This is a genomic window from Mesorhizobium sp. M6A.T.Cr.TU.016.01.1.1 (assembly GCF_003952585.1).
GTDB lineage: Bacteria > Pseudomonadota > Alphaproteobacteria > Rhizobiales > Rhizobiaceae > Mesorhizobium > Mesorhizobium mediterraneum.
In genome coordinates this window covers 6,301,222-6,356,740 of the sequence record NZ_CP034452.1, presented here as the reverse complement: position 1 = coordinate 6,356,740, position 55,519 = coordinate 6,301,222, and the positions used below count along the sequence as shown (strand labels likewise).

53 protein-coding genes and 2 tRNA genes (1 of these 55 cut by a window edge) are annotated in these 55,519 nt (G+C 61.9%); 26 read left to right on the top strand and 29 right to left on the bottom strand.

Translation table 11 applies throughout. From position 1 onward, the window contains the following. Positions 1-65: 65 nt before the first annotated feature. The 7 genes from EJ075_RS30805 to EJ075_RS30775 form a co-directional block, all read right to left on the bottom strand. Positions 66-740 (bottom strand): gamma-glutamylcyclotransferase, encoded by a 675-nt coding sequence (locus EJ075_RS30805; protein WP_245458052.1) that lies wholly within the window; start codon positions 738-740, stop codon positions 66-68. A 167-nt stretch (positions 741-907) separates the two neighbouring features. Continuing rightward, positions 908-1,633, bottom strand: coding sequence for a phage major capsid protein (locus EJ075_RS30800; protein ID WP_281033476.1), 726 nt, complete (start codon positions 1,631-1,633; stop codon positions 908-910). 390 nt (positions 1,634-2,023) lie between these two features. Continuing rightward, a complete protein-coding gene (locus EJ075_RS30795) occupies positions 2,024-2,665 on the bottom strand; it encodes a peroxiredoxin-like family protein (protein WP_126107520.1) in 642 nt (213 codons plus the stop codon). A 337-nt stretch (positions 2,666-3,002) separates the two neighbouring features. Then, on the bottom strand, positions 3,003-4,262 hold the full coding sequence (locus tag EJ075_RS30790; protein WP_126106886.1) for an O-antigen ligase family protein: 1,260 nt from the start codon (positions 4,260-4,262) through the stop codon (positions 3,003-3,005). Next, complete coding sequence (locus tag EJ075_RS30785; protein ID WP_095485790.1) at positions 4,259-5,794, bottom strand: undecaprenyl-phosphate glucose phosphotransferase; 1,536 nt, start codon at positions 5,792-5,794, stop codon at positions 4,259-4,261. The genes EJ075_RS30790 and EJ075_RS30785 overlap by 4 nt, the downstream gene beginning before the upstream one ends. 108 nt (positions 5,795-5,902) lie before the next feature. Continuing rightward, positions 5,903-7,033: a glycosyltransferase family 4 protein gene (locus tag EJ075_RS30780; RefSeq protein ID WP_126106885.1), complete on the bottom strand. Its 1,131-nt coding sequence runs from the start codon at positions 7,031-7,033 to the stop codon at positions 5,903-5,905. 5 nt (positions 7,034-7,038) lie between these two features. Next, positions 7,039-7,602, bottom strand: a complete 564-nt coding sequence (locus EJ075_RS30775) for a polysaccharide biosynthesis/export family protein (RefSeq protein ID WP_095485792.1) — start codon at positions 7,600-7,602, stop codon at positions 7,039-7,041. Positions 7,603-7,961: 359 nt separating this feature from the next. Here EJ075_RS30775 and EJ075_RS30770 point away from each other — a divergent pair, with 359 nt between their 5' ends. Then, positions 7,962-10,154, top strand: coding sequence for an exopolysaccharide transport family protein (locus EJ075_RS30770; RefSeq protein WP_126106884.1), 2,193 nt, complete (start codon positions 7,962-7,964; stop codon positions 10,152-10,154). Positions 10,155-10,199: 45 nt separating this feature from the next. On the opposite strand, the gene EJ075_RS30765 is transcribed toward EJ075_RS30770, so the two are convergent. Continuing rightward, the gene (locus EJ075_RS30765; RefSeq protein ID WP_126106883.1) at positions 10,200-11,429 is read right to left on the bottom strand and encodes a GNAT family N-acetyltransferase; all 1,230 of its coding nucleotides are present in this window, start codon (positions 11,427-11,429) and stop codon (positions 10,200-10,202) included. A 91-nt stretch (positions 11,430-11,520) separates the two neighbouring features. Here EJ075_RS30765 and EJ075_RS30760 point away from each other — a divergent pair, with 91 nt between their 5' ends. Beyond that, complete coding sequence (locus tag EJ075_RS30760; protein WP_126106882.1) at positions 11,521-12,576, top strand: polysaccharide deacetylase family protein; 1,056 nt, start codon at positions 11,521-11,523, stop codon at positions 12,574-12,576. A 316-nt stretch (positions 12,577-12,892) separates the two neighbouring features. Here EJ075_RS30760 and EJ075_RS30755 read toward each other — a convergent pair whose 3' ends face one another. Beyond that, the gene (locus EJ075_RS30755; protein ID WP_126106881.1) at positions 12,893-14,638 is read right to left on the bottom strand and encodes an adenylate/guanylate cyclase domain-containing protein; all 1,746 of its coding nucleotides are present in this window, start codon (positions 14,636-14,638) and stop codon (positions 12,893-12,895) included. A 561-nt stretch (positions 14,639-15,199) separates the two neighbouring features. Between EJ075_RS30755 and EJ075_RS30750 the strand changes: the two genes are divergently transcribed. Together EJ075_RS30750 and EJ075_RS30745 are read left to right on the top strand one after the other, a co-directional pair. Beyond that, positions 15,200-15,796, top strand: coding sequence for a tyrosine-type recombinase/integrase (locus EJ075_RS30750; protein ID WP_126106880.1), 597 nt, complete (start codon positions 15,200-15,202; stop codon positions 15,794-15,796). Between the two features lie 254 nt (positions 15,797-16,050). Continuing rightward, positions 16,051-17,403, top strand: a complete 1,353-nt coding sequence (locus EJ075_RS30745) for a phosphatase PAP2 family protein (RefSeq protein WP_245458050.1) — start codon at positions 16,051-16,053, stop codon at positions 17,401-17,403. Positions 17,404-17,626: 223 nt separating this feature from the next. Here EJ075_RS30745 and EJ075_RS30740 read toward each other — a convergent pair whose 3' ends face one another. After that, positions 17,627-17,845, bottom strand: a complete 219-nt coding sequence (locus EJ075_RS30740; protein ID WP_126106879.1) for a DUF2842 domain-containing protein — start codon at positions 17,843-17,845, stop codon at positions 17,627-17,629. A gap of 152 nt (positions 17,846-17,997) precedes the next feature. On the opposite strand from EJ075_RS30740, the gene EJ075_RS30735 reads away from it, so the two are divergent. Further along, entirely contained in the window at positions 17,998-19,089 is a 1,092-nt protein-coding gene (locus EJ075_RS30735) for a COX15/CtaA family protein (RefSeq protein ID WP_126106878.1), read from the top strand. On the opposite strand, the gene EJ075_RS30730 is transcribed toward EJ075_RS30735, so the two are convergent. From EJ075_RS30730 to speB, 3 genes are read right to left on the bottom strand one after another with little or no spacing between them, the layout of a single operon-like run. Then, on the bottom strand, positions 19,079-19,918 hold the full coding sequence (locus tag EJ075_RS30730; protein WP_126106877.1) for an aminoglycoside phosphotransferase family protein: 840 nt from the start codon (positions 19,916-19,918) through the stop codon (positions 19,079-19,081). The two genes, EJ075_RS30735 and EJ075_RS30730, sit on opposite strands and share 11 nt — an antisense overlap. Then, positions 19,919-20,851, bottom strand: coding sequence for an N-acetyl-gamma-glutamyl-phosphate reductase (argC, locus tag EJ075_RS30725; RefSeq protein ID WP_126106876.1), 933 nt, complete (start codon positions 20,849-20,851; stop codon positions 19,919-19,921). Between the two features lie 29 nt (positions 20,852-20,880). Continuing rightward, entirely contained in the window at positions 20,881-21,888 is a 1,008-nt protein-coding gene (gene speB / locus EJ075_RS30720; RefSeq protein WP_126106875.1) for an agmatinase, read from the bottom strand. A gap of 404 nt (positions 21,889-22,292) precedes the next feature. Between speB and EJ075_RS30715 the strand changes: the two genes are divergently transcribed. Then, positions 22,293-23,351 (top strand): glycerophosphodiester phosphodiesterase family protein, encoded by a 1,059-nt coding sequence (locus tag EJ075_RS30715; RefSeq protein ID WP_095485802.1) that lies wholly within the window; start codon positions 22,293-22,295, stop codon positions 23,349-23,351. Positions 23,352-23,400: 49 nt separating this feature from the next. On the opposite strand, the gene EJ075_RS30710 is transcribed toward EJ075_RS30715, so the two are convergent. Beyond that, on the bottom strand, positions 23,401-24,273 hold the full coding sequence (locus tag EJ075_RS30710) for an aldo/keto reductase family oxidoreductase (protein ID WP_126106874.1): 873 nt from the start codon (positions 24,271-24,273) through the stop codon (positions 23,401-23,403). A 94-nt stretch (positions 24,274-24,367) separates the two neighbouring features. On the opposite strand from EJ075_RS30710, the gene EJ075_RS30705 reads away from it, so the two are divergent. Continuing rightward, on the top strand, positions 24,368-25,276 hold the full coding sequence (locus tag EJ075_RS30705) for a LysR family transcriptional regulator (RefSeq protein WP_126106873.1): 909 nt from the start codon (positions 24,368-24,370) through the stop codon (positions 25,274-25,276). Between the two features lie 78 nt (positions 25,277-25,354). On the opposite strand, the gene rpsI is transcribed toward EJ075_RS30705, so the two are convergent. From rpsI to EJ075_RS30680, 5 genes are all read right to left on the bottom strand, one after another. Then, on the bottom strand, positions 25,355-25,837 hold the full coding sequence (gene rpsI, locus EJ075_RS30700) for a 30S ribosomal protein S9 (RefSeq protein WP_023717316.1): 483 nt from the start codon (positions 25,835-25,837) through the stop codon (positions 25,355-25,357). A 1-nt stretch (position 25,838) separates the two neighbouring features. After that, positions 25,839-26,303, bottom strand: coding sequence for a 50S ribosomal protein L13 (rplM, locus tag EJ075_RS30695; protein WP_023798353.1), 465 nt, complete (start codon positions 26,301-26,303; stop codon positions 25,839-25,841). A gap of 263 nt (positions 26,304-26,566) precedes the next feature. Further along, the gene (locus EJ075_RS30690; protein ID WP_126106872.1) at positions 26,567-26,965 is read right to left on the bottom strand and encodes a type II toxin-antitoxin system HicB family antitoxin; all 399 of its coding nucleotides are present in this window, start codon (positions 26,963-26,965) and stop codon (positions 26,567-26,569) included. Between the two features lie 18 nt (positions 26,966-26,983). After that, on the bottom strand, positions 26,984-27,175 hold the full coding sequence (locus EJ075_RS30685) for a type II toxin-antitoxin system HicA family toxin (protein ID WP_126107518.1): 192 nt from the start codon (positions 27,173-27,175) through the stop codon (positions 26,984-26,986). Between the two features lie 50 nt (positions 27,176-27,225). Continuing rightward, complete coding sequence (locus tag EJ075_RS30680; RefSeq protein WP_126106871.1) at positions 27,226-27,681, bottom strand: PaaI family thioesterase; 456 nt, start codon at positions 27,679-27,681, stop codon at positions 27,226-27,228. 167 nt (positions 27,682-27,848) lie between these two features. On the opposite strand from EJ075_RS30680, the gene EJ075_RS30675 reads away from it, so the two are divergent. From EJ075_RS30675 to EJ075_RS30650, 6 genes are all read left to right on the top strand, one after another. Then, entirely contained in the window at positions 27,849-28,670 is an 822-nt protein-coding gene (locus EJ075_RS30675) for an enoyl-CoA hydratase (protein ID WP_126106870.1), read from the top strand. A 2-nt stretch (positions 28,671-28,672) separates the two neighbouring features. Beyond that, on the top strand, positions 28,673-29,095 hold the full coding sequence (locus tag EJ075_RS30670; protein WP_126106869.1) for a VOC family protein: 423 nt from the start codon (positions 28,673-28,675) through the stop codon (positions 29,093-29,095). Between the two features lie 10 nt (positions 29,096-29,105). Next, entirely contained in the window at positions 29,106-29,888 is a 783-nt protein-coding gene (locus EJ075_RS30665) for an AAA family ATPase (protein WP_126106868.1), read from the top strand. Further along, the gene (locus EJ075_RS30660; protein WP_126106867.1) at positions 29,885-30,406 is read left to right on the top strand and encodes a CoA-binding protein; all 522 of its coding nucleotides are present in this window, start codon (positions 29,885-29,887) and stop codon (positions 30,404-30,406) included. The genes EJ075_RS30665 and EJ075_RS30660 overlap by 4 nt, the downstream gene beginning before the upstream one ends. 247 nt (positions 30,407-30,653) lie before the next feature. Continuing rightward, complete coding sequence (locus EJ075_RS30655; RefSeq protein WP_126106866.1) at positions 30,654-31,934, top strand: O-acetylhomoserine aminocarboxypropyltransferase; 1,281 nt, start codon at positions 30,654-30,656, stop codon at positions 31,932-31,934. A gap of 21 nt (positions 31,935-31,955) precedes the next feature. Beyond that, positions 31,956-32,306, top strand: coding sequence for a cupin domain-containing protein (locus EJ075_RS30650; protein WP_126106865.1), 351 nt, complete (start codon positions 31,956-31,958; stop codon positions 32,304-32,306). Between the two features lie 17 nt (positions 32,307-32,323). Here the strand turns inward: EJ075_RS30650 and EJ075_RS30645 are convergent, their stop codons facing one another. Together EJ075_RS30645 and EJ075_RS30640 are read right to left on the bottom strand one after the other, a co-directional pair. Next, a complete protein-coding gene (locus EJ075_RS30645) occupies positions 32,324-33,043 on the bottom strand; it encodes a transporter substrate-binding domain-containing protein (protein WP_126106864.1) in 720 nt (239 codons plus the stop codon). 27 nt (positions 33,044-33,070) lie between these two features. Beyond that, positions 33,071-34,321 carry a cytochrome P450 gene (locus tag EJ075_RS30640; protein WP_126106863.1) on the bottom strand — a complete coding sequence of 417 codons (1,251 nt, stop codon included), beginning with the start codon at positions 34,319-34,321 and terminating at the stop codon, positions 33,071-33,073. Between the two features lie 105 nt (positions 34,322-34,426). On the opposite strand from EJ075_RS30640, the gene EJ075_RS30635 reads away from it, so the two are divergent. From EJ075_RS30635 to EJ075_RS30610, 6 genes are all read left to right on the top strand, one after another. Beyond that, positions 34,427-35,530 carry an FAD-binding oxidoreductase gene (locus EJ075_RS30635; RefSeq protein WP_126106862.1) on the top strand — a complete coding sequence of 368 codons (1,104 nt, stop codon included), beginning with the start codon at positions 34,427-34,429 and terminating at the stop codon, positions 35,528-35,530. A 337-nt stretch (positions 35,531-35,867) separates the two neighbouring features. Then, entirely contained in the window at positions 35,868-36,497 is a 630-nt protein-coding gene (gene clpP, locus EJ075_RS30630; protein WP_095485814.1) for an ATP-dependent Clp endopeptidase proteolytic subunit ClpP, read from the top strand. Between the two features lie 294 nt (positions 36,498-36,791). Continuing rightward, a complete protein-coding gene (gene clpX / locus EJ075_RS30625) occupies positions 36,792-38,066 on the top strand; it encodes an ATP-dependent Clp protease ATP-binding subunit ClpX (RefSeq protein ID WP_095485846.1) in 1,275 nt (424 codons plus the stop codon). Positions 38,067-38,353: 287 nt separating this feature from the next. Further along, on the top strand, positions 38,354-40,765 hold the full coding sequence (gene lon / locus EJ075_RS30620) for an endopeptidase La (RefSeq protein WP_126107517.1): 2,412 nt from the start codon (positions 38,354-38,356) through the stop codon (positions 40,763-40,765). A 196-nt stretch (positions 40,766-40,961) separates the two neighbouring features. Continuing rightward, the gene (locus EJ075_RS30615) at positions 40,962-41,234 is read left to right on the top strand and encodes an HU family DNA-binding protein (RefSeq protein ID WP_006201846.1); all 273 of its coding nucleotides are present in this window, start codon (positions 40,962-40,964) and stop codon (positions 41,232-41,234) included. 312 nt (positions 41,235-41,546) lie between these two features. Beyond that, positions 41,547-43,082 (top strand): glycosyltransferase family 39 protein, encoded by a 1,536-nt coding sequence (locus tag EJ075_RS30610; protein ID WP_164547227.1) that lies wholly within the window; start codon positions 41,547-41,549, stop codon positions 43,080-43,082. A gap of 69 nt (positions 43,083-43,151) precedes the next feature. Here the strand turns inward: EJ075_RS30610 and EJ075_RS30605 are convergent, their stop codons facing one another. Next, positions 43,152-44,174, bottom strand: coding sequence for an aldo/keto reductase (locus tag EJ075_RS30605; RefSeq protein ID WP_126106860.1), 1,023 nt, complete (start codon positions 44,172-44,174; stop codon positions 43,152-43,154). A gap of 185 nt (positions 44,175-44,359) precedes the next feature. On the opposite strand from EJ075_RS30605, the gene EJ075_RS33305 reads away from it, so the two are divergent. Together EJ075_RS33305 and EJ075_RS30600 are read left to right on the top strand one after the other, a co-directional pair. Next, entirely contained in the window at positions 44,360-44,500 is a 141-nt protein-coding gene (locus tag EJ075_RS33305; protein WP_164547226.1) for a hypothetical protein, read from the top strand. Positions 44,501-44,506: 6 nt separating this feature from the next. Next, on the top strand, positions 44,507-45,250 hold the full coding sequence (locus EJ075_RS30600; protein WP_126106859.1) for a creatininase family protein: 744 nt from the start codon (positions 44,507-44,509) through the stop codon (positions 45,248-45,250). A 185-nt stretch (positions 45,251-45,435) separates the two neighbouring features. Here the strand turns inward: EJ075_RS30600 and EJ075_RS30595 are convergent, their stop codons facing one another. The 3 genes from EJ075_RS30595 to EJ075_RS30585 form a co-directional block, all read right to left on the bottom strand. Next, complete coding sequence (locus EJ075_RS30595; protein ID WP_029353494.1) at positions 45,436-46,353, bottom strand: carbohydrate ABC transporter permease; 918 nt, start codon at positions 46,351-46,353, stop codon at positions 45,436-45,438. Between the two features lie 13 nt (positions 46,354-46,366). Beyond that, positions 46,367-47,488 carry a sugar ABC transporter permease gene (locus EJ075_RS30590; RefSeq protein WP_095489664.1) on the bottom strand — a complete coding sequence of 374 codons (1,122 nt, stop codon included), beginning with the start codon at positions 47,486-47,488 and terminating at the stop codon, positions 46,367-46,369. Positions 47,489-47,589: 101 nt separating this feature from the next. Next, positions 47,590-49,254, bottom strand: a complete 1,665-nt coding sequence (locus tag EJ075_RS30585) for a sugar ABC transporter substrate-binding protein (RefSeq protein WP_126106858.1) — start codon at positions 49,252-49,254, stop codon at positions 47,590-47,592. 293 nt (positions 49,255-49,547) lie between these two features. On the opposite strand from EJ075_RS30585, the gene ugpC reads away from it, so the two are divergent. The 3 genes from ugpC to rbsK are packed head-to-tail and all read left to right on the top strand — an operon-like array spanning position 49,548 to position 52,026. Further along, the gene (ugpC, locus tag EJ075_RS30580; RefSeq protein WP_126106857.1) at positions 49,548-50,606 is read left to right on the top strand and encodes a sn-glycerol-3-phosphate ABC transporter ATP-binding protein UgpC; all 1,059 of its coding nucleotides are present in this window, start codon (positions 49,548-49,550) and stop codon (positions 50,604-50,606) included. A gap of 36 nt (positions 50,607-50,642) precedes the next feature. Then, positions 50,643-51,095 carry an RbsD/FucU family protein gene (locus EJ075_RS30575; RefSeq protein ID WP_126106856.1) on the top strand — a complete coding sequence of 151 codons (453 nt, stop codon included), beginning with the start codon at positions 50,643-50,645 and terminating at the stop codon, positions 51,093-51,095. A 4-nt stretch (positions 51,096-51,099) separates the two neighbouring features. Next, a complete protein-coding gene (gene rbsK / locus EJ075_RS30570; protein ID WP_126106855.1) occupies positions 51,100-52,026 on the top strand; it encodes a ribokinase in 927 nt (308 codons plus the stop codon). Positions 52,027-52,320: 294 nt separating this feature from the next. Here rbsK and EJ075_RS30565 read toward each other — a convergent pair whose 3' ends face one another. Together EJ075_RS30565 and EJ075_RS30560 are read right to left on the bottom strand one after the other, a co-directional pair. Next, positions 52,321-53,106 (bottom strand): ion transporter, encoded by a 786-nt coding sequence (locus tag EJ075_RS30565; protein WP_126106854.1) that lies wholly within the window; start codon positions 53,104-53,106, stop codon positions 52,321-52,323. Between the two features lie 174 nt (positions 53,107-53,280). Continuing rightward, a tRNA-Asp gene (locus EJ075_RS30560) sits at positions 53,281-53,357 on the bottom strand. Positions 53,358-53,573: 216 nt separating this feature from the next. Between EJ075_RS30560 and EJ075_RS30555 the strand changes: the two genes are divergently transcribed. Further along, a tRNA-Val gene (locus EJ075_RS30555) sits at positions 53,574-53,649 on the top strand. Positions 53,650-53,751: 102 nt separating this feature from the next. Here the strand turns inward: EJ075_RS30555 and EJ075_RS30550 are convergent. Together EJ075_RS30550 and EJ075_RS33895 are read right to left on the bottom strand one after the other, a co-directional pair. After that, the gene (locus tag EJ075_RS30550; protein ID WP_095489624.1) at positions 53,752-54,315 is read right to left on the bottom strand and encodes a pentapeptide repeat-containing protein; all 564 of its coding nucleotides are present in this window, start codon (positions 54,313-54,315) and stop codon (positions 53,752-53,754) included. 196 nt (positions 54,316-54,511) lie between these two features. Next, on the bottom strand, positions 54,512-54,937 hold the full coding sequence (locus tag EJ075_RS33895) for a hypothetical protein (protein WP_245458263.1): 426 nt from the start codon (positions 54,935-54,937) through the stop codon (positions 54,512-54,514). Here EJ075_RS33895 and asnB point away from each other — a divergent pair. Continuing rightward, positions 54,824-55,519 carry the beginning of an asparagine synthase (glutamine-hydrolyzing) gene (gene asnB, locus EJ075_RS30545; RefSeq protein WP_245458240.1) on the top strand. The gene runs 1,182 nt beyond the window's last position, so 696 of the gene's 1,878 nt are visible here — the first part of the coding sequence; the start codon lies at positions 54,824-54,826; the stop codon falls past the right edge of the window. The genes EJ075_RS33895 and asnB overlap by 114 nt on opposite strands.

Below are 55,519 nucleotides of genomic sequence, written 5' to 3'. Positions count from 1 at the left end.
GCCTTGGGAAGTTTGCACCCCGCCCCCTGAACCAGCGGGGAGGCGAAACTACCGCCTAGGGTGGGTCACGGTCTGACTCCTGTTCGCTGAGGACGCGGAGGATTCGCGGCGGCTGTCGCTTCAATGCGTTTGGCTACCAACTCCTGCAAACGCCACAGCTGCTTGTCATGAATCCCCAAATCTTCAAGGTGACTTACAGTGCTGTGGAGATAGTCGGCCATGGAACCCCACGGACCGCACGCGACCGCGAGCGCATCGGCGATCTGTTCCAGCGACAGCCCGCGGACATAGCGCTCGCTGCTCCGGTTAATCACAAAGGTGATCGCGTGGAGCGCTCCTTTATCGGTGCGAACATTCACCCAACGCGGCGAATGAGCGGACGGCTTGGCTCGTATCTCACGACGAAAGAGCCTGCCGAGATTGGCCTCGATAGCATTCGGTGGCAGGCGATAGACCGCGCCCTTGCACCGCCCGCCACGGTCGAGCGACAACATGAGTGCGGGTCGCCTGTCTGATCCTCGAAACCACCGGTCCCAACCGAGGCAGAAGGAGCGGTGCCACCCGGGCACAAAGCCTACCCGCTGCTCCACGAAATCACAGGCCGGGTTCCACATCAGTGATCCATAGGCAAAGATCCAGACCTCTTCAGCCGACGGTGCGGCGGCAAGTATAGCCCGGACGGTGTCATCATGGTCTGCGTCGGACGGCGCAGTAAAGGGCGGCGGCAGAGATTCGTCCACACTGAGGACTCTCGCGACCAGCTCGGGCGTTAATCGCATTCGACTTGGTTTTGGGACCATCGCTCGCTATCACTCGCACCAGTCGACTGAGGCATCAAGCATTAGATACCTACGGCTCGATGATAGCTGACGGGATCATCTACAGATTGCGCGCGCCGATATCGTCGTCAGGCCACGTTGCCGAAGTCGCCATAGGTCAGCGCTGTCGGCTGCTTGACGGCAAGACCGATCCGCTCCTCGGCCAAGATGGCGACTAGGTTGCGCACAAAGAAATCAGCATGCTCGGTGCTGACCTCAACGCGCGCGGCCCAGCGATCGTACAAGGTGCCTGCCTGCTGGTAGCTGCCGACCAAGAACTTATCGACGGCCATCGCTTGCGTCGGCACGACAGGCAAGCCGAACAGAGCGGGCTGCACAACAGCTTGTGGATCGCCCCAGATGTACCGGCCATCACCATCCTTCAAAAGCCGGAGTCGCATCCAGTCCGACGGATGCATGACGATGCCGTCCGCCGGGAAGTCGGCCAGCGCGTTCTGCAGGATCGCGAGGCCGATCGTGTCGAGCATCGTCGGATCGGCGATGGTGAACGGCGCCGCGAAGGCCGTGGCGTTCGTGACAAGGCCGTTGAGGTTGCTGCCGGTGCCGTCGCCGTTGAGCAACTGCGCTTCTTCAGCGAGCGCCAGGCCATAGCGAAGCTCGCCGTCGATTATGTCGCGAAGCTGCGGCACATCATCGAGCACCTGCCGCGACGCCGGAATCCAATGCGCAATGACTTGCGTCGGCAAGGTTCGCAGGACGAAGGCCAGCGCGCTTTCCGGCTTCGTTGCGCCCTCGGCCACGGTCGCCGCGTTGTTCGTGCGTCCGGTCTGCGCCGGCCGCCTATGCGCTTCGATTTTTCCATGGGCAGTAGGGAAAAACTCCTCGACCGATTTTTCGCCGGCAAGGAAAAATTCTCCGATGCCGGCCGCGCGGGCCCGCCGGGCGGCGGCCTTGGCAACTTTCGACCGCCCCTGATGCTAAACTACCGCTTAGGGTGGATACTTGCCGTATGCGCGCCTGTCGGAACGACGTGATTGCGGCAAGGAGCGGACGTCGCCCCGCCTATGCGGCTTGCTCACTCTAGCGTCGAGGCGGTCCGCAGACCGTTGAATCGAAATCGCTACGAAGCCCACGGGCAGACCTTAGCCTCCTGCGCTGAGCATTTCGATGATTGTTAAATCCAAAGAATCACCACAGGACGGTGGCCGTCGAGCGAGTTTTCAGCAGCCCATTTCCGCAGCCTATTAATGTGCAACTTGGGAAGCTGCCGACATCAATTCCTCGGGATTCAGCGCTCTGAAGGTGTTGAGGCCATCCTCCAGAACTTCAGTGAAGTTCCAGCGTACGATGCCCGCCCGGTCGATTAGGAACTGACCGACAAGCTGCGCCTGGCTGGAAGCCATCGCCTGCTGATCGACTTCCGTAATCTCATATCCTTCCTTCTTGTTAAGAAATTCATTCATTGCCATGACGTCCATAGGCTCGGGCAACTCGCCCGGGAGATGGAACGGTATCGCCATGACCGTGTCCATCCCGACCTCGCGCAAGCCGAAAGCACGGTGCGAGGCTCGCTCCGGGTCGGATGCGGCGAGAAGATCGGGTGCCGGGTGGTAACGGAAATAGAGCCGCGCCCGCTCGACCGGCGTATTGACCACAGCCAGGCATTCGACGCCTTTCTCACGCAGGGCCGGCTTGAGTTGCGCCATCGCCGCGACATGGCGCCGGCAGAACGGACAGTGCAGGCCTCGGAACAAACCGATCAACAACGGGCTACGGTCTCGAAAATCATCGAGCGCGATCTTGCCTTCGCGTGAGATCGCATTGAGCACAACATTCGGTGCCCGGTCGCCCGGCTGCAGCGGGCGGTCAACACTACTCGTGGACATGGACAACCTCCTCGCCCCGGGGTCAGTCAGGGAAAGCAGCACACCCAGCGTTTCGGAGGCGATCAAGTGCTGGGGCGAAAGCTTCCTGTGCCAAGGCAATAGCTTTCGACCTCTGCCATATTGCCGAGGTCGAGATTACGCGCGTTGCAAGCCCATCATAACACGAAAAAGCATCTGCGGGTGCCACCAAATGTGGTGAATTACCTTACGCGAGCGCACTCCCGAATGCTCTTGCGCTGAAGGTCAGGTTCCCGACCTCGATTTGGAGGTTCGGGTCGTCGGTTCCAATCCGGCCACTCCGACCATTTCAAAACTTAGACTTGTCCCCAGAAATCGATCATGCCCCAGCCGCTGGCACAGGCAGCTCCACCGGCTGCAACTGCCGCTGGTGGCGGTACTCGAGCGCGATGGCACCCCAGATTAGTCCCAGCAGCAGATAGACGTGGCGCCAGTGATCGATGTCGATGAAGGTGCCCAGGCCGATATTGCCGATGAAGGCAACATAGGCGCACAGAAGATAGGGCTGCCACGGCCTGTCGCGCAGGAGAATGCGGAAGCCAGCCGCTATCGTCCAGCAGGTCAGCGTCAGGAACGACACAAAGCCGAGCCAGCCATAGTCCATCAGCATCTTCAGCCAGATGTCGTGCGTGTCCTCGCCGAAAATCGCGCCGAAGACGAGCGGGCCGATGCCGAGCGGATGCTCCAGCGCCATCTGGAAACCGATCGTGTAGCGGGCGAAACGGCCGAGGCGGGCGGTATCGTAGCTCTGTTCCAGTTGGGCGCGGCTGGAAAACATTTCCGAAACGCCCGGCAGCTGCAGGATGACGAGCATCGCGATCACCAGCAGCGAGATGGCGGCGATGGTCATGACGACGACGCGCAACCGGAACATGCCGCTGGCGCTCTGCAGGAACAGTGCGCCGGTGAGCAGGATTGCCGAGACGCCGAACATGCCCCAGGCACCGCGCGAGAAGGAGAAGAAAATGCCGGCCGTGATGATCAGCAGCGGTACCGCCAGCAAGGGCATGCGTGAGACGGGGCCCGTCAGCATGAGATAGAGCAGATAGATGCCGGGTAGCACCAGGAACGGCCCGAACACGTTCGGATCCTGGAAGGCGCCGGTGGCGCGGTCGTATTTGGTGAATATCTCCGCCCCTGGGAAGGCATGGAAATAGCCTGCTATGCCGAGCAGAGAGGTCAGCACCGCCGAAATCACATAGGCCAGGAAGATCGACCGGTAGAGACTGGACTGGACCGATGTGACCGAGGCGACGAACACCGCGGTGAAGGCAAGGAACAGCGACACTGAGAGATAGAGCGGCGCGCCGGCAATATCCGACATCTGGGTCATCGAGATCATGCCGCCGATGTTCATGATCACCAGCAGCACCAGCAGCGGCGCCGCCGCGCGCGATATGCGCAGGCCGAACAACGCCCACACCACGATCAGCCCGGCCATATAGAGGTCGTATGGGGCAGGCTCGGCAATGACGAACCCGGACAGGAAGACGCCTAGGAAAACCGCGCCCGATGCAATCAGCGCGATCAGCTTGGCGTTGACTGCGGCCGGCGGCAGTTCATTCGTGACGGCGCTCAATAAGCATTTTCCGTGTTGAGCAGCCGGATCGGTGTCAGGAACAGGATCCTCAGGTCGAACAGCAGCGACCAGTTCTCGATATAATAGAGGTCATACTCCGTCCGCATGCGGATCTTCTCATTGGTGTCCATCTCGCCGCGCCAGCCATTGATCTGCGCCCAGCCGGTGACGCCGGGCTTGACCTTGTGGCGTGCGAAATAGCCGTCGACCACCTCATTGTAGAGAAGGTTGTGCGACTGGGCGGCAATGGCGTGCGGGCGCGGCCCGACCAGCGACAGCGAACCGAAAAGCGAATTGAAGAACTGCGGCAGCTCGTCGATCGAGGTCTTGCGGATGAAGCGGCCGACGCGGGTGACGCGCGGGTCGTTCTTGGTCACCGTCTGCTTGGCCGTCGGGTCCGCCTTGTCGGTATACATCGAACGGAACTTGTAAACCTCGACGATCTCGTTGTTGAAACCATGCCGCTTCTGGTGGAACAGCACCGGTCCCTTGCTGTCGAGCTTGATGGCGATCGCGGTCACCAGCATGACCGGAGAGAACACGATGATGCCGATGATCGAGAAGACGATGTCGAAGGCGCGCTTGGCGACCGAATCCCAGTCGTTGATCGGCTTGTCGAAGATATCGAGCATCGGCACGGAACCGATGTAGGAATAGGCGCGCGGCCGGAACTGCAGCGCGTTCGAATGCGCCGAGAGCCGGATATCGACCGGCAGCACCCACAGCTTCTTCAAAAGCTGCAGGACGCGCGATTCGGCGGTCAGCGGCAGCGACACGATCAGCATGTCGATGCGGGCGATGCGGGCGAACTCGATGAGCTCGGAAACGGTGCCAAGCTTCGGGTAGCCGGCGACGATGGGTGGCGAGCGCTTGTCGCCGCGGTCGTCGAAGATGCCGCAGATGCGGATGTCGTTGTAGGGCTGCCTTTCGACGGAGCGGATCAGGACTTCCGCCGCCGTGCCGCCACCGACAATGACGGCGCGGCGCTCCATGCGCCCGTCGCGCGCCCAGCGCCGGATAAGCTTCGACATCAGCAGCCTGAGCCCGAAGATCAGCAAGAAGCCGACGACGAACCAGGTGCCGAAAAACAGGCGCGAATAGTCTTCCGACGTTTTCATGACGAATGCCGTGAGCGCCATCAAGGCGAATGTCCCCGCCCAGACCAGCAGGAGACGGCCGAAATTGGCGATCGGGCGCATCAGCGAGACGATCTGGTAGCAGTCGGTGACGTCGAGCAGCACCACGGCAAGGAACGAGGCGGCGGCGATCGTCAGCGGATATTGCCAGGCGAGATGGCTGAAGAAGCCGACATAGTAGAAATAGACGCAGAGACCCGACAGGAACAGCAGCGCGAATTCGACCAGTCGCAAGACGCCGCTGACCATGATCGGCGACATGGTATCGCGCCTGTATTGCGACGCGACCTGACGGGCGACGTCGTTCATCCCGCCAAGGCTATCGCCATTCGCCGGGCCGTCGAATTTGCGCACCGCGTCTATCGAAAAGCGGCGAGCGGGATCGATCTCGTTCATGGGTGCATCCGCAAAGCTTCCCTCAGGTGAATAGCAAAAGAGAGCTAAGAAACCCTTCAAACAACAGGTGGCTTTGGAGAAGCTTTTGGGGCTAGCGCCTTTTTGGAGCTAACGCTTGAGCGCGGCGAAATAGGCCGTCTCGATCGCGGCGGCCATCACGTCGGCGCCGAATCGCGCCTTGAGGTCGGCGGTGTCGGGCATCAAAGCGCCATAGGCTTTGGGGTCGGCCAGCGCCGCGCTCATCTTGTCGCCGAGCTCGCGCGGGTCGGGCCGGATCAGGGCAGGGGAACCGGCGCCAAGGATTTCCGGGATGCCGCCGACGGCGGTGGCGATCATCGATTTGCCGGCGGCGAGCGTCTCCAGCACGATATAGGGCATGGCTTCCGCGCGCGAGGGAACGACAACCAGTTCGGCCAGCGCGAAGGCTTTGCGCGCCGGCATCGGCGGCAGGAAGCGTATATGGCCTTCGAGCCCGAGCCGCTTCACTTGCGCATGGTAGCGCGGCAGGTCGTCACCGTCGCCGACCATCACCGCTTTCAACGGGCGGCCAAGCCGCGTTCCGGCAAGAACCAGCGCATCGATGAAGATGTCCGGTCCCTTGAGGTCGCGCATCATGCCGATATAGAGGACATCGGCCGCATTCTGCTCGGTCCGCACCGGCTCGAACTCGGCGGCGCGCAAGCCGTTGTGGACAAGGTTGTTCGGTGTGGGCGGCTCGCCGACCTTCCTGCGATAAGTCTGTCTTTCATAGTCGGAGACAAACAGAAGATAGTCGGTGAAGCGCGCCATGAACCGTTCGAGCGCGAAGAACAGCTTCCCCGCGACGGTGGTCTCGTCATAGTGAAGAGAGCCGCCATGGGGCGAATAAACGCGGGCTACGCGAGACCTTGATACCCGCAACAATGAGCCGAACAGGCGGGCATAGGCGCCACCCTTGGCGCCGTGCCCATGAAGCACGTCCGGCCGCAATTCCTTGATAATCCCAAAGGTGCGCCAGGCCGAGGCGAGGTCGCCCGGCCCGACATGCCGCTGCATCGGCGTGCGATGGATGCCGAGCGCCATTCTGCCTTTCATCTGTTCGAACAGGTGTTCCTCGAAATCGCCGCCCGTCGTCGAATCGCAGACGATGCCGACCAAATGCCCGGCGGCGACCTGCGCCTCGGTCAGGTCGCGCACATGACGAAAAATCCCTCCGACAGGTGAGCGAAAGCAGTGGACGATCCTGAGTGTGTCCGCCACGTGGTCTAGAACAGGCGTTCGCGAACGTAGACCGTGTCACCGGGCAGAAGCGGGTCGGAGGTGGCCACGCGACCGGTCATGACCTTGCCGTTGATGTCGCGGGTGATGTCGACGCTTTCCTGGTTGGCGCGCGGGCTGAAACCGCCGGCGATGGCGATCGCCTTTTGCACGGTCAGGCCGGGAACATAGGAGTATTGGCCCGCGGCACCGACTTCGCCCATGATGAAGATCGGCCGGTAGCGGTCTATCTCGACCGAAACGTCCGGATCGCGCAAATAACCCTGGCGCAATTTGTCGGCGATCTCGCCTTCGAGCTGCTGTGCGGTGTGGCCGCGCGCCGGCACGGCGCCGACGAGCGGGATCGACAGGTAGCCGGATTGGTCGACGCTGTAGACGTTGGTCAATCCTTCCTGCTCGAACACGGTGACGCGGACCCGGTCGCCGGCGCCGAGGCGATAGGGCTGATCGAGCATTTTATGAAAGGCGGCCGGCGCCGGCCGGTAGCTGGAGCAGCCGGCAAGCAACGACACGGCGAGCAGCGCGTGGAAGAGGGAAGCAGTGCTTTTCATGACCGGACACGTACCTTCGACTGGCCGCTATTACGCCGCGGCAAACTTTGGGAGTCGAGGTCCGTTATCATCCCGTTAGGGTTAATGGCCGGTAAAGGCGCGCAGCGGAAGCGGCGGCATCCGACAAAAGACGACCGGTTTCGATGCTTTTATTGCCGCTTGCGAGTAAAACCTAACAGATGCTTACCGCGATATTAACGGCTGAGTTACCATAGTTGTTTACCGTGCATCCTGACCAATGCATGTCGCCCAAAAGTGCGCAGCGGTTTTGGGACAACGACATGCATGAAAACAATAGCTTAAAGCGCGTCACCTGACCTGTTCAAACGCGACGCGCTTTAAGTACCGGAGCAGGATGCATGTCCGTTCAATCCGCGGCCGCAGATGTCGACGTCGATCTTAGGCAGCTCTTCGCAAGCCTGGCGAGGAACTGGCTGCGCATTCTTGTCGTGGCGCTTGTAGTAACCGGCCTGGCGCTCGCGCTCGCCTGGCTCGCCACGCCGCATTACATGGCCGAAACACGGCTTTTGATCGAAACGCGCGAATCCGTCTACACGCGCCCCGACGGCACCAACAACGACGACAGGCCGATTCTCGATGAGGAAGGCGTGACCAGTCAGGTCGAGGTCATTTCCTCGACCGACATCCTCAAGCAGGTGGCGCAGAAGCTCAATTTATCGCGGCTTGCCGAGTTCGACGAGGCGGCTGACATGCCGGTGTTGAGTCGTCTGCTCGTCATTGCCGGCCTGAAAAGCGACCCCAACGAGATTCCGCCGGAAGAACGCGTGCTGAAGACCATGCGCGAGAAGCTCAACGTCTATCGTGTTGAAAAATCGCGCGTTATCGTCATCGAATTCTCCTCGGAAAACCCCAGGCTTGCCGCCGAAATTCCGAACGCCATCGCCGACGCCTACATCTCCGTCCAGGGCAATGCCAAGACCGAATCGAATTCCGCTGCAACCGACTGGCTGGCGCCTGAGATCGCCGACCTGTCAAAGCGGGTGAAGGATGCCGAGGGCAAGGTGGCAAGCTACCGCGCCCAGTCCGATCTTTTGATGGGCGGCAACAATTCGGTGCTCGCCACGCAACAGCTTTCCGAACTGTCCAGCGAACTGTCGCGGGTGCGCGCCAATCGCGCCTCGGCGGAAGCGACTGCCGACGGCGTGCGCAGGGCGCTGCAGAATGGCGGCTCGCTGGATGCGGTGCCGGAGGTGCTGTCTTCCGAACTCATCCAGCGTCTGCGCGAGCGGCAGGTCGAGCTCAAGACCAATATCGCCGACCTTTCCACCTCCTTGCTCGACAATCATCCACGTATCCGGGCGCTGAGGTCGCAGCTTGCCGATCTCGATCGCCAGATCCGCAACGAGGCGGAAAAGATCATGAGAGGGCTGATGACGCAGGCGCAGACCGCCCAGGCCCGCGAAAATCAGCTTGTCGCCGACGTCAACACCCTGAAGGCCGCATCGGCGCGCGCCGGCGACCAGCAGGTCGAACTGGACGCGCTGCAGCGCGAAGCGACCGCCCAGCGCCAGTTGCTCGAATCCTACCTGACCCGCTACCGCGAGGCATCCTCGCGCAAGGACAGCAACTATCTTCCGGTCGATGCGCGTGTCTTTTCCCGCGCGGTGGCGCCTTCCGAGCCCTATTTCCCAAAAATCCTGCCGATCGCCGGTGCAGCCTTCGTCGGCTCGTTGCTGCTCATGGCGATCGTGACGCTTCTGCAAGAGCTGTTTTCGGGTCGCGCCATGCGGCCGGCCGCCGGCGCCCGCTTCGAGCGGATCGAGCAGGTCGCGATGCCCGTTGCTAGGCAGGAGCCGGCCGACATCGAAGAAGGCGATATCGAAGAGGTCGAGGACCGGGCGGCGGAAGCGGAGGCAGAGCCGGAAGCGGTTGCCGCAGTGCAAGCAACGGCCCCAGCAACTGGCGAGGTCGTCGAGCCGGCGCGCCCCACTCTTGGCGAAGTCGAGATCGACAAGGCGGTGGAGAAACTGATCTCAAGCGGTGCTGCACGCGCCATATTCGTGTCGCCGGAAGGCGACGAGGCGGCCGCCTCGGCGGTGCTGGTGGCGCGAGAGGTTTCCGACGCCGGCCTGCGTGTGCTCCTGCTCGATCTTACCGCTTCGGGCGCCGCCTCGCGGCCGATGCTGGACAGCGGGCTTTTCCCGGGCATCACCAATCTGCTCGCCTCGGAAGCGCAATTCAGCGACGTGATCCATCCCGATCTCTATTCGGACTGCCACGTCATTCCCGTCGGCACTGCCGATCCGGTCCGCGCAATGCGCGCCGCCGACCGGCTGCCGATCATCATGCAGTCGCTGACCACCGCCTACGATCTGGTCGTGGTCGAATGCGGACCCACCGACGCGCAAGGCATCGGCCGCCTTGTCGGCGAGGGCACCGAGGTCTTCCTGTCGATGCTGGAGCCGGACGACGAGGTTACGCATGCCGCGGTCGAGTTGATCGAGAGCGGCTATCCCGACCTGACGCTGGTGACGCCGGTCGGCCATGCGACGCCAGGGACGCCGGTGCCGGGACGGCGCTCCGCCGCCTGAGACGGTTCGATAGTTTTCCCGAAGTCCCCGAAATCCCGGCAGCGATCAGCTGTCGTCTTCGCCAGCGGCAGGTGCTGCGTGCCCGGCCGTCTTGCGGCGCAGCACCTTGGTCAGCTTCCAGATCGTCGGACTGTTCTTGACGAAGGCTTTCAGGCGCGCGCCTTGCTGTAGGATAAGCGCCAGCGCGCGGCCCTTCAACGTCAGCGGGACCAGGACCTCGAAATGCTGGGTCTCGATATCGCACCACAGTCGCTTGTAGGGTTCGTCGCCGACCGAGAAATCATAGACATCGAACCCGCTCTCGCAGGCCTCTTCGATGTTGTCGAAGAACAGGAAGTCTCCGGGGCTGGTATGGGCGAGGTCGTCGTCGGCGATCGCCCCGAATTCGCAGATCAGGCGTTTTCCCGAGCGGCTCGATCCGGTGACGGCGCGAAGCTTGCCGGCGACCTCGAGCCCGTGCAGCACGAACGACGGCTTGTCGTCGCAAAGCGCTTCTGCGAACAACGCACGGAAGAAAGCACGAACCTCCGGCTCGCCGAAGACGTTGGCGATGCCCATCTTGCGGAAGCGGAACTCCTTCATCTCGAAAAACGCATCGAGCAGTCTGTTCACCTCGTCCGCTGTCCGGGCCTCGATCCGGCGGTGGCTGCCGACGGCCTCGAACTTGCGCGTCTGCGAGCGGTGCTTCTTGCGCTTGCGCTTGCCGCTCGCGCGGGACAGCAGTGCATCGAAACCTCCCGCCAAGTCCACGGCCAGCGACAGGTTGGGGCTCGGATAATTGGGCAGCGAGGCAAGCGGATTGGCAATGCCTTCGAGATCTGGCAGCAGCCGCTCCAGTGCGACGAGGTCGATGTCCGGCCGCGCCTCGGCGACCGCCGCCAGCATAGAGCGGATTGCCGCGCCGTCTGTCTTGGTCAGCCAAGACGGGTCGGCGGCGGCGAAATTGCCGTTGGCATGGCGGCCGCCCATGAAACGGGCGACGCGGAATGGACCGCTGCTGGTGACTTCCAGCGCCAACGAAAAAACCGGCCGGCCTTCAGCGCTTAGCGTCGCCAAAACGCTGTCCGCCTCGGCATGTTTGGCCCAGTTCAGGATCCAGGCCGGGCTCTGCGCCGGCGCGAACAGCGCCGAACGGCAGAACTCGGCATAAGCTGCAAATGCTAAACTATCGGCGACCGAGACCGACAGGCCGACATGATCCGCCGGCAACGCGCGCGGCGCCGCCTCCACTGCTTCGAGCCGATTGCCATCAAATGACGCGGTGGCGTCAACCATACCTCAATCCTTTAAGGCGTATTCACCGCGATTGGGGGCTCGCGTAGGCGCATTCCCTGCTGGGATGAGCCTAGGCGCAAAAGGTGAACGAATGATCGACGGGGGCGAGGCAATCCGGAAACTGGCGCTCAACGTCGTCCGCTATACCGGTCTTGCCCCGCTGGCCAAGCCGTTTGTCGGCGGCATCGGCGCCATCCTGATGCTGCACCGGGTCACCGCCACGCCGGAAAAGCCTGGCAGCGTCAACCGGCATCTCAACATTGCGCCTGAGTTCCTCGATGCCGTGATCGCCGACATGAAGGCGAACGGCTATACATTCGTCACGCTGGACGAGGCGGTCGAGCGCATCAAGGCCGGCGGCAAGGGCGGCCAGTTCGCGGCGATCACCGCCGACGACGCCTACCGCGACAACATGACCGAGGCGCTGCCGGTGCTGGAAAAGCACGGTGCGCCGGTCGCCATCTACGTCGCTCCGGGGCTGATAAACGGCGCCGCCGATCTATGGTGGGAGGTGGTCGAGGACATCGTCAGCGCGCGGGACCGGTTGCTCCTGACAACGCCGAACGGTCCGGTGACGATCGACTGCTCGACCCCAGGCAAGAAACTCCAGGCCTTTGCCCGCCTGCACGACTATCTGACGCTGGAGGTCCGCGAGGAGGACCAGCGCGCGGTGCTGCGCGAATTGGCGCGGTCGAACGGTATCGAGTTGGACGCACGCCAGGGCATGTTGATGAACTGGGACGAGATCCGTGCCATGGCGGGGCATCCGCTGGTGACGATCGGCGCGCATACGGTCAATCATCGCAATCTGAAGCGGCTTTCCGAAGCCGACGCGCGCCATGAGGTTGACGATGTCAGGCGCATATTACAGGCCGAACTCGGCGAGGCGCCGCGCCATTTCGCTTATCCCTATGGCTATGCCAGCGCCGTCGGCGGCCGCGAAGTCGGCTTTGCCCGCGACGCCGGCTATGCCTCGGCGGTGACGACCCGCCACGGCGTGCTGCGCGCCGAACATGCCGGCTTCCTGCAAGCGCTGCCGCGCATTTCGGTCAACGGTCGCTACCAGAGCGTTGCCCATATCCGCACGATGCTGTCGGGCGTGACGACGCCGCTGGCCAACGCCGGCAAGATGCTCGTCACCATCTAATGGTGAAAGTCTGACACTTGGTACCGGTGGACGGCAAGAACCGACCCCTTGCGGACCATCCCTGATGGCAGGTCAAGGGAACGTCGTGACCTGAAGGCGACATTTGTCTGGACCGTCGTTAGGTCTCGTCAGGCTGGAAACCGGAAGTTCGACGCGAACCCAACAGAGAGCTCGCCGGCTGTTCACGGCTGCTCTACGCGCTCAGTCCTCGGACAAGCCGGCCAGAGAACTATCCTTCCAGAAGCGACGCGGGATCAAGGGACGTCGCCTGGCCGGACGTGACGCGCAGGAGAGGGCATCTTTGCAAACGTGACGATCACTCCGGCACGCCGGCAATACCCAGCGCCTCGACGTAGCGCTCGGCGAACACCTTGTCTCGCCACGGGTTGATCTGCCTCTGCAGGCCGAGCGTGTAGGTCGGGAACGCCTCCATCAGCCGCCGCGCCGCCGCCTGCGCCTCGTCCAGCCGATTGAGTTTGACCAGCGCCATGATCACCACCCGGTGCGAGGAGCCGTAATTCGGCATCTCGCGCAGCGCTCGTTCTCCCCAAGCCAGCGCTTCCTCGTAGCGTTCGAGCATCAGGTAGCTCATCCCGATGCCGGAGAGCGCGATGCCCTTCTCGGGGTCGACCGGGCTCAGCCGCATTGCCCTGTGGAAGTGCTCGATCGCGACGAGGGGGCGGCCGGAATGGGCGTTCACCCAGCCGCTGCCCGTATAGCCCTGCGCCGAATTGGGATTGAGGAGCAGGGACCGTTCGATCGTGTCCAGCGCCGTCTCGTAATCCTTGGCGCTGTAGGCGATCACCTGCGCGGCGAAACGCAAGCTTGTCGGGTCGTCTCGCGCGTCGGCCAGCACCTCGCGGGCCATGCGCACGGCGACGCGGAAATCGTCGGGCTCGTGCCAGCACTGACTCACGGACAGGCTGCGGATATAGGCACCGAGTGCCTTCGCCAGGGTGAAGCCTGGGTCGATGCTGAGCGCCTCGTTGGTGAGCCGGCGCACGTCGGCAAAGCCTTCGCGCGTCATGCTGTAGAAGCGCGGCAGCGCGCGAAGGTAGAGGTCGTAGGCGCTGATGTAGTCGGTCGGCTTCATGCGCGCCTGCTTGATCTCCTCCAGCCGGATGCTCGGCTCGACCGCACCGACGACGCTCTCGGTCACCTTGTCCTGCAGGTCGAAGATGTCGCTCACGTCGCCCTCGAAGCGGTCGGTCCAAACATGGTGCCCGCTGATCGCGTCCACCAACTGCCCGCTGATGCGCACCCGCGATCCTGCTCTGCGGATGCTGCCTTCGAGCACGTAGCGGACGCCCAGCTCGCGCCCGACCTGGCGCAGGTCCACCGCTCGGCCCTTGTAGGTGAAGGACGAGTTGCGGGCGATCACGAAGAAGGAGTTCACCCGGCTCAATCCCGTGATGATGTCCTCCACCAGCCCGTCGGCGAAGTATTCCTGGTCGGGGTCGCCGCTCATGTTGGTGAAAGGCAGAACTGCGATCGAGGGTTTCGTGGGCAGGGGAGGCGGTGCAGCCACCGAGGCGCTGGCGTCGGTCTCGACGCGATAGGCGCGCACAGGCCGCTCGATGTTCTTGAGGCGCAGGTCGCCGAGCAGCGTGAAGCCGCCGTCGAGCTTGCCTTGAAGGTGGTCGTAGGCGGTGCCCGAGACGACCACGGCGCCGGGATCGGCGATGCTTTCGAGGCGGGCGGCGATGTTGACACCGTCGCCGTAGAGGTCGCCGTCCTCCTCGCAGACCACGTCGCCGAGATTGACGCCGATGCGGAAGCGTATCCGCTCTTCCTCGGGCGTCTCCGCCTCGTGTTCTGCCAAAGCCTGCTGGATCGCTATCGCCGAGGTCACCGCGTTGACGACACTCGCGAACTCACACAGAATGCCGTCGCCAGTGAGCTTGACGATCCGGCCCTGATGCTCGGAGACCAGCGGTTCGAGGAGGTCCTTGCGGTATGTCTTGAGCCGCTCGAGCGTGCCGCGCTCGTCGCGCTCCATCAGGCGCGAATAGCCGACCACGTCGCAAGCCAGGATCGCTGCGAGGCGGCGCTGCGCGGTCATTGCACCGCCCGGCCAGGCACGTGCACGCGGGCTGCCTTGCGCCCATGCCCCGCCAACTTCCAGACGTCCAACGTGCATGGTATCCATCTCTCCCAGCCGCTGCCCATCGCCGATTCAGAACGGGGAACGCAGCTTGACCTTGCCTTCACGAGATTTCGCTATCCCGCTTGCGAGGCGTGGAGCGATCCAGTCACCGCGCTAACAGCCAACCGGCGACACGCCCACGCAGCCTCTGGGGACGCTGACACGCCACTCCCAGAAGGCCGGAGATATTTGCTGCCCTTGGTAACCGGTTGACGCCACCGTGGCGGTGCTTTTGTCACCGCGATGTAACAGCGAGATGCCCTACGAGCGCGCGCGTCAGCCATCACACCAGACGTTCGCGCTTAGAGGTGCTGAGGTCGGAAAGTGGCGCGACTCTACCCATCGAGCACTGCGTCGACCGGGCTGACATCCGGCAACCTTGTGCGATCGAATCCTCGAAGACAACGCCCTTTAGCCGCTACAATTCGCGGCTCGCGTCGGGCGCTGCGGTGCGGAGGGCGGCATGGGAGAAGGACCATGCCCAGTTGCTACCGGGGCCACATCGTTGGCCAAAAGCCTCCTCTGAAGCCGCGTGAAGTCTGGAGTATCCGGACACGACTTCAGGTGTCGGGCGCTGAACGGGATCTAGCGCTCTTCAATCTCGCCATCGACAGCAAGCTTCGAGGTTGCGAGCTGGTGGCCGTCACTGTCGGAGACATAGCCCTTTCCGGCAGCGTCCGCGATCGGGCGGTGATTGTTCAGAGGAAGACCGGGCGACCTGTGCAATTCGAGATCACGGAGCAGACCAGAGCCGCAGTCGGTGCATGGATAGCCCGTCGCCACCTCACCGAAAGCGAGTTCCTGTTTCCCAGTCGCGTGCGAGTTAAGCCGCATATGTCGACAAGGCAGTACGGGCGGATCGTCGAGAAGTGGGTATCCAGCATTGGGCTCGAACCAAAGCGACACGGAACGCATTCAATGAGACGCACGAAGGCTTCACTGATCTACAAGAAGACCGGCAACATTCGTGCGGTTCAGCTGCTGCTCGGTTATACCAAGCTGGAGAGCACCGTGCGCTACCTCGGCATAGAAGTAGATGACGCTTTGGCGATCTCTGAACAGATCGAACTGTAAAGCCATGCGGAGCGGCGCTATCATCCAAGTGTCGCTCCGTGACCCGAGCCTGACCTTTCCGTCGCGGCGTAAAGGTCCGCAGCGGGCGGAAAAGATGACGATCAACCTTCGGTCGCGACGTTCAAAAACGCGCCTGTATTCGCTTTGGTTGGGGGCGCCTCTGTGTATAATTAGATACCGCTAAAATAACAACGCGACGAGAGCCGGCAAAACTGATAGGTACTTGGGCTGGGGTCAGGAACCGGAGACCCAACATGCTCAGAGCCCTAGGCAAGGCGTGCGCGGTAATCCTTTTGTCAGGAAACTGCGCTTTCGGCCAATCGGATTCGATAGAGCCGGAGGCTGGAACGTGGAAGACGTGGGTGATCACGTCAGGAAAGGATCTCCGCGTACCGCCGCCACCGGACGATTCCGCAACTGAACTGAAGCAGCTCCGCGATCTTGTCGCAAAGAACGATGCGCAGACTGCCGCGGGGATCACGTTCTGGGATGCCGGATCGCCCGGCTATCGATGGATCGAACTGGTCAATAACCGCCTTCTCGAAAACCAGCAGATTCCCAATGCACACCGCGTCTACACCTATATGACCATGGCGATCCACGACGCCACGATCGCGGCGTGGGAGTCGAAGTATTTCCACAATCGCCCACGCCCGAGCGAGGCGGACACGACGCTGCCGACTGCGCTGCCGACGCCTCGCAGTCCATCCTATCCCTCTGAACATGCGGCAGCTGCCGGAGCCGCCGCGGCGGTTCTTTCCCATTTCTTTCCCGACGAGGCGTCGTCGTTCCAGTCAATGGCGGAAGAAGCGGCGCAGTCTCGTGTCCTTGCCGGTGTCCAATTCCCAAGCGACTCTTCCGCCGGCCTGGAATTGGGGCGACGCGTGGCAGAGCAGGTGATTGCACGGGCAAAGGCCGATGGCTCCGACGCCGTTTGGACCGGTACGGTGCCGACCGGGCCGTGCATGTGGGTCGGAGACAAACCGGGTAATGCAACCATGCCGAACTGGAAGCCGATATTGCTGAAGGCAGCCAATGAATTCAGGCCACCGGCTCCACCCGACTGTGCGTCGGAGACGGTGAAGGCCGAGGTTGATTCAGTTCTACAGTTCGAGCGGAAATTTCCAACCAACTACAAAGCGTTCTACTGGCAAAGTCCATCCGGCCTGTTCACCGACTGGTATGACTATGCCAGCAAATGGATGTCCGAGGACAAGACGGATTCGAACCCCCCGCGCGCCGCACGGGCTTACGCGTTGCTTGCAACGGTCCACTACGACGCCTTCATTGCAAGCAACGACGGGAAGTACGCGTATTGGTACCTGCGGCCCAACATGCTTGACCGGAGCATCACTCCCCTGTTTGCGGTGCCGGGCCATCCCAGTTATCCGTCGAACCACTCCACGCTCTCGACTGCCCGATGCGAGGTCCTTGCGTACCTGTTCCCCGGCCATGCGGAATTTATTCGTGCGGTCGGCAAGGAGGCGGGCGATTCCCGCATCTGGGCTGGCATCCACTACGAAATGGACAACACGGCAGGCGTCGCGCTCGGTAAAGCCGTCGCGGGCAAATTCATCGAAAGGGCAAGAACGGACGGTGCAGACTAGCGAAGGGGCAGACAGCCAAGATGCGGCAACTGCCCAGCTAACCACACGGGCCAAATGTCCATTGTAGCATTGGAAGTCAGAGTTTGACCGAGCGCCCCGAGATGTCCGCTCATGGCGCTGCCTGCGCGTTCCGATTGGCGACACGGAAGGCAGAAAACCACCCTGAGCTGCCCTACACGTCGGGTAGCAAGCGTCAGGCTTTCACCATCTAGCGGCGCGAGCCTCAACTCTTCGGCCGCGGCGGCTCCAGGATCAGCCATTTGATGATGCCCATAGCCGGCAGCACCCAGAGCATGCCGCTGAGCAGGAAGAACAGGAAATGCGCCCACGGTCCTGATTCCGCCAGTTGGGCAACCGCCACGATCGATGCGACCAGCGCATAGACGATGACTAGCGCCACCAGCAGGATTGTTCCGATCAGCTTCTTCAGGCGAATGGGCATTCCGCGATCCCGTTAATCCCTATCGCTTAGGCCCAACAAAAGAGACGCGCAACCCGCAAGAAGCGGCGCGACGGCGTGCCGCGCTGTCCGGTCTTGCCAGTTGGATTGCGATGGTTCACCTATCCGCTACTACAACCAGCCGGGACAAGCCTATGGCTGCCATATCAGCTGCCGCGCCTTTCGTGGCCCGCGACCGCGACCTGCGCAACCGGGCGCTGGTGCGCGGCTGGCTCTACGTCGTGCTTCTGGTGCTGTTTGTCCTGGTGCTGGTCGGCGGCACCACCAGGCTCACCGAATCCGGCCTGTCGATTACCGAATGGAAGCCGGTCCACGGCATCGTCCCGCCGCTCAACGACGCCGAATGGCAGGAGGAATTCCGGCGCTACCAGCAGATCCCGCAATATGCCGAGCTCAACGAGGGCATGAGCATCGAAGCGTTCAAATCGATCTTCTGGTGGGAATGGGTGCACCGGATCCTGGCGCGCGGTGTCGGTCTGGTTTTCGCCGTGCCGCTGGTGTTTTTCTGGGCGACACGCCGCATCGAGCGCGGTCTTGGACCGAAGCTGATCGGAATTCTTCTTCTCGGCGGCCTGCAGGGCGCGATCGGCTGGTGGATGGTGGCGTCCGGGCTGGTCGACCGGGTCTCCGTCAGCCAGTACAGGCTGGCAACGCATTTGACGCTGGCCGCGCTGATCTTCACCGCGACCATGGTGGTGGCGCGCGGGCTCGCGCCTCATTCCGGACCCGCCGCCGACCGTTCGACGCAGCGTCTGGCCGGCTTTCTGGTGTTGCTGGCGCTGATCCAGATCTATCTCGGCGGGCTGGTCGCCGGGCTCGATGCCGGCCTGAGCTACAACACCTGGCCGCTGATGGACGGCAAGCTAATCCCCGGCGATCTGTTGATCCTCAAGCCGGCATGGCGCAACTTCTTCGAGAGCCCGAAGACGGTTCAGTTCATCCACCGGCTCGGCGCCTACACGATCTTCGTCGCAGCGCTTTGGCATATGATCGCCACGCACCGCCGTCAGCCTGAGACAACGCATGCGCGCCGTGCGACGCTGCTGTTTCTGCTGGTGCTGGCGCAGGCCTTGATCGGCATCGGCACGCTGCTGATGCACGTGCCGCTGCACATGGCGCTGACGCATCAGGCGTTCGCGCTTATCCTGCTGGGTTTTGCCGCAGCGCATTGGCGCGGCACCAAAGGCGCTTATCCACTGCCCAACCAGATCGCCGTCAGAGGCTGAGCCGCACCGTCCTGATCGCCTTGGCAATGGACAATTCGCGGTTTTCCTCGACCGCGTTGCGGTCCTCATGATGCCATGACGCCGACAGGCAGCCATAGGCGATGGCATGATCCAGAATTGCGGCCGGCGTCTGGCCGAGCGTCGTGGCGAAGGTCTCGGCCATCTGGGCAATCCGCCGGGGATCACCGCAAAGGTCGTCGCGGTCGAGCGGATTGTAGAACATGTTCGCCGCATCGAAACCGGGATCGCCGAGAACGCCTTTGGGGTCGATCGCCAGCCAGCCGCGCGATCCGTGCATGATGTTGTCGTGATGCAGGTCGCCATGCAGCGGCAGCACGTCGACAGGATCCGCCAACAGCCGTTCCGCGGTCGCAGCCGCTTCGACATAGAGGCTCTTCTCGCCGGCGTCGCGATCCGTCTTCGCCTTCTTAAACAGGCTGGAAAACCGTGCCCGCAGCGGCTGAAGATCCGGTGGGGCAGGGTGGTCAGATGGCGAGAACAGTCTTGCCATCACTTCGGCCGCGATTGCTGTGGCGGCATTGTCTCCCTGCTCCGTGAGAACCTGTGACAGCAAGGTTTCGCCGGCATATTCGAGCAGCATGCAGTGGCCGTCGCTGCCAAGCAGCCGCACCGCGCCTTCGCCGCGCCGCCAGGCAAGAAAATGCTCGCCGCGCAACTCGTCTTCGACGTCGTCGAAAGGTTTGAGGGCCTTGACGATCGCCGGCGAGCCGTCCTGGCGAACAACCTTCCAGATGCGGCTGCTGAAGGTCTCGGCGATCAGTTCTGGCGCGTTGACGTTCCAGCGTTTTGGAAATGCCGGAGCGTCCATTCAGTGCTTGAGGCCGAGCATCAGATCCATGTTCTGCACGGCAGCACCCGAGGCGCCCTTGCCGAGATTGTCGTAGACGGCGAGCAGCAGCGCCTGGGCCCTGTCGTCATTGGCGAAGACATAGAGCTTCATCCGGTTGGTGCCGTTGTAGATTTCGGGATCGATCTCCGGCACGCGCTCCAGCTGCTCATAGGGCGCCACCTCGACCATGCCGCCTTCGATGGCGGCGAAATGGTCGGCGATCACCGCATGAAGCTCGGCGCCAGTTGGCACATAGTCGAGGCCGCCGAGCTGCAGCGGCACCACCGTGATCATGCCTTGCGCGAAATTGCCGACCGCCGGCTGCATGATCGGGTCATGCGACAGCTTCGCATAGGTCCTGAGCTCCGGCACATGCTTGTGCTGGAGGGTCAGCCCGTAGGGCAGGAATTCCGACGCATCCTCGCCCTTGGCGACATAGTCCTCGATCATCGGCCGGCCGCCGCCCGAATAGCCCGAAATGCCGTTGACGGTGACTGGGAAATCCGGCGGCAACAGCCCGGCCGCCACCAGCGGCCTGAGCGTTGCGATCGGGCCTTGCGGCCAGCAGCCGGGATTGGCGACGCGCTTCGCATTGGCTATCTTCTTCGCCTGCTCCTTGTCCATTTCGGCGAAACCGTATTCCCAACCTTCGGCCACGCGATGCGCGGTCGAGGCATCGATGACCCTGGTGGTGTCGTTGGTGATCAGCGAGACGCTTTCTTTCGCGGCTGCGTCCGGCAAGCACAGGATCGCGACATCGGCAGTGTTGAGGAATTCTGCTCTAGCTGCCGCTTCCTTGCGGCGCTCGGTCGGGATGGAGATGATCTCCAGGTCGCCGCGCTCGGCAAGCAGCGCCCTGATCTGGAGACCGGTGGTGCCGTGCTCGCCGTCGATGAAGATTTTCGGTTTCATTGCCTGCCTGAATTCCTGTTATCTCAAAGTTATATGCCGCTTGCCTGGTTCAACGCGGCAACGACGTGATTGCCGCTGTTCAGATCTTCGAGCCGGGCCTTTCGTTCCGCCAGGAGCCCGAGATAGTGCATGGCCACCGTCGACCCGGCAATTGCCGTTATATCGGCGTGATCATAGGCCGGCGCAACCTCCACGATATCGGCGCCGACAATATCGACCTGATTGATCTGGCGCAGCACCGACAGGATCTTTGCCGAGGACGGCCCGCCAGCGACCGGCGTGCCGGTGCCGGGCGCGAAGGCCGGGTCCAGGCAATCGATGTCGAAGGTGACATAGGCCTTCTTGCCGCCAGTGCGGTCGACGATGGCATAGGCGATATCGGACGCGCGCATTTCCTCGACTTCGTGGCCATACAGGATCTTGATGCCGAAGGTATCAGGCGCATGGGTGCGGATGCCGATCTGGATCGAACGGTCGGGGTCGATAATGCCCTCCTTGACCGCACGGCCGACGAAGGAGCCGTGATCGATGCGCTTGCCATCGTCCGGCCAGGTGTCCTGGTGGGCGTCGAACTGCACCAGGGCCAGCGGTCCGTGGATGGCGGCATGCGCCTTGAGCAGCGGCCAGGTGACGAAATGGTCGCCGCCGAGCGAAAGCAGGAAGGCGCCGGATTTCAGGATCTTTGCCGCCTCGCGCTCGATCGTCCCTGGCGTCTTCTGGTGGTTGCCGCTGTCGAGCAGGCAATCGCCATAGTCGACCACGGCGAGATGTTCGAACAGCTCGCGCGAAAATGGATATTGCGGATCGTTGTCGAGGATGGTCGAGGCGCGGCGAATCGCCTGCGGCCCGAAGCGCGCACCCGGCCGGTTGGTGACGGCGGCGTCGAAGGGGATGCCCCACACCACGGCGTCCGCGCCCTTCACGTCCTTCGTGTATTTGCGCCGCATGAACGACAGCGCGCCGGCATAGGTCGGCTCGAAGGACGCGCCCGTCTTGGCCCGGGCGGTGAAGGCGTGGTCGATGTTGCTGTTCGGCATGAAGCGATCTCCTGTGCGTCGAGGCGCAACCTTATTGGACATAATTCTCAGAAATGCGACCCCTTCCGGGGCCATGGTCATTCGAGCCCGGTCACAAATTCTTGCTTGCCAGGTGAGCCTGCATGGCTGGCGCGGGAATTGTCTAGCTAAGCATGAATGCAACCGAAAGTAGCCAGCCTCCCATCGTCGGACGGTGTCGGCCACACCGACCGCGACAGCGGCGGCATCGATCTCGGCAACCTGATTGCCGGCGACCTGCTGATTGCGGTTATGATTCGAGGTCGCAGAACGGCCGCTTCGACCGACATTGACCGGACTTTCCGGCATTTGCGAAGCCGGCTTCGTTCACTGGGCTGTCACGTGAGTCGCTTAACCGGGTCTCCATCCGGTACGGAGCGATTCTCATGCGAACGACCTGGCTGAACCTTCTGCTTTCCGTCGCCTTGGCGCTCTTCACAGGCTCGGCATCGGCAGGCGAAACACGCGCCAGACAGATTCTCGACCGTTTCGAACACGCCAACCAGTGGCGCGACCACGTCATGGTGGCGGCACACCGCGCCGGCAGCATGCAGGCCCGCAAGACGCTCTATGCGGAGAACTCTATCGCCGCCGTCGAGGCATCGATCGCGCTTGGTGCCGAAATCGTCGAGGTCGACGTCAGGCGCTCGAAGGACGACCAGTTCGTCGTCATGCATGACAGCTGGCTCGACCGCACGACGAATTGCAGGGGCGAGGTGGTCAAGCGCACGCTGGCCGAGCTCAAAACCTGCAGACTGGTGATCGAGGGCACCGGCGCCGTCACCGAAGAGCCAGTTTCGACGCTGCATGAGATGCTGATGGCGACCAAGGACAGGATCCTCATCAACATCGACAACAAGCTCGACGTCGACAGCCTGGCCGGCATGATAGCGGTCGCGCGCGACCTGGGCATGGCCGAGCAGGTGATCGTCAAGGAGAACCTGTGGAATCCGGCCAGGATCACCACTGTCAAGGCCGCCATGGGGGCGATAGGCAGCGGTTTCCAGTTCATGCCGATCATCGCCGACGACGCGGTTCGCGACGCCGGTTTCGCAGAGAAAGTCAGCGGGACCTTTTCGCCGCGCGCGGTCGAAATGATCAACTGGCGCGCCGGCTCGGAGACGCTGACCGAGACTGGCGGGCCGCTGTTCAGCCCCCGCATGCGCGCGGCGGCGATACGGGGCGACTGGCACATCTGGGCCAACACCTACGCCATCGTCAACAAGCCGGGCGGCTTCCTTGCCGGCGGTCGCGGCGACGAGTTGGCGGTGCTCGCCAGCCTGCCGCGCGAGACGTACGGCTTCTGGGCCGAGCGCGGCGCCACCATAATCCAGACCGACGAGCCGAAAGCGGCGATCGACTGGCTGGCGGCGAATGGCTACCGCGTGCCTTATCCTGATGAGGCGCGGTCAGCGGAGCCGGCGAACACCGCCAGCATCAACTAGACTGGATCGAAGCGGGCAAGGAGCCGCTTGGATGGTCACCAGCCCGCCGTCAGGCAGCCATCGCTACGCCGTCCAGCTCGCTCACGGCGTCCTCCGGCAGATCGAGTTCGGCTGCGGCGAGATTCTCCCTGAGATGCGCGACGGACGAGGTGCCGGGAATCAACAGGATACTTGGCGCGCGACGGAGCAGCCAGGCAAGCGCGACCTGCATGGGCGTGGCGCCCAGTCGCTCCGCGACGCCGGATAGGGTCGACGACTGAAGCGGGTTGAAGCCGCCGAGCGGGAAGAACGGCACGTAGGCGATGCCGTCGCGGGCGAGTTTGTCGACCAAGGCATCGTCGCCCCTATGGGCCAGATTGTATTGGTTCTGCACGCAGACGATCTCGGCGATCCGTTGCGCCGCTTCGATCTGCGTTGACGTGACATTGCTTAGCCCGATGTGGCGCACCAGACCCTGCCGCTGCAGATCGGCCAGCACGGTGAGCGGCGCCTCGATCGACCCTTCGGCCGGGCCATGCGCGTCGAACATGATCCTGAGATTGACCACATCCAGCACGTCGAGCCCGAGATTGCGCAGATTGTCGTGCACGGCCTGGGTCAGCTCCTCTGGAGAGAAGGCCGGGAGCCACGCGGCATTGGCATCGCGGCGGGCGCCGATCTTGGTGACGATGGTGAGATCGTCGGGATATGGCCCCAGTGCTTCACGGATGAGCTGATTGGTGACGTGCGGGCCGTAAAAGTCGCTGGTGTCGATGTGGTTCACGCCAAGCGCAACGGCTTCGCGCAGCACGGCCAGTGCTGCGTCATGATCCTTGGGCGGGCCGAATACGCCGGGTCCTGCGAGCTGCATGGCGCCGTAGCCGAGCCGCTTCACGGTGCGGTCGCCGAGAGTGAATGTGCCTGACTTGTCGATGCTGGACATGGTCTATCTCCGTTCAAGATAAGGCTGAGATAGGCGCTATCCGATCTCACGATAATTGGGCACACTCCGCACGGGCTGTACGGAATATCGAACAATGAAGATCGATCTTGGAGATCTGAACGCCTTCGTGGCCGTGGCGCGGGCCAAGGGTTTTCGCGATGGCGCCCGTGCCAGCGGCGGCAGTGCGTCGGGCTTGAGCGAGGCGGTGCGCCGCCTCGAGACGCAGCTCGGTGTCAGGCTGCTCAACAGGACGACCCGCAGCGTCGTCCTGACTGAAGCGGGTGCGAGCTTGCTGGCCCGGCTCGGCCCAGCCTTGACCGAGGTCGAGACAGCACTTGACGTTGTGAACGGCTTCCGCGATCGGCCGGCAGGTACATTGCGCCTAAACGTGCCGGTCAGCGCGGCGCGGCTGGTGCTGCCCAGCATTGTTCCGCGTTTTCTCGCCGCCTATCCCGGCATCCGGCTGGAGGTGATCGCCGAGGAGAGCTTTGTCGACGTGCTGGCGGCCGGCTGCGACGCCGGCATCCGTTACGACGAGCGGCTGGAGCAAGACATGATCGCGGTGCCGATCGGACCGCGCGTGCAGCGCTTCGCCACTGCCGCTAGCCCTGCCTATCTGGACCGCCATGGCCGGCCGCAACATCCGCGCGACCTGCTCGGCCACACTTGCCTGCGCGGCCGTTTCGCCAGCGGTGCGATGCCGCCATGGGAATTCGAGCGAGATGGCGAGGTGGTACGCGTCGATCCGACGGGACCGCTTCTCGTGACCCTGGGCGGGGCGGCCGATCTCATCGTCGATGCAGCCATCGCTGGCACCGGCATCGTCAGCCTCTTCGAGGATTGGCTTCGCCCTTACTTTGAGAGCGGTGCGCTCGAACCTGTCCTCGAAGCTTGGTGGCAGAGCTTCCCCGGGCCGTTCCTCTATTATCCCGGCCGGCGTCTCGTGCCGGCGCCGTTGCGGGCGTTCATCGACTTCATCAAAGTACCGGCTGATCGGCCTTGAATTCGGGCCAGGTTAGCAATCGCCAAAGAAAAGGCCGCCCGGAGGCGGCCCTTTCGAATGTCTGAAGCTGCGCAGCGCTTAGCGCTTCGAGAACTGGAAGGAGCGGCGGGCCTTCGCCTTGCCGTACTTCTTGCGCTCGACGACGCGGCTGTCGCGGGTTAGGAAGCCGCCCTTCTTGAGCACGGCGCGCAGCGCCGGCTCGTAGTAGGTCAGCGCCTTGGAGATGCCGTGGCGCACGGCGCCGGCCTGGCCGGAAAGGCCGCCGCCGATGACAGTGGCGACGATGTCGTACTGACCGGCGCGGTTGGCGGCGATGATCGGCTGGTTGAGGATCATCTGCAGGACCGGACGCGCGAAATATTCGGCGAACACCTTGTCGTTGACGACGATCTTGCCGGAGCCGGGCTTCACCCAGACGCGCGCGATGGCGTTCTTGCGCTTGCCGGTGGCATAGGCGCGCCCCGACTTGTCGAGCTTCTGGACATGGACGGGTGCAGCCGGCTGCGTGTTGGTGTTGCCGGTGGCAGTTCCGAGTTCTGCGAGCGAGGAAAGCTCAGCCATTTTACGAAACCTTCTTGTTCTTGGCGTTCAGCTTGGCCACGTCGAGCGTGACGGGCTGCTGGGCGACATGCGGATGTTCCGTGCCTGCATAGACGCGGAGATTCTTCATCTGGCGACGGCCGAGCGGGCCACGCGGGATCATGCGTTCGACGGCCTTCTCGACGACACGCTCGGGGAAGCGGCCCTCGAGCAGCTGGCGCGCGGTGCGCTCCTTGATGCCGCCGGGGTGGCCGGTGTGCCAGTAATAAACCTTGTCGGTGAATTTCTTGCCGGTGAACACCACCTTGTCGGCATTGATGACGATGACGTTGTCGCCGTCGTCGACATGCGGGGTGAAGGTGGGCTTGTGTTTGCCGCGAAGATGATTGGCGATGACAGTGGCGAGACGGCCGACGACGAGACCCTCGGCGTCGATCAGCACCCACTTCTTCACCACATCCGCAGGCTTCTGCGAAAAGGTTGCCATGGATTGTTGCTTTCGGTTCGGACCTTCCGGGGAAGGCGTTTCTTGTTGCTTGGATTGACGCCGAGCGCTTGCCCGCTGCCAATAACAAAACTGCGGCCTTTGCGGGCCGCTGCTTCGTGAGGGCTTATAGGCGAGGAGAGGGCATCACGTCAAGGCGAATTTAAAGACGAGTGGCACAGAAAATCAAGCAAAAACAAAGGATTGAACGAGAGGTATTATTTTACCACATCGATTTAGTGTTACCTGCGGTGCCGAATCCGGCCTTAGTGCTTTGCCTCGATTTCCTTGCGGGCCGCGCTGGAGAGGAACGCAGATCGCGTTATGCCGCGTTCGCGCGCTGCGATGTCGATCGCCCGCAAAACGCCGCGCTCGAAAGTCACGTTTGCCCTGACGACGGCGCTGTCATTGTCGATGAGCGGCACCGAGACCAGATAGGCTCCTTCGGCGAGCGCGTTGCGTATGTCGGGAAGCGCGACAATCGCTTCGTGGTTGGACGGCTCCGGAACGGGCATATCCTCTGCCCACAATTGCAAGGCTTCAACGGCTTTGGGCACGATGTCTTCTGCCGCGTCCGCAGCCGAAAAGCAGCCGGGAATGTCCGGAAAGCGGATGCCGAATGCGCTGTCGGGATCTTTGTCGACCAGTGCGAAATAGTTCTTCATTGCAATCTCCAGGGCACTTCAGCTCGTCTTTATCCAGCCTGCCTGCTTGGCGATCGCGCGAGCGGTGCCGGTTGGCAGATCCTTCTCGGGATGCGGAACGATCAACACGATCTCGCCCCTTCGGAATTTGTGATGCGAGCCGCGTACGGAAATCAGTTCGAAACCATCGTCCTTGAGACGCTTCACGATCTTGCGGCTGTCACGTTCCAGCAAAGTTCACTTATGCGCACATATATACACATCAACGGGAAATTCAATTGTCAAGAAGGCGCCCGCGTCGGCGGAATCGAATAGGTCCCCGTCGCGTGTGCTACCGTGTGTCCTTCCGGTCCGGCGACGATGTCGATATCGAACACCATCAGGCTCTTGCCCAGCTTTAGGATGCGGCAATGGCCGTCGATCGGCCCGGCCTCGGCCTTGCGGACAAAATTGATGTTGAGGTTGGTGGTGACCGAAAGCGCATCTGGCCCGGCATGCGAAAGCACGCAGACATAGCCGCCTATGTCGGCCAGCGTGAACAGCGACGGGCCGGACACGGTTCCGCCGGGGCGCAAATGCCGCTGGTCGGCATTGAGCCGCACCGTGCAGCCGCCCGGAAACACGTCGATCGCCTCGTAGAAGGTGAACTGGTCGTTGAGCTGCGGGTAGACGGTTGCCATCAGCGCATTGATTTCAGCCGCCGTCAGCACCGGTTTGAGATTGTCTTGGGCGGGCATAAGCGGTTTCCTATATGGAGCCGGCACGGGGTCAGGTGGACGCCTGGGCCAATTGTCGGGTTTGAGAAAACACGTCTCAAGGCTGTTCTTCAATCGGCAGCGTGCTAGTTCTTTTGTTCCATGGCCCACGAATCCGATGCCGCTGGCCAATGAAGAGGTTGGAGAACATGGCCGAAATCGTCGCCATCAAGCCGGCCGTTGCCGAAGGTCCTGTTGTCGCGAGACTGGACAAGGGCGTGCTGCGCCTCACGCTCGCCAATCCGCCGGCCAATGCGCTGTCGCTGGCGGTGATGGCGGCGCTGACGGCGGAGCTCGACCGCGCGAAATTAGACAGATCCGTCCGCGTCATTATCCTGGCAGCGGCCGGAAAAGTGTTCTGCGCCGGACACGACCTCAAGGAAATGACCGCGCGCCGCACTGATGCCGATCGCGGCAAGGCATTCTTCGAGGAGACATTTTCCGCTTGCGCGGAACTGATGCAGGCGATCGTGCGCCATCCCAGGCCGGTGATCGCCGAGGTCGATGGTCTGGCGACGGCAGCCGGGGCGCAACTGGTGGCGAGCTGCGATCTCGCCATCGCCTCGCATGAGGCGACCTTCTGCACGCCGGGCGTCAATATCGGCCTGTTCTGCTCGACGCCGATGGTGGCGCTGTCGCGCAACGTCTCGCGCAAGCACGCGATGGAGATGCTTTTGACCGGCGAGACCATCGATGCGGCGACGGCCAAGGAATTCGGCCTGGTTAATCGCGTGGTGCCGCGCGAATATCTGAACCAGATTGTCACCAAATACGCGCAAACCATTGCTGCCAAATCGTCTTTGGTCGTGAAGACCGGCAAGGAGGCGTTCTACGCGCAGGCCGAGATGGGGCTGGCCGAGGCCTATGCCTATACCGGCCGCGTCATGGTCGAAAACATGCTGGCACGCGACGCGGAAGCGGGGATTGGCGCCTTCATCGGCAAGCGCAAGCCGGAATGGACGGACGATTAGAGATGGAACCCCGCATCTCAATCATCACCATCGCCGTCGACGATCTCGAGCGCGCCACGCGCTTCTACGAGGCGATGGGCCTGACCCGCCATGCCGGAATCACCGACGGCGTCGCCTTCTTCCAGATGGGCGGCGTCATTCTCGGCCTGTTTCCGCGTGAAAGCGCCGAAGAGGATTCGGGCATCACCTTCGGCACGGCGCCGTCGGCGATCTACCTCGCCTACAACACCCGCTCCGATACGGAAGTCGACGACGTGCTTGCCATGGCCGAAAAGGCCGGCGGTCGTATCGTCAAGCCGGCCGGCCGCGCCTTCTGGGGCGGCTGGTATGGATATTTCGCCGACTCTGAAGGGCATGTCTGGGAAGTGGCGCACAATCCGGCTTTTCCGATCGCGGAAGACGGAACGATCTCGCTGCCGGACTGATCGCTGCCGCATGGCTCCTCGCAAGCAACTGACGCGACTGAAGGCTCCCTATCTCAAGCGCATCCTGATAGAGCCGGCGCGGGTCGCAGATTGGGAAAAATACCCCTGGAACCTGCCGATCTTCCGCAGCCACGATTTCCAGCTTGAATTCACCACGCCGATCACCATCATCGTCGGCGAGAACGGCACCGGCAAATCCACGCTGCTCGAGGCGATCGGCGCGCTGGCCGGATACGACGAGGCCGGCGGCGGCAAGGGCTACATGCCCATCGACCATTCAGCTGCCATCGATACGAGCGGCGCCGCACTGGCTAAGACGCTGCGCGGTCACTGGCTGCCGAAAGTCACCGCCGGCTGGTTCTTTCGCGCTGAGTCCTTTTACTCCGTCGCCCGTTATCTCGATCAGGCGGCACTCGAAGATCCGTTCAAGCCACCTCCGCCCGATTTCCTGTCCTGGTCGCATGGCGAGGGCTTCATCCGTTTCTTCGAGGAGCGCTGCCGCCGGCAAGGCATCTACATCCTCGACGAGCCCGAAAGCGCGCTTTCGCCGACGCGCCAGATCGAGCTTCTCAAGATGCTGCGGCGGATGGACCAATCCGGCACGGCGCAAGTGATCATGGCGACGCATTCGCCGCTGCTGATGGCCTGTCCCGGCGCGCGGCTGTTCCGCATCAGCCGGTTCGGCCTCGACCCGACCGATTTCCGCGATACCGACCATTTTCGGATGATGCGCAGTTTCTGCAACGATCCGGATGGTTTTCTCGCCGAAGCTCTGTATGAGGACGAGGCATGAACCACGACGCCTACGACAATGCCTATATCGCCGGCATCCTCAATTCGGTGAAGACCATCGCCATGGTCGGCGCGTCCGCCAATGATGTGCGGCCGAGCTACTTCGTGCTGAAATATCTGCTCGCCAAAGGGTTTTCGGTGTTTCCGATCAACCCGGGACAGGCCGGCAAGGAAATCCTCGGCCGAACAGTCTATGCTCGGCTCGCCGATCTCCCCGAGCCCGTCGACATGATCGACATCTTTCGCGCTTCCGCGGCGGCGCCGGGCGTCATCGACGAGATCCTGCGGCTCGACCCGCTGCCGAAAATCGTCTGGATGCAGCTCGGAGTGCGCCATGACGAGGCGGCCGCGCGCGCCGAGGCCTCTGGCATCAAGGTGGTGATGAACCGCTGCCCCAAGATAGAGTATGGCAAGCTGTCTGGTGAAATCGGCTGGACCGGCGTCAACTCCGGCGTGCTGTCGTCGAAGAAGCCGCTGATGCGGCCGGGATTCCAGAGCTTCGGCGTTCGCCAGAAGTAGACCATGATCCCGAAAAGTGGAAACCGGTTTTCGGAAAAGATCATGGTCAAACAAGAAAGATAGAGCCCCATCCCGATCCTATCGGGTTGGATCAGGCTCGAGACGGAAATTTATTCCGGTAATCGGAACATTTTCTCGCGCCTCGATCACAGAACGTGCGTCGAAGGGCATTTTCTTCTTTGCATTCGTGACCGGGCTTCGCCAAGAATGCCCGGCGATTTTCAGAAGGTTCAAAGGGAGGTATTCGATGACCCGCACGCCCGGTTTCAACACGCTCGCCGTCCATGCCGGCGCCAAGCCCGATCCGGCGACCGGCGCGCGTGCCACGCCGATCTACCAGACGACCTCCTTTGTCTTCGACGATGCCGACCATGCCGCCTCGCTGTTCGGGCTAAAAGCCTTCGGCAACATCTACACCCGCATCATGAACCCGACGCAGGCGGTGCTGGAAGAGCGCATCGCGGCGCTCGAAGGCGGCACGGCAGGGCTGGCGGTGGCGTCGGGTCATGCCGCGCAGGTGCTTGTCTTCCACAATCTGATGCAGCCCGGCGACAATTTCGTCGCCGCGACAAGGCTTTACGGCGGCTCGATCAACCAGTTCGGCCACGCCTTCAAGAATTTCGGCTGGCAGGTGCGCTGGGCCGACACCAACGACATATCGACCTTCGAAAGCCAGATCGATGAAAAGACCAAGGCGATCTTCATCGAGAGCCTGGCCAATCCGGGCGGTGTCTTCGTCGACATCGAGAAGATCGGCGACATCGCCCGCAAGCACGGCCTGCCGCTGATCGTCGACAACACGCTGGCCTCGCCCTATCTGGTGCGGCCGATCGAGCATGGCGCCGACATCGTCGTGCATTCGCTGACCAAGTTCATCGGCGGCCATGGCAATTCGATCGGCGGCGCCATTGTCGACGGCGGCACCTTCGACTGGTCGAAATCAGGCAAATATCCGATGCTGTCGGAGCCGCGCCCCGAATATGGCGGCCTCGTCCTGCACGAAACCTTCGGCAACTTCGCTTTCGCCATTGCCGCGCGCGTGCTTGGCCTGCGCGACATGGGTCCGGCGATCTCACCCTTCAATGCGTTCCTGATCCTGACCGGCCTGGAAACCCTGCCGCTCAGGATGCAGCGCCATTGCGACAATGCGGTCACTGTCGCCGCCTGGCTGTCCAACCACCCCAAGGTCGCCTGGGTCTCCTATCCCGGCCTGCCCAGCGACAAGAATAATGCGCTACAGAAAAAATACTCGCCGCTTGGCGCCGGTGCGGTGTTCACCTTCGGCCTGAAGGGCGGCTATGCGGCGGGCATCAAATTCGTGGAGGCGCTCGAACTGTTCTCGCACCTCGCCAATGTCGGCGACACCAAGTCGCTGGTCATCCACCCAGCATCGACCACGCATCGGCAATTGTCGGACGAGCAGAAGGTGGTGGCCGGGGCGGGACCGGACACGGTCAGGCTCTCGGTCGGCATCGAGGATGTCAACGACATCGTCGCCGATCTGGAACAGGCTCTCGCCAAGGTTTGATCCCCACTGGAAGGAGCTTCGATGACCGAGCCGAAATTTCTCTCCGTCAATGTCGAAAGTGTCGAGCCGGAACCTGGCGCGCCGGCGCCGGGTCGCCTGATCTCGGGCGATCCGAAGTTTCGCACCTGGAATGTCGAGGAACGCGACGGCGGGCTCTATGCCGGCATCTGGGAGGCGACGCCGGGCAGATGGCGCATCGAGTATGACGAGTGGGAGTTCTGCCATATCCTGTCGGGCGTTTCAGTGATCGCCGAGGAGGGCGGCGAGGCGCGCACCGTCAGGGCCGGCGACAGTTTCGTGCTCAGGCCGGGTTTTAGAGGAAGCTGGGAAGTGCTTGAAATGACGCGCAAGGAGTATGTGATCAAGCTTTGATCACTTGCATGGCGCTTTCACAAAAGCCGATCGATATCACCGTCGGAAAATCCGTATTCGGCCATCATGTCCCGGTGCCAGGGAGTTCCCAGCAAATCGTCCAGGCATGAATCGATGCGCTGGCGCAGGATCGCATTGTCTTTGGCGAGAGCGAAAGCGCCGGCGGCTGGCTGTTTTTCGGCTGCCGGAACGTCGATGACCGCAAGAGGCGCGTTGAAATGCTGAGCCAGATAGCCTCGATGCGCCATGGCGACACTTGCATAGGCATGCACCGCACCGGCAGCGACAGCATCGGCCGCGCCCGCTTGCGTGGCGAATATTCTTATCCGCTCGGGCGGAACGCCATTTTGCAAAGCCGTCTGATGTTGGACCTGGCCCGATATGACGGCGATCAACGCTGTCTCATCTCCGGCGATGGATCGATAGCCGCTGAATTCGCGCGGATTGCCTTTCGCGACGAGCAACCCGTCCTGCAAGACCCAGATCGGTCGCGTGAAGTCGACGGATTTCTTGCGTTCGTCCGAAACGAACAGACCGGTGGTCATATCCCACTCGCCCTTGGCCAGTCCGGGAAGCAGTTTGGCGAACTCGGTCTCGATGGTCGAAAAGACCTCTAGCCCCAACGCGTTGCAGACCTTCTGCGCGAGCCTGACGTCGCAGCCGGAGACATCTCCGGAAGCGTCGGTGAAGCAGAACGGAGGCTCCTGCAAAAAAGCGAATTTCATCTTTTCAGTCATGCGATCTCAGCCTTAGGTCCGCTGTTCTCAAAAGCGCACGACGAGCTTTTCCAGCCCGTGGAAATGATAGGTGTCGCGGAAGCGCGGCTGTTCGGCGAGATAGAGCCGCGGTAGCCGGTCGAACAGGGTTTTCAGCGACACCTGCAATTCGAGCCGGGCGAGCGGCGCGCCGATGCAGAAATGGATGCCGGCGCCGAACGAGACGTTCTTTTGATCCGTGCGTCCGGATTTGAAGGCGAGAGGCTCGGCAAAAGCAACCGGATCGTGATTGGCCATGCCGAGCAACAGGCCGATCGTCTCGCCCGGCCGCACGAGGATATCTGGAGCGACCTCGACCTCCTGATACGCATAGCGGGTGAACATGTGCAGCGGCGCGTCGAAGCGCAGGCATTCCTCGACCGTGGCTGCGGTCGCTTCCGGCGAAGTGAAGAAGCGGCGCGGGTCACCGCCTTGCGCGAGGATCGAGCGCACCGCGTTGCCTGTCTGGTGAACGGTCGCCTCGTGCCCGGCGTTGAGCAGCAGGATAGCCGACGACACCAGTTCGTCCTCGGAGAGTTTTTGGCCATCGTCCTGGGCCGAGATCAGCAGCGACAACAGATCGTCGCCAGGGTTTTTGCGGCGCTCGGCGACATAGCCGCGCAGGAAATCCGAAAAATCCCGCGCTGCGCGATTGGCCGTCTCTTCAGTTTCGCGCGTACGGCCATGCATGTACATGGCGACCATCTGATGCGACCAGTCGAGCAGTTGCGGTCCCATCTCGACCGGCACGCCGAGCATTTCGGCAATGATGGTGATCGGCAGTGGCGACGCGAAAGCCGGCAGCAGATCGACCTGGTCCGGTTCGAAACGGTCGATAAGCTCGTTGGCGAGCGCCTCGACACGCGGCCTGAGCCGCTCGACCTGACGCGAGACGAAGGCGCGGTTGACCAGCGTTCTGAGCCGTGTGTGCACGGGCGGTTCCAGCTCCAGCATTGAATTCGCCTCGATACCGTCGAAGGCGTTGAGATGCGTGCGGTCCTGGCCAATGCCGCTTCTGTCGGGGACGCCGGCCGGGTTCTGGCGGCCGAAGCGGCGGTCGCGCAGCAGCCGGTTGACGTCGTCGAAGCCGCCGAAGCACCAAAAGCCGAACTCTTCCCAGAAGAAGACATTCGATGCGCCATGCATGAATGCATAGGCCTCATAGGGATTCTGGAAGAAAGCCGGCTCGTGTGGATCGAGCCGCACATGGCGGGTGGCTCGATCGAAGGCCAGGTAAGTTGGTGGCACCAAATCGGTCATTCTGGATCATTAGCCCGGCTTGCCAGCTTGGCGCCAGACCGTATGTTGGCGCCCGATAGCCCAATGCATTGAGCCAGCCGGCGCGGCTGCGGAAAGACGGTTTTGATGAATGTGATCGTGGTTGGTGCAGGCATTGCGGGGCTCTCGACGGCGTGGTCGCTGATCAAGGCCGGGCACCGGGTCACGATCGTCGAGCAGGGACCGATTCCCAACCCGCTTGCCGCCTCGGGCGATCATCACCGCATCATCCGCCGCGCCTATGGTGCAGCTATGGGCTATGGCCGGCTGATCACCGAAGCCTATGAGGCCTGGGACGAGATGTGGGTTGATCTCGGCGAAAACCATCTCGATCCGCGCGGCTTCATCTGCATTTCGCGCGACGAGGGTGATGACGCAGAGCAGATGCGCGACGGGCTGGCGGCCGGCAATTTTCCCTTCGAGATGATCGAGCCGGGCGAGGCCGTTGCGCGCTGGCCGTTCCTCGAGAGCGGAAGTTTTCGCTACGCTTTCTTCTCGTCGGAGGGCGGCGCACTGCATTGCCGCAAGATTGCGGCGGGACTCGCCAATTGGCTGCGGGCCAACGGCGCCAACGTCTATGAAAACAGTAAGGTGACGACGATCGACGTTGAGGCCGGCCACGTCGTGCTTGAAAGCGGCGAGACGATGCAGGCCGACCGCATCGTCATCGCCGCCGGCGCCTGGGTGCTAAAACTGTTTCCGGAACTAGACGGCGAACTGAAGACCTGGCGCACCGCGCTTGCCTATGTCGAGCCGCCGGCGGACCTGAAAGCGGCGTGGCAAGGGGCCCCGGTCATCCTCGATGTCGGCGGTGCTGTCGATGGCTACGTGATCCCGCCCTCCGGCGGCGCCGGCATGAAATTCGGCTCCGGCCTGCACAGGGTGCCGACCAGCGACGCCGACTGGAACCGCCAGCCGGTGGCGGGCGAGGGCGAGGCGATCCGCAACCTGTTTTCGCCGCCGATCGCCCGTATCGAGGAGTATAGGGTGACCGAAGTCGTCACCTGCGCCTACACCTTCACCGCCGACGAAAAATTCCTGGCGCATGAGAAGGGCAGATGCCTTGTTGTCTCGGCCTGCTCCGGCCACGGCTACAAGTTCGGCGCGGCTGTCGGCAGGCGCGTCGCAGCGACCATCGGCAATGGCGACGTCGCCGGTTTAAAGGCGTGGCTGCGAGCCGAGGTGGTCTGATCATGGCACGCCGCTGTTGAACCTTCAGAGCAAGCTCAACGTTGAATTGTAGGGGAAGCCGTATCGCGGGAAAGCAGTTTCGAGACATTTCGTTAAGCGACGCGGTTAGGAAAGTGCTACGCGGCGGCGCCGCTTCAAGAGCAGCAGAAGGCTGCCGGCGCAGCTTCGGGCGAATGCTGCGCAGAAAGCTTGATTCGACTTAACCGGATGGCTAGGAGAGGCGGCCTTGCGCTAGGGTGAGCCGACATCCTATTTACAGGACAACGATCCAGAACCGATTCTGCCCGACTTGCTAATCTCCCGGCGCCGGAATCCCACCTTTGAAAAGGGATAGTCCATGAAGAACCCCGTCGAAACCTACATGAACCTCGTTCCGATGGTGGTCGAACAGACCAATCGCGGCGAGCGGGCCTACGACATTTTCTCGCGGCTGCTGAAAGAGCGCATCATTTTCATCACCGGCCCGGTCGAGGACGGCATGGCGACGCTGGTCTGCGCGCAGCTCCTGTTCCTCGAAGCGGAGAATCCGAAGAAGGAAATCAACCTCTACATCAATTCGCCTGGCGGCGTCGTCACGTCCGGCATGGCGATCTACGACACCATGCAGTTCATCAAGCCGGCGGTGGCGACGCTGTGCATCGGCCAGGCGGCCTCGATGGGCTCGCTGCTCTTGACCGCAGGCGAGAAGGGCATGCGCTTCGCCACGCCGAACGCCCGCATCATGGTCCACCAGCCTTCCGGAGGCTTCCAGGGCCAGGCTTCCGACATCGAGCGCCACGCCCAGGACATCATCAAGCTGAAGCGTCGTCTCAACGAAGTCTATGTCAAGCACACCGGCAAGAGCTATGACGAAATTGAAAAGACGCTCGACCGCGACCACTTCATGACCGCCGACGAGGCGAAGGATTTCGGCCTCATAGACAAGGTCATTTCGTCGCGCGAGCCGGCTGAGGTTGCCGCCGCATAAGCTTGGTGGCAGCTGGATGGTGGGAAAACACGCTTTTGACGCCGCTTGCGGCATTTCGGCCACAATTGGCTGTTCCCTCGACGGGAGCAATTGCCTACGTTAAGCCTATGTTGATTTTCGACGGCTTAGCTTTGTGCGGGGTTGGTGCGAATCATTGCGACGTTTTCTGATATGTGTTTCGTATGGAATGCGTTGCGGGAGCCGGGACACTGGCGGCGGCGATTTCCCGCGATAGATTTGAATATGCGCCCTTTCAACCAGACCATCGGCGGGCGGCTATGAAAGGACATGAAAATGAGCAAGGTCGGCAGCAACGGCGGTGATTCCAAGAACACGCTTTATTGCTCGTTTTGCGGCAAAAGCCAGCACGAAGTGCGCAAGCTGATCGCCGGCCCGACGGTGTTCATCTGCGACGAATGCGTCGAGCTCTGCATGGACATCATCCGCGAGGAGAACAAGACCTCGATGGTGAAGTCGCGCGAGGGCGTGCCGACCCCGCAGGAGATCCTCAAGGTTCTCGATGACTACGTCATCGGTCAGCCCTACGCCAAGCGCGTGCTGTCGGTGGCCGTCCACAACCACTACAAGCGTCTCGCGCATGCCGGCAAGAACAACGACGTCGAGCTGGCGAAGTCCAACATTTTGCTGATCGGCCCGACCGGTTGCGGCAAGACGCTGCTTGCGCAGACGCTGGCCCGCATCATCGACGTTCCCTTCACCATGGCCGATGCGACGACGCTGACTGAGGCCGGCTATGTCGGCGAGGATGTCGAGAACATCATCCTGAAGCTCTTGCAGTCGGCCGACTACAATGTCGAGCGCGCCCAGCGCGGCATCGTCTACATCGACGAGATCGACAAGATCTCGCGCAAGTCGGACAATCCTTCGATCACCCGCGACGTGTCGGGCGAGGGCGTCCAGCAGGCGCTGTTGAAGATCATGGAAGGCACGGTCGCCTCCGTGCCGCCTCAGGGCGGCAGGAAGCATCCGCAGCAGGAGTTCCTGCAGGTCGACACCGCCAACATCCTGTTCATCTGCGGCGGCGCCTTCGCCGGCCTGGACAAGATCATTTCGGATCGCGGCCGCAAGACCTCGATCGGCTTCGGCGCCACGGTCGCTTCGCCCGAGGATCGCCGCACCGGCGACGTTTTCCGCCTGGTCGAGCCTGAGGATCTGTTGAAGTTCGGCCTCATTCCCGAGTTCGTCGGCCGTCTGCCGGTCCTGGCGACGCTGGAGGACCTCGACGAGCCGGCGCTGATACAGATCCTAACCGAGCCGAAGAACGCGCTCGTCAAGCAGTATCAGCGGCTGTTCGAGATGGAGAATGTCGACCTGACCTTCCATGAGAATGCGCTGTCGGCGATCGCCAAGCGCGCCATCGAGCGCAAGACCGGCGCGCGCGGCCTGCGCTCGATAATGGAAGCGATCCTGCTCGATACGATGTTCGAGCTGCCGGCGCTGGAAGGCGTGCGCGAAGTGGTAATTTCGGAAGAGGTGGTGTCCGGCAACGCCAGGCCGCTCTACATCTATTCCGAGCAGAAGGAAAAGAAGGGCAACGTCAGCGCCTGACGTGAGCCTGCACAATGGATTTTTTTGAAACGGCGCCGCGAGGCGCCGTTTTTGCTATTGCGGTCGGGCCGACTTGTGATGAACGGATTGTGACAGATTGGATGAACGGTTTCGTGTTGACCCTTGATCTTTGCCCCCCGTGCCTCCAACTAACTGAGGAAGGCCGGGGTGCCGAATTCTGTGCTGTAAAACTCCCGTCACAAACGGTGGTAGGCGGAACGATCCTCGGTCGTTAATATGAGATTCGCGGTTGGCCGATTGGAAGCCGCGACATGAAAGGTTGGACAATGGCCAAAATATCCAAGGCTCCCAGCGACGGCGTCTTCGCAGTCCTCCCACTGCGCGACATCGTGGTGTTCCCGCACATGATCGTTCCGCTCTTCGTCGGGCGTGAAAAGTCGATCAAGGCGCTGGAAGAGGTGATGGGTCAGGAAAAGCAGATCCTGCTTGCGACCCAGATGAATGCCGCCGACGACGATCCCGAGTCCGATGCGATCTTCGACATCGGCACGCTCGCCAATGTGCTGCAATTGCTGAAGTTGCCGGACGGCACCGTGAAGGTGCTGGTCGAAGGCGCCTCGCGCGCGAAAATCGTTTCGTTCACCGACCGTCCCGACTTCCACGAGGCCCGCGCCGCGGCGCTGGTCGAACCGGAGGAGGAAGAGGTCGAGGTCGAGGCGCTGGCCCGTTCCGTCGTCACCGACTTCGAGAACTACGTCAAGCTGAACAAGAAGATCTCGCCCGAAGTGGTGGGTGCCGCCAGCCAGATCGACGACTATTCCAAGCTCGCCGATACGGTTGCCTCGCATCTTGCCATCAAGATCCCCGAAAAGCAGGAGATGCTGGCCACGCTTTCGGTCAAGGAGCGGCTGGAAAAGGCGATGGGCTTCATGGAAGCCGAAATCTCCGTCCTGCAGGTTGAGAAGCGCATCCGTTCGCGCGTCAAGCGCCAGATGGAGAAGACCCAGCGCGAATACTACCTCAACGAGCAGATGAAGGCGATCCAGAAGGAGCTCGGCGAGGGTGAGGACGGCCGCGACGAGGCCGCCGAGATCGAGGCGCGCATCAAGAAGACCAAGCTCTCCAAGGAGGCCCGCGAAAAGGCGGAGGCCGAACTGAAGAAGCTGCGGACGATGTCGCCGATGTCGGCTGAATCGACCGTCGTGCGCAACTATCTCGACTGGATCCTGTCGATACCGTGGGGCAAGAACTCCAAGGTCAAGCAGGATCTGGCGTTCGCGCAGAACGTGCTCGACACCGACCATTTCGGCCTCGACAAGGTCAAGGACCGCATCGTCGAATATCTCGCCGTGCAGAGCCGCCAGAAGAAGCTGAAGGGGCCGATCCTGTGCCTCGTCGGACCTCCCGGCGTTGGCAAGACCTCGCTCGGCAAGTCGATCGCCAAGGCGACCGGCCGCGAGTTCATCCGCATGGCGCTGGGCGGCGTGCGCGATGAGGCCGAAATCCGCGGTCACCGGCGCACCTATATCGGCTCGATGCCCGGCAAGGTCATCCAGTCGATGAAGAAGGCGAAGAAGTCCAACCCGCTCTTCCTGCTCGACGAGATCGACAAGATGGGCCAGGATTTCCGCGGCGATCCGTCATCGGCTTTGCTCGAGGTGCTCGACCCTGAGCAGAACTCGACGTTCATGGACCATTACCTCGAGGTTGAATACGACCTGTCGAGCGTGATGTTCGTGACGACCGCGAACACATTGAACATCCCTGCGCCCTTGATGGACCGCATGGAGATCATCCGTATCGCCGGCTACACCGAGGACGAGAAGATCGAGATCGCCAAGCGCCACCTGATGCCTAAGGTGATCCGCGATCACGCGCTGCAGCCGAAGGAGTTTTCCGTCGGCGAGGACGCGATCCGCGGCATCATCCAGACCTACACCCGTGAGGCGGGCGTCAGGAGCCTGGAGCGCGAGCTGATGAAGCTCGGCCGCAAGGCGGTGACCGAGATCCTGAAGACGAAGAAGAAGACGGTCGACATCACGGCAGACAATCTTGCCGATTATCTTGGTGTCCCGCGCTTCCGCTTCGGTCAGGTCGAGGCCGACGATCAGGTCGGCGTCGTCACCGGGCTCGCCTGGACGGAAGTCGGCGGCGAGTTGCTGACGATCGAAGGCGTCATGATGCCCGGCAAGGGCCGCATGACGGTGACCGGCAATCTGCGCGACGTGATGAAGGAATCGATCTCGGCGGCGGCCTCCTATGTCCGCTCGCGGGCTATCGATTTCGGCGTCGAGCCGCCGCTGTTCGACAAGCGCGACATCCACGTCCACGTGCCCGAGGGCGCAACGCCCAAGGACGGACCGTCGGCGGGTGTGGCGATGGCGACGGCGATCGTCTCGGTGCTGACTGGCATCCCAGTCAGGGCCGATGTGGCGATGACCGGCGAGATCACGCTGCGCGGCAGGGTGCTGCCGATCGGCGGGCTCAAGGAGAAGCTGCTTGCAGCACTTCGCGGCGGCATCAAAAAGGTGCTGATCCCGGAAGACAACGCCAAGGATCTGGCGGAGATTCCGGACAACGTGAAGAACGGCATGGAGATCATTCCGGTCGCGCGGGTCGGCGAAGTGTTGCGCCATGCGCTGGTGCGTATGCCGGAGCCGATCGAGTGGGTCGAGCCGGTCAATGCGCCGGCTGCGGTGGATGCCGGAGACGACGCCAGCAAGTCGCTGGCTCATTAGCTCTTGCTAAAGTTGCAATGCACAAACAGAGAGCCGGGCCTTGAGCCCGGCTTTTTCATGTGAAAAACCCCGGAATTCCGGGCTTTTTTTGATTTTTTTCGCGCTTTTCGACTTGGTTGCGGAAGCGCTTCTTTCTAAAGTCCGTTTCCTGCCGGATGAGTCGTACGTTCCGGTTTTCTCATGGAAGGGAATTTTTATGAACAAGAACGAACTGGTGTCCGCTGTCGCCGATGCCGCGAGTATTTCGAAGGGTGACGCGCAGTCGGCGGTTGATGCGGTGTTTTCCGTGATCACCGGCGAACTGAAGAAGGGCGGCGATGTCCGGCTTGTCGGCTTCGGAAATTTCACCGTGTCAAAACGCGCCGCGTCGACCGGCCGCAACCCGCAGACCGGTGCGGAAGTGAAGATTCCGGCGCGCACCGTGCCGAAGTTTTCGGCCGGCAAGGGCCTCAAGGACGCAGTAAACTAAGCGCCTTCTTACCCTTTTCAGAGATCAGAAAAGCCGGGCATGCCCGGCTTTTCTTTTGCGTCCGATTAAAGTGTCGGACCAAAGGTGAATGGTTCCGGAGCCGGCAATGGGAGTATCGTGCCGACGCCTAATGCATGTCGCGCAAAAGTGCGCAGCGGTTTTGCGATAACGATATGCATAGAAACAAGGGTTTAAAGCGCGTCGCATGAATCCGTTCGAACGCGACGCGCTTTGGGGCAACCCGGCCACCAATTGTCCTCTGCTCCCCAGTCGTGTAACGCCGTTCCTTCGGCACGAAGGGACGACCACATCTTGCAGAAGGTAGAAGAACTGATTGATTGGCTTGCCGACGACAAGGTCGGCCGGCTTTACGTCGCGGTGCTCGTCGTCGCTCTTTATTTCGCCTTCCAAACCGCGACGCTGTCGCTCCTTGGCCTTTGGGCCGGCAACGGCGTGAACATCGACGATGCCGAGCAACTGATCTATCTGCCGCATCTCGCCGCCGGCTATGGTGGTTCGCAGCCACCGCTCTACAACTGGATTGCCTGGACAATAAGCCAAGGGTTCGGGACGAGCATCGTCAGCCTCAAGCTCGTCAGATATGTCCTGCTTTTCGTCGGCTTTGCCGCCAGCCATGCTGCGATGCGCAAGCTTGGCTATAAGCAGGTCACTGCCGCCGCCGCTATGTTCGGACTAATGACGGTGCCGCTGCTATTTTGGGAAGCGCAACACAGCTTGACGCATTCGGTAGCCGCCTTCGCCTTTTGCGCGGTCACGCTGCTCGCCTTCGCCCATCTCGTCCATGTCCGGACGCCGCTGGCCTATGCGAGCTTCGGCCTGGCGGCCGCACTGGCCACGCTCGCCAAGTTCAATGATGTCCTCATGCTGGGAGCGCTGCTCCCGGCGGCGATGACTGTGCGCGCCTATCGACCAACGCTGGTTTCACCATGGATACTGCTCAGCATGGCGGTCTTCGTGCTTGTTCTGACCCCGACGACAGTTTGGAGCTACTACCATTCGGACGCAATTTTCGCCCGTATATCCAAGTTTGGCATAGCCGATGATGACGACGGAATGATCGGCATCCGCGGCGAGGGGTTGTTCAAAATCATATATGCCACCGCGTCATTCAGCATCGTGACTCTAGTCATCTACGTCCTCGGCTTCGTTTGGAAACGGAGTTTCCCCCGACGGCAGGACGCCTTCAATGCACCGCGGGACAAGCTGCTTGAGCGTGCATTGCTGATAGGCCTTCTTGCTGTGCTGCTGCTGGTGCTGGCAAGCGGCAGCACGTCGTTGCGCAACCGCTGGCTGCTGCCGGTTCTTTTCCTGCTGCCGCTCTATCTTGCCGCACGCATGGAAAAGCTGGGCGAGTTCGGCCGAGAGGTTCAGCGCTTCGTGATCGCCTTGGCTGTCGTTACAGCTCTGCTTGTGACACCGTTCACTTGGTATGCGCAACTGATGGGCGGGGAAGGCAAATCTCGCACCGCAAGGCTGGACTTCAAAGAGCTCTATCACGACCTGCAGGCCACCGGGCCGGTGCGCACGATCCTCGGCAATTCCTCTTGGGTCGGAAATTTCCGTCTTGCTGAGGGCGACCTCGTGCTGCTCAATCCCGAAGTTCCGGAGCTGAAAGAGCTATTCCAGGACCCTGCGGTGTTGATGTGGCTGGACGAAAACCAGCCCGATCCGGCATTAGTAGAGATCTTGCGGCAAGCAGACTACGAACTCAGCAGCCAAACCGGCACGCTAGTCGGGAAAGAGCTGTTCGGATCCGTGTCGGGCAGGCGCATCTATTTCGCCCGCCTGCACAAGCGCGGTTCGGCAGGCGCAAGCGTTCAAGATTGAATGCAGTCAGGGATTGCCGCTTGTACCCAAGCGAGGCCGCAGGTGTCGAGCCGATGAAAGCAGGCGGCTTTATGCCGTCGGCGCATCGGCGCGCATCAGCCCTTCCTTCTTGAGGTCGGCCCAGAGTGCCGAAGGCAGCTTCGCGTCCAGCAGCGAGCGGTTGCTTTCGACCTCGCTCGGCCGCTGGCCGCCGGGGATCACCGACGCGACCGAAGGGTGCAGCAGCGGAAATTGCAGTGCCGCCTCGATCAGGCGCACGCCGTGGCGTTTGCAGACGGCCTCGATGCGCGTGACGCGGTCGAGAATGTCCTGCGGCGCCTCGGAATAATTGTAGTAGGCGCCGGGCTTCGGTCCGGTTGCCAGGATCCCGGAATTATACGGCCCGCCGAGAACGATGCCGATGCCGCGCTTCTGGCATAGCGGCAGGAAGGATTGCAGCGCTTCCTGCTCCAGCAGCGTATAACGCCCGGCAAGCAGGAAAAGGTCGAAGTCGCCACGTTCGGCAAGTGTCTGGGCAACCGGCCATTCGTTGATGCCGCCGCCGAACGCCCTGATAACGCCCTGGTCGCGCAGGGCCAGCAGCCCGTAATAGCCCGAGCGCATGAACTCCTCGATGCGTTGGTCCGAGGCCTCCTTGCTGCCATGGGTGAAGATGTCGACGTCATGCACGAAAAGGATGTCGATGCGATCGACGCCCAGACGTTCGAGCGACGCTTCGAAGGAGCGCATGACGCCGTCATAGCTGTAGTCGTAGACCTCGCGGCGCGACGGCGTGTCGAAGAATTTGCCGATGCCGGTGCGCTGCTCCGGCGGGCAGGCGCGCATGATGCGGCCGACCTTGGTCGACAGCACATAGTCGTCGCGCTTTTTCGAACGCAGGAACGGATTGAGCCGCGTTTCCGACAGGCCGAGCCCGTAGAGCGGCGCGGTGTCGTAGTAGCGGCAGCCGACCTGCCATGCCGCTTCCAGCGTGGCATTGGCATCGTCGTCGGAGACGACGCGGTAGAGGTTGCCGAGCGGCGCCGTGCCGAAGCCGAGCGCCGTGAAACTGATGCCGCCGTTGCCGATGCGGTCGAAATGCCGTGTCTTCATGTCCTGCTATTTCCTCACCTACGCAATTGCCGTGACACTATCACGCCTGTGGCACTTCAAAAGCACTTCGGACCGTTGGACACGGAATTTCACGGTGATAGCATGAGCAAAAACAAGCTGTTCGGAGGAAACGTGCCCAAAACGTTCAGGCAGGTTTGGGGTCCCGGCAAATTGGTGGAACCGTCATGACCAATGCCGACAAAAACCTGTTCAGAATGGGCGAGGGTAGCGCCGCAAGACTTGCCGATTTCACCTTGCCTGTCCCGGCTCAGAATGACCGGCGGCCGGGGGCGGCGAAGCGCGCCCACCACGCTGACATGGAGTAAGCGCTCATGCGCTACGAACTGATGCTGCCGCACCAGATCCGCAAGGCGATCGCCGAGAACTGGCCGGTCGTGCTCCCGCTCGGCGTGCTCGAATACCATGGCGAGCACATGGCCGTCGGCATGGACACGCTGGCGGTCGTCAAGATACTGGATCTGTTCGAAAAGGAAGCCGATATCGTCATCCTGCCGCCGTTCTACTACGGCGCGGCGAGCTACGCGGTGGCGGGGCCGGAGGGCAATGGGTCGGTTCAGGTCGGCGGCAGTGTGCTGGCGCCGTTCGGCGAAGAGCTGTTCTATAGTCTGCTGCGCATCGGTTTTCGCAATATCCACGCCATCATCCACCACCAGACCGAGAACTTTGCCGCCGGCATGCCGACCGATCTCGCCTTCAAGACCGCCGGCCGCCAGGCGATCTTTCGCTTTCTCGAAAAGGAGCGCGGCGAGGGCTGGTGGGGCTCCGAGGCGATGACCGGCTATTATGCCGAACATGCCGAAGGCGCCAATTTCTTCAACTGGGTGCAGGTGCATCCGCTCATGCCGGCGGCGATGAACGGCCAATATCCGTTCGACCATGCCGGCATTGGCGAGACGTCGCTGATGCTGGCGCTGTGCCCGGAAGCGGTGGACGCCAGCCACTTCGCCGACAATACGGGATGGTACACGGCGACTGCCCCTGAGGCCTCGATGGAGCTGGGGCAAAAGGGCGTCGCGATGATCCTCGATCATTTGAGGGCGATGTTGACGGCCTAGCGCGGTTCTTCCTTCTCCCCTTGTGGGAGAAGGTGGCCGAGCGAAGCTCGGTCGGATGAGGGGTGCTGGAAGGATCGCTACCTCCTCGACATTTGCGCGCCGCATTTCTTCCAACACCCCTCATCCGTCTTGGCGCTACGCGCCAATCCACCTTCTCCCACAAGGGGAGAAGGGAAGACAGGTGTCTATTTCACCGCGCCCGCGGTCATGCCCATGATCAGATAGCGCTCCAGCGCGATGCCGATGACGGCAAGCGGCGTGATCGCGGCGGTGGCCAGCGCCGCCATCGACCACCAGTTGATGCCTTGCGAGCCGGTCTGGCTCGCCACCATCACGGGAATGGTCTTGGCGTCAGTCGAGGTCAGGAGTGCGGCGAAGAAATACTCGTTCCAGCACAGCACCATTGCCAGGATGAAGGCGGCGACCATGCCCGGCAGGGCGATCGGCATGACGATGCGGAAGAAGGCGCCCCAGATCGACAGGCCGTCGACGAGCGCTGCCTCCTCCAGCTCGACAGGGATCGAGTTGAATTGGTCGCGCATAATCCAGATGACGATCGGCAGCACCATCAGCGTGTAGAGCAGGATCAGCCCGATGCGCGTGTCGAGCATGCCGACTTCCCGATACAGCACGAGAAAGGGCAAAGCGAGCACCACCGGCGGCAGGATCAGCTGCGACAGGAAGAAGAAGGAGATGTCCTCATTCTTGAACCAGGCGAAGTGATAGCGGTAGCGGGTGAGGCCGTAAGCGGCGAGGCTGCCGATGACAATGGCGAGGCTCGACGCGCCGACCGAGGTGATGACCGAATTCATGAAGCGCTTGATGAACTCGTCGCGTACCGTCGACGTCCGGAAGATCGAATCCGGTGATAGGCCGAGCGAGCGCCAGCCCTTCCAGTCCGGCCGGAAGTCGACGAAGGGGATGAGATGGCCCTGGGTGACGTCGACGGCCGTCTTGAAGGAGGTGGTTATCGTCCAGTAGATCGGAAACAGGCAGATGAAGGCCCAGAACACCAGCGCGCCATAGATGAAGACGCGGTTGGCGAAAAAGCTTGCCGGCGAGCGGATTTCGGAAGCGGCATACTCGGTGGTCTGAACGCTCATGTTGCCGCCCCAATCAATTGACGTTGCGCACGAAGCGGTTGGCGAATTTCAACAGCCACGTCACGAACACGATGATGATGATCAAATAAGCCATCGCCAGCATGGTGCCGTAGCCGACATTCGAGCGGTCGCGATACTCGCGATAGATGAAGCTTGAGACGGAATCGGTTGCACCACCCGGGCCGCCCGAGGTGACGGTGATGATGATGTCGGCAAGCTTCAGCTTGAAGATGATGCGCAGGATGATTGCTGTCACTGACACCGGCAGCATCAGCGGGAAGGTGACCTGCCAGAAGGTCTGCCAGGCATTGGCGCCATCTACCCTGGCCGCCTCAAGCACCTCGCGTGACATCGCCTGAAGGCCGGCGAGCAGCATGATCATCATGAACGGGATGAACGTCCAGGCATCCAGCACCATGATCGAGATGCGGGCGGTGATCGGGTTGGAGAAGAAGGCGGGATTTTCCCAGCCGAGCTGGCGCGCCAGCGTTGCGGCTGGCCCGAACCGGTACTCCATCAGCGATTTGCCGATCATCCACGACACTGCGACCGGCGACAGCATCAACGGCATGAGGAAGACGACGCGGAAGAATTTGCGCGCCCGGATCTGTGCGTTGAGAAGCAGTGCGAGACCAAAAGCGATGACATATTCGACCAGCACCGCGAGCACATAGAGCACCATGTTGAACAGCGCGTTGCGGTAGTAAGGGTCGGCCAGCATCTGCCAGAAATTGTCGAGCCCGTTGAACTTCCGGCCGGAGAAGGAACTGAGGTTCCAGTCGGTTAGCGCGATGTAGAAACCGAACAGTGTCGGGAAGATCACCATGGCGATGGTGAACAGCAGCGCCGGCAGCAGGAACAGCGCGCGCTGGCCGTCTTCGCCGCGTGTCAGCACCTGGCCGATGCCGAGCGCAACACCCCACAGCACATAGGCATAGACGACCGGCCGCCAGGTCTCGAACCCGATGGTGTCGACCTCTGTCTTGTAGAGGATCTGAACTGCGATCACCGCCAGAAGGCCGAGCGTCGCAGCGGCCATCAAAGCCCGGCCGAGCCGCTTTCGGCCCGGCGATATCAGATCGGATGGAGCGGCGTTTGCCGGCCACGCATTCGTGGGCAAGGTCTGGTCAGCCACGCGTCTCGTCCGTTCACTGAATGCTTTAATGACCGGCTCGCCGGTCTAGGTGCAGTCCGGCGGCTTCGCGTCGCCGGACCACGGTTCACCACAGTCTCAGCCTACATGCCGAGCGAGGCTTTGTAGAGCTTGACCTGATTTTCGCGGCCGATCTGGTCGGTCAGCTTCTCCCAGGCGGCTGCGATGGCGTCGGCGCCTTCCTGCGCCTTCATCTTTCCGGCGAACGTGTTGGCCAGAATGTCCTCGGCGGCGCTGTAATATTGGAAGATGCCGGGGATGCGCGGTTCGATCGCGGCGTTCGGATGGTTGTAGCTGTCGGCTTCCGACTTGAGATACGAGGTGATGAACGCCTCATCGTAACCGGCCGCCACCCATTCCGGAATGTCGAAATGCGAGTTGCGGTAGGGCTGGAAGCCGGACGGATATGCCGCGCACCAGAGCGACAGGTCCTTGCCGCCGAGATGCGCCGCGGCAGACCAGGCCGCCTTCTTCTTCTTTTCGTCGCTGTCGACGCGGGCCATGACATAGACACCCCAGCCGAGATAGGCGCAGTTCGGCGCATAGTTCGGGCCGCTGGCCAGCTTGTCCCACTGGCCGGTCTTGGAATTGTAGACGTCGTCCGAGCCCGGCAGGATCGAGAAGCCGGTGACATCGCCGACGACCGACGAGTCGTTGGTCTTGACGTTGGAGCCGACGTCGCCCCACCAGGTGACCATCGAACCGGTTCCGGCCAGGAACTGCTGGAAGGCGGTGGTGTTCGGGTCGGCGTTGATCTGGTCGGCGGGCTCCGACGGAAGCGCGTCGATCACATCCTGGATCGCCCGCACCCAGGCCGGATTGTTGATGCGCGGCTTCATCGTGTCGGCGTCGAACAGCCAAGCCTTGTCGTCGGGATGCTTGGCATAAGCGCTGGCGCGGCTGCCGAGGAAGTAGAAGCCGAAACCGCCCCACGCCTTGGGCGCGTCGAGATAGCCAAAGACGTCCTGGCCCTGGAACTGCTTGCCCTTGAGGAATTTGGTCACCGCCTGCACCTGCTGCCAGGTCTTCGGCACGCCCCATTCACCTTCGCCGCCGCCATCTTTCCACGCCTTGGCGAGGTCGGCATCGGCGAACACGTCGGTGCGGTAGTTGAAGTTATGCGCGTCGCCGTCGACGGTCACGCGATACTGCTTGCCGTCCCAGGTGCCGACCGGCGGCTGCAAATAGGCCACGACGTCCTTCATGTCGATCTGGTCCTTGACCCAGTCCGGCATTTCGGAGGTCAGGCCCTTGCCGCAGACATCGCCTTCGAACGGCGCGCCCATCTCTATGATGTCGAAATCGACGGTGCCGGTGGCGATCGACTGCTGCAGGCGGGCGTTGTAGTCCGCCTGCGCCAGGTCGATCCAGTTGATCTTGGCGCCGGTATAGGTCTCCCACGGCTTCAGGAAGCCGCGAAACAGCACATTGTGCAGGTTCTGGTTGTTGAGCCCCATGAAGGTGAGCTCGACGCCGGCGAACTCGCCTTCCTTGACGTTGGCCTTTGTCGCCTCCAGGCAAAGCTCGCCGACCTGCTGGAAGTCGGCATCGGTCGGCTGACCCTTGCCGACACCCGGGATTTGCAGGATCTGCGCGCGCAGCTCGCTGGCGGCGGAGGCCGGCCGCGTCAGCGCGCCAAGCCCGGCGCCGGATGCCGCTGCGATCGCGGCCATGCTGGCTGCGCCCTTGAGGACATCGCGGCGAGTGGCTCCCGCGCGCATAAATTGGTTGTAAAGGCTGACTTTCATTTTATTCCTCCCAGAATTTCAATGGTGATCGTTCAGATGTTTGGAGCGCTGGACGTGTTCCCCAACAACAGCGACTCATAGAAATAGCGGCCCAAGTTTCCTTCCGCGACGCTCCGATTTCCGTGGTCCGGACTAACGTGCCGGCGCGCCCGGAACAGGGTCATAACCCGAGCCCTTTCACTATTCTCACAACCAAGTGCCGTGTCAACGAGGTTGGAGTTTTTTATCTATAAAAGACTGACTTGCCCTAGCCGTTTGCGTTGTTTAGCTTCACCGCAACGAAAGGGGGGCCCATGGCTCAAGTCGCGATCAGCAATGTGGCCAAGGCGTTCGGAACCGTCAAGGTCCTGCACGACGTCAGCGTCGACATCGCCGACGGGCAGTTCGTGGTGCTGGTCGGTCCTTCAGGGTGCGGCAAGTCCACGCTGCTCAGGATGGTGGCGGGGCTGGAAACCGTTTCAGGCGGCACGATCGCCATCGGCGACCGCGTCGTCAACCATCTGCCGCCGGCCAAGCGCGACATCGCCATGGTGTTCCAGAATTACGCGCTCTATCCGCACAAAACGGTCGAGCAGAACATGGCCTTTGCGCTGAAGCTGCGGAAGACCGACCCGGCGGTGGTCGCCGAGCGGGTCAAGCGCGCAGCCGATATCCTCGACCTCAATCCGTACCTCAAGCGCTATCCGCGCCAGCTCTCGGGCGGCCAGCGCCAGCGTGTCGCCATGGGCCGCGCCATCGTGCGCAACCCGCAGGTATTCCTGTTCGACGAGCCGCTGTCTAACCTCGACGCAAAGCTGCGCGTGCAGATGCGCACCGAGATCAAGGAACTGCACCAGCGGCTGAAGACCACCACCATCTATGTCACGCACGACCAGATCGAGGCCATGACCATGGCCGACAAGATCGTCGTGATGCGCGACGGCCGCATCGAGCAGGTCGGCGCGCCGCTGGAACTGTTCGACCGGCCGGCCAATCTGTTCGTCGCCGGCTTCATCGGCTCGCCGTCGATGAACCTGCTCAAGGGCGTGGTGCGCAAAGGCGACAAACCCATCGTCGAGATCGCCGGGACGCCGTTCCCGATGGCTGCGAACAGCAAGGTGGAGGACGGGCGCAATGTCGTCTACGGCGTCCGGCCCGAGCATCTCGAAATCCAACCCGACGGCGTGCCGGCAAAGATTTCCGTGGTCGAGCCCACCGGTTCTGAAACGCTGGTCTTCCTGCGTTTCGGTGAAGGCGAGATGGTGGCGCTGTTCCGTGAGCGCCACGACTTCAAGCCGGGCGACACGCTGCACCTGAAACCACGGCTCGACCAGGTCCATCTCTTCGACTCAGAGACCGGCCGTCGTCTCTAACTTCACATCAAAAAAAGCCCGTTCGGGAGGAATGCCATGCTCAAAGGGATCAATCCGCTGCTCAATGCCGACGTGCTCCAGGCGCTGCGGGCGATGGGCCATGGCGACGATTTGATCATCGCCGACACCAACTTCCCCTCCGATTCGGTGGCGCGCCAGACCGTGCTTGGCCGATTGCTGCGCATCGACGCGCCGGCGGCGGACGTGGTCAAGGCGGTGCTGTCGCTCTATCCGTTGGACAATTTCGTCGACGATGCGGCCGCCCGCATGGAGATCGTCGGCAAGCCGGACGAAATCCCCACCGTGCAACAGGAAGTGCAAAGGGAGATCGACGCTGCCGAGGGCAAGCCATGGCCGATGATCTCGGTCGAGCGTTACGCCTTCTACGAACGCGCCAAGAAGGCCTATTGCGTCATCCAGACCGGCGAGCGCCGCTTCTATGGCTGTTTTGCGTTCCGCAAGGGCGTTGTTCCGCCGAACGCGGAGTAGGGAGATGCCAGGCAAGCCTGTCGTCATATTGGGCGTCTTCGTCGCCGACACTGCCTACCGCGCCAGCCGCCAGCCGCGCATGGGCGAGACGATCCTTGGCACATCCTTCACGCTTGGCCCGGGCGGCAAGGGGTCGAACCAGGCGGTTGCGGCCGGCCGTCTTGGCGCCGACGTCACCTTCTTGACGCGCCTCGGTGTCGATCCCTTTGCCGATATGGCCAGGCAGACCTGGGCGCAGGCCGGCGTGAGGAGCGCCGTCATCGACACGCCGCAGAGTTATACGGGTGCGGCCTATATCTTCGTCGAGGAGGCGACCGGCAACAACGCCATCATCGTCAGCCCCGGTGCCGCCATGCTGATTTCGCCCGACGACATCGCGGCTAACGCCGGCCTGATCCGCTCGGCCGGCGTCTTCGTCACCCAGCTCGAGCAGCCGATCGAGGCGGCGCTGCGGGCGCTGGAGATCGCGCGCGGGGCAGGGGTGACGACCATCCTCAACCCGGCGCCGGCGGCGAGCCTGCCTGAGCGCATCTATACGCTCTGCGATTATGTCACACCCAACGAGACCGAAGCCGAGGAATTGACCGGCATCAAGGTTTCCTCCCTCGACGATGCCCGCCGCGCCGCCGAAAGCCTGCTCGGCAAGGGCGTCGGTGCGGTGATCATCACGCTTGGCGAAAAAGGCGCGCTGCTGCACACGGCCAGCCGTTCCGACCATGTTCCCGTGGTCAACGCCGGCCCTGTGGTCGAGACCACCGGCGCGGGCGATGCCTTCAACGGCGGCCTGGCCGCAGCACTTGCGAGAGGGGTGGAGCCGCTTCAAGCAGTCCGCTTCGCTTGCGCCGTCGCGGGAATTTCAGTCACCCGGCCCGGCACCGCACCGTCGATGCCGACGTTGCAGGAGGTCGAGGCGTTGCTGGCTAAGGGTTGAGGCCGCGCAGCCTCACCGGCGCTCTCAACTTTGTTCCGTTCCGACCACGGGTGACATATTAGCCACAGTTAATGTGAATCAGCAAACCTGTCTTGTGCCATTGGCATAGTTGTCCCGTAATGGGTCACTGGGTCTGGCGCCGCAATTGCATGGACAACAATACCGGGGCCAACCTTGCCCCGGCAGTCCGGGGGGTAGTCTGGGGGACCCTGCCGCTTCGCAAATGGAGCGGCAGGCTCTTTCACGGCTGAGTTTGAAAGCCGCCTAAATTGCTGCTGGGTCTGCGGCAGCTAGTTAGCCGCGAACGCCCGACAATTCCCGGACCTCTGCCCGCAGCGCCTGGATCTCCGCGAGGATGGTGGCCTGATCGCTATGCAGCGTTGCCCTGTCGGCCGATTCTACCGCCTCGTGCTCGGCCTCCATCGCCGAAACGATCACGCCGATGAACAGATTGAGCACGGTGAACGAGGTCGCGATGATGAACGGGATGAAGAACAGCCAGGCGGTCGGATAGACCTCCATGACCGGGCGTACCACGCCGTCCGACCAGCCTTCGAGAGTCATGACCTGGAAAAGCGTGAAGAGCGACTCCGGTATGCCGCCGAACAACTCGGGAAAGGACGAGCCGTAGAGCTTCGTCGCCATCACCGCAAAGACGTAGAACACCAGTCCGAGCAACAGCATGATCGAGCCCATGCCGGGCAGGGCGGTGATGAAGCCGGTGACCACACGGCGCAGCGACGGAACGATGCTGATCAGGCGCAGGACCCGCAGGATGCGCAGCGCTCTCAGCACGGAGAGCGAACCGGTCGCGGGGATAAGCGCGAAACCGACGACGAGGAGGTCGAAGATGCGCCACGGATCGCGGAAGAAATGCGTCCTGTAGACGATCACCCGGATTGCGAGTTCGAGCACGAAGACGCCGAGGATCGCGCGGTCGATGGCCGTCAGGAGAGGGCCAAAAGCAGCGATCGCGTCGGGCGAGGTCTCGAGGCCGAGCGTGACGGCGTTGATCAGGATCAGGACCATGATCGCGAGGTCGAAGCGGCGCGATTCGATGAGCGATTTCAGGGCGTCCAAGGCTTCTTCTCCGTTAGAGCATCGGACCCAAAAGTGGGAACTGGGCCTGGGAAAATCCAATGCTCAAACGCATATGGCCGGCTTGTGACGCAACGAGTACAAAAAGTTGAAACTCTCAGGAAACTGAAAGTTGAAACTTTTTGTACGAAAGGACTTGAGCCATTCAAAAAAGAATGGCGCGAGTGACGGGGCTCGAACCCGCGACCTCCGGCGTGACAGGCCGGCACTCTAACCAACTGAGCTACACCCGCGCAAGACGAGCACGTGTCAGCCGTGTTCGTCGTTGGGGCGGTGGATAAGGGGTAAGCCGCCGGGTGTCAAGCGGAGCAGGACAGCATAACAGCAAACAGGAGAAGGTTTTTTGACAGGCAGGATTTTGTTGCCTGATCCGATCAGCGGCAAGGGCATTGTGCGCTCATTTGGCCTTGCGAAGCTTGCCCTAACTGCTTAAAGGTCCGGCCCGGAGCGGGCGATTAGCTCAGTTGGTAGAGCGCTTCGTTTACACCGAAGATGTCGGCGGTTCGAGCCCGTCATCGCCCACCATAAAATCAATAACTTCCGCCCAGAAGTCACCTCCGGGTTCATTGAACTCGGAGGCAAATCCAAAACGGCACCCGCTCTCCCTCAAATGCCGGGACTAAACACCTAGCAGCCTCTGTTATCTATGCGGCCGTCCGGCATTGTTGTATTGCAAAGTTTCGCGTCCACAAGCAGCGCCGCATCTAAGTTTAGCACCAAATGCAAGTTTGCTCCCTCCAGGTTTGCGCCCGCCAGCTGAGCTTGCGCAAGGCGCGCGCCCCTTAGGCTTGCGCCAATCAAGACCGCTCCTGACAGGCTCGCATTTGACAGGTTTGCGCCAGAAAGGCTCGCCTTCGATAGGTTCGCATTCGACAGATTCGCGCCAGACAAGTTCGCGTAATTTAGGCTGGCGCCAGATAGTTCCGCGCCGGAGAGATTCGCACCGCTAAGGTCCGCACCATTCATGTTTGCTTCTTTGAGGTCGGCGCCCGTCAGGTTCGCATTGGTCAGGATCGCGCCCGGCAGATAGCTCCCCGTTATGCTGGCGCCCGATAGGTCGCAGTCTGCGCATGTGGGCTTGGACCTGAGACGCTCGACCGCATCCAAATCGAACGCAGTTGAGTAAGAAGTGCCCAGGCCAACGGCCAGCACAGTGGAAACTATCAGTTGTTTTACTCGCCATCCCAACATGTTTGCGGCTCTATTTGGAAAAATGCGACCCGCGGTTGCAATGCCGTAGATCGCCCAGCGTCTTGGTGTCGTTCCTAATGGCACGCCATCTGTCAACGATGCCTAGAAGCCATGCGGCGCGCCCAGTCGGTCAAGGCGATAGAACACAGGCCATGCGGCCGAATGGTATCACGGGGACCGGCTACCAAACACGATCTCAGGGTTGTTGCGGGCTAAACGGGAACAGATCAGGGCCGGATGGCGTCAGATCGACTGCGCCGCCCTTGCTCGAACAAAAGTTGCGTTTAGCATTGAAATATACTTCTATGTATGACGAAACAATAAAATATAAAAAAGTACCTTTGTTTTTAATTGTTGTTAACCATGTGATACCCGAGATTATCCGGTTAACGCTTGAGGAAATTATTGAGGTTACGTCTCGCGCCTTACTGATATATGAGTTGTAGCAATGTGCGGATTCGGGGGCTATTTCGGTTCGATCCGGGATGCGGAAGCTTTGCTTGCGCGCATGACAGCTGCGATCGCCCATCGCGGGCCGGATGAGCAAGGGAAATTTGTAGCACCCGACGCCGGGCTCGGGCATGCGCGGCTGTCCGTGATCGGGATCGGTGATGGCCAGCAACCGATGTCCGACGTGTCAGGCAATTTGACGATTGCGTTCAACGGCGAGATTTTCAACTACGTGGAATTGCGCGAAGGGCTGATAGCCAAGGGCCGACGCTTCCGCACGTCGAGCGACACAGAGGTCATCCTGCAGCTGTATGACGAGATGGGCGAGGACTGCCTGCCTCTCCTGAACGGTGATTTCGCCTTCGCGATATGGGATAACAGGCATCGGCGCATGGTGCTTGCACGAGACCGAATGGGTGTTCGGCCGCTGTTCTACACGAGCAAGGACGGAGTGCTTTACTTCGCCTCGGAGATCAAAGCCCTGCTGAAGGTCCCCGGCGTCTCGGCCGAAATCGATTCGATTGCACTCGATCAGATATTTACGCTTTGGGCGCCGATTGCTCCGCGCACGGCTTTCCACAATATCCACGAGCTGGAGCCGGCAAGCGTGATGATCGCGACACAGGGTCAAGTCACGGTCAAACGCTATTGGCACCTGGACTATCCGCATCGGGACCAGCCGTCGAAAGTCACGAACGAGGACGACGCGGCCGAGGAACTGCAGGCCCTTTTGACCGATGCGGTGAGACTTCGC

Excerpts from the sequence above, each read along its gene's own strand:
- EJ075_RS30645 (WP_126106864.1), bottom strand. The coding sequence starts at position 33,043 with ATGACTGAAAAGATGAAATTCGCTTTTTTGCAGGAGCCTCCGTTCTGC.
- EJ075_RS30635 (WP_126106862.1), top strand. The coding sequence starts at position 34,427 with ATGAATGTGATCGTGGTTGGTGCAGGCATTGCGGGGCTCTCGACGGCG.
- EJ075_RS30775 (WP_095485792.1), bottom strand. The coding sequence starts at position 7,602 with ATGAAAAGCACTGCTTCCCTCTTCCACGCGCTGCTCGCCGTGTCGTTG.
- clpX (WP_095485846.1), top strand. The coding sequence starts at position 36,792 with ATGAGCAAGGTCGGCAGCAACGGCGGTGATTCCAAGAACACGCTTTAT.
- argC (WP_126106876.1), bottom strand. The coding sequence starts at position 20,851 with ATGAAACCGAAAATCTTCATCGACGGCGAGCACGGCACCACCGGTCTC.
- EJ075_RS30550 (WP_095489624.1), bottom strand. The coding sequence starts at position 54,315 with ATGTTGGGATGGCGAGTAAAACAACTGATAGTTTCCACTGTGCTGGCC.
- EJ075_RS30760 (WP_126106882.1), top strand. The coding sequence starts at position 11,521 with ATGATCGACGGGGGCGAGGCAATCCGGAAACTGGCGCTCAACGTCGTC.
- EJ075_RS30665 (WP_126106868.1), top strand. The coding sequence starts at position 29,106 with ATGGCTCCTCGCAAGCAACTGACGCGACTGAAGGCTCCCTATCTCAAG.
- EJ075_RS30575 (WP_126106856.1), top strand. The coding sequence starts at position 50,643 with ATGCTCAAAGGGATCAATCCGCTGCTCAATGCCGACGTGCTCCAGGCG.
- EJ075_RS30675 (WP_126106870.1), top strand. The coding sequence starts at position 27,849 with ATGGCCGAAATCGTCGCCATCAAGCCGGCCGTTGCCGAAGGTCCTGTT.
- speB (WP_126106875.1), bottom strand. The coding sequence starts at position 21,888 with ATGCCGAACAGCAACATCGACCACGCCTTCACCGCCCGGGCCAAGACG.
- EJ075_RS30730 (WP_126106877.1), bottom strand. The coding sequence starts at position 19,918 with ATGGACGCTCCGGCATTTCCAAAACGCTGGAACGTCAACGCGCCAGAA.
- rpsI (WP_023717316.1), bottom strand. The coding sequence starts at position 25,837 with ATGGCTGAGCTTTCCTCGCTCGCAGAACTCGGAACTGCCACCGGCAAC.
- clpP (WP_095485814.1), top strand. The coding sequence starts at position 35,868 with ATGAAGAACCCCGTCGAAACCTACATGAACCTCGTTCCGATGGTGGTC.
- EJ075_RS30615 (WP_006201846.1), top strand. The coding sequence starts at position 40,962 with ATGAACAAGAACGAACTGGTGTCCGCTGTCGCCGATGCCGCGAGTATT.
- EJ075_RS30600 (WP_126106859.1), top strand. The coding sequence starts at position 44,507 with ATGCGCTACGAACTGATGCTGCCGCACCAGATCCGCAAGGCGATCGCC.
- EJ075_RS30655 (WP_126106866.1), top strand. The coding sequence starts at position 30,654 with ATGACCCGCACGCCCGGTTTCAACACGCTCGCCGTCCATGCCGGCGCC.
- EJ075_RS30670 (WP_126106869.1), top strand. The coding sequence starts at position 28,673 with ATGGAACCCCGCATCTCAATCATCACCATCGCCGTCGACGATCTCGAG.
- EJ075_RS30605 (WP_126106860.1), bottom strand. The coding sequence starts at position 44,174 with ATGAAGACACGGCATTTCGACCGCATCGGCAACGGCGGCATCAGTTTC.
- EJ075_RS30715 (WP_095485802.1), top strand. The coding sequence starts at position 22,293 with ATGCGAACGACCTGGCTGAACCTTCTGCTTTCCGTCGCCTTGGCGCTC.
- ugpC (WP_126106857.1), top strand. The coding sequence starts at position 49,548 with ATGGCTCAAGTCGCGATCAGCAATGTGGCCAAGGCGTTCGGAACCGTC.
- EJ075_RS30680 (WP_126106871.1), bottom strand. The coding sequence starts at position 27,681 with ATGCCCGCCCAAGACAATCTCAAACCGGTGCTGACGGCGGCTGAAATC.
- rplM (WP_023798353.1), bottom strand. The coding sequence starts at position 26,303 with ATGGCAACCTTTTCGCAGAAGCCTGCGGATGTGGTGAAGAAGTGGGTG.
- EJ075_RS30770 (WP_126106884.1), top strand. The coding sequence starts at position 7,962 with ATGTCCGTTCAATCCGCGGCCGCAGATGTCGACGTCGATCTTAGGCAG.
- EJ075_RS30705 (WP_126106873.1), top strand. The coding sequence starts at position 24,368 with ATGAAGATCGATCTTGGAGATCTGAACGCCTTCGTGGCCGTGGCGCGG.
- EJ075_RS30650 (WP_126106865.1), top strand. The coding sequence starts at position 31,956 with ATGACCGAGCCGAAATTTCTCTCCGTCAATGTCGAAAGTGTCGAGCCG.
- EJ075_RS30595 (WP_029353494.1), bottom strand. The coding sequence starts at position 46,353 with ATGAGCGTTCAGACCACCGAGTATGCCGCTTCCGAAATCCGCTCGCCG.
- EJ075_RS30690 (WP_126106872.1), bottom strand. The coding sequence starts at position 26,965 with ATGAAGAACTATTTCGCACTGGTCGACAAAGATCCCGACAGCGCATTC.
- EJ075_RS30750 (WP_126106880.1), top strand. The coding sequence starts at position 15,200 with ATGCCCAGTTGCTACCGGGGCCACATCGTTGGCCAAAAGCCTCCTCTG.
- EJ075_RS30710 (WP_126106874.1), bottom strand. The coding sequence starts at position 24,273 with ATGTCCAGCATCGACAAGTCAGGCACATTCACTCTCGGCGACCGCACC.
- EJ075_RS30785 (WP_095485790.1), bottom strand. The coding sequence starts at position 5,794 with ATGAACGAGATCGATCCCGCTCGCCGCTTTTCGATAGACGCGGTGCGC.
- EJ075_RS30640 (WP_126106863.1), bottom strand. The coding sequence starts at position 34,321 with ATGACCGATTTGGTGCCACCAACTTACCTGGCCTTCGATCGAGCCACC.
- EJ075_RS30795 (WP_126107520.1), bottom strand. The coding sequence starts at position 2,665 with ATGTCCACGAGTAGTGTTGACCGCCCGCTGCAGCCGGGCGACCGGGCA.
- EJ075_RS30735 (WP_126106878.1), top strand. The coding sequence starts at position 17,998 with ATGGCTGCCATATCAGCTGCCGCGCCTTTCGTGGCCCGCGACCGCGAC.
- EJ075_RS30755 (WP_126106881.1), bottom strand. The coding sequence starts at position 14,638 with ATGACCGCGCAGCGCCGCCTCGCAGCGATCCTGGCTTGCGACGTGGTC.
- EJ075_RS33305 (WP_164547226.1), top strand. The coding sequence starts at position 44,360 with ATGACCAATGCCGACAAAAACCTGTTCAGAATGGGCGAGGGTAGCGCC.
- EJ075_RS30660 (WP_126106867.1), top strand. The coding sequence starts at position 29,885 with ATGAACCACGACGCCTACGACAATGCCTATATCGCCGGCATCCTCAAT.
- EJ075_RS30740 (WP_126106879.1), bottom strand. The coding sequence starts at position 17,845 with ATGCCCATTCGCCTGAAGAAGCTGATCGGAACAATCCTGCTGGTGGCG.
- rbsK (WP_126106855.1), top strand. The coding sequence starts at position 51,100 with ATGCCAGGCAAGCCTGTCGTCATATTGGGCGTCTTCGTCGCCGACACT.
- lon (WP_126107517.1), top strand. The coding sequence starts at position 38,354 with ATGGCCAAAATATCCAAGGCTCCCAGCGACGGCGTCTTCGCAGTCCTC.
- EJ075_RS30745 (WP_245458050.1), top strand. The coding sequence starts at position 16,051 with ATGCTCAGAGCCCTAGGCAAGGCGTGCGCGGTAATCCTTTTGTCAGGA.
- EJ075_RS30585 (WP_126106858.1), bottom strand. The coding sequence starts at position 49,254 with ATGAAAGTCAGCCTTTACAACCAATTTATGCGCGCGGGAGCCACTCGC.
- EJ075_RS30765 (WP_126106883.1), bottom strand. The coding sequence starts at position 11,429 with ATGGTTGACGCCACCGCGTCATTTGATGGCAATCGGCTCGAAGCAGTG.